52 protein-coding genes and 8 pseudogenes (2 of these 60 only partly in view) are annotated in these 57,671 nt (G+C 38.7%); 41 read left to right on the forward strand and 19 right to left on the reverse strand.

Translation table 11 applies throughout. The features are described 5' to 3' along the window. Window positions 1-574, reverse strand: partial view of a lactonase family protein gene (locus LIT25_07320; protein ID USK35128.1) — the 5' portion only. It extends 476 nt beyond the left edge of the window; only the first 574 of its 1,050 coding nucleotides appear in the window; it begins with the start codon at window positions 572-574; its stop codon lies off the left edge, out of view. Between the two features lie 432 nt (window positions 575-1,006). Between LIT25_07320 and LIT25_07325 the strand changes: the two genes are divergently transcribed. Genes LIT25_07325 through LIT25_07335 form a run of 3 tightly spaced genes read left to right on the forward strand, consistent with a single transcriptional unit; the run spans window position 1,007 to window position 3,237 of the window. After that, a complete protein-coding gene (locus LIT25_07325; protein USK35129.1) occupies window positions 1,007-1,819 on the forward strand; it encodes a basic amino acid ABC transporter substrate-binding protein in 813 nt (270 codons plus the stop codon). 42 nt (window positions 1,820-1,861) lie between these two features. Next, window positions 1,862-2,518: an amino acid ABC transporter permease gene (locus LIT25_07330; protein USK35130.1), complete on the forward strand. Its 657-nt coding sequence runs from the start codon at window positions 1,862-1,864 to the stop codon at window positions 2,516-2,518. Then, window positions 2,515-3,237: an amino acid ABC transporter ATP-binding protein gene (locus LIT25_07335; GenBank protein ID USK35131.1), complete on the forward strand. Its 723-nt coding sequence runs from the start codon at window positions 2,515-2,517 to the stop codon at window positions 3,235-3,237. Before LIT25_07330 ends, LIT25_07335 begins: the two co-directional genes overlap by 4 nt. An 88-nt stretch (window positions 3,238-3,325) precedes the next feature. Here the strand turns inward: LIT25_07335 and LIT25_07340 are convergent, their stop codons facing one another. Further along, window positions 3,326-3,904, reverse strand: coding sequence for an STAS domain-containing protein (locus tag LIT25_07340; protein ID USK35132.1), 579 nt, complete (start codon window positions 3,902-3,904; stop codon window positions 3,326-3,328). 310 nt (window positions 3,905-4,214) lie between these two features. After that, window positions 4,215-5,285 (reverse strand): DUF3900 domain-containing protein, encoded by a 1,071-nt coding sequence (locus LIT25_07345; protein ID USK35133.1) that lies wholly within the window; start codon window positions 5,283-5,285, stop codon window positions 4,215-4,217. Window positions 5,286-5,768: 483 nt separating this feature from the next. On the opposite strand from LIT25_07345, the gene LIT25_07350 reads away from it, so the two are divergent. After that, window positions 5,769-6,311 (forward strand): DUF420 domain-containing protein, encoded by a 543-nt coding sequence (locus LIT25_07350; protein ID USK35134.1) that lies wholly within the window; start codon window positions 5,769-5,771, stop codon window positions 6,309-6,311. A 29-nt stretch (window positions 6,312-6,340) separates the two neighbouring features. Here LIT25_07350 and LIT25_07355 read toward each other — a convergent pair whose 3' ends face one another. Together LIT25_07355 and LIT25_07360 are read right to left on the reverse strand one after the other, a co-directional pair. Further along, on the reverse strand, window positions 6,341-6,679 hold the full coding sequence (locus LIT25_07355; GenBank protein ID USK35135.1) for a hypothetical protein: 339 nt from the start codon (window positions 6,677-6,679) through the stop codon (window positions 6,341-6,343). Beyond that, window positions 6,676-7,806, reverse strand: a complete 1,131-nt coding sequence (locus tag LIT25_07360) for a DNA-3-methyladenine glycosylase (GenBank protein ID USK35136.1) — start codon at window positions 7,804-7,806, stop codon at window positions 6,676-6,678. The genes LIT25_07355 and LIT25_07360 overlap by 4 nt, the downstream gene beginning before the upstream one ends. 128 nt (window positions 7,807-7,934) lie before the next feature. Between LIT25_07360 and LIT25_07365 the strand changes: the two genes are divergently transcribed. From LIT25_07365 to LIT25_07430, 14 genes and pseudogenes are all read left to right on the forward strand, one after another. Then, entirely contained in the window at window positions 7,935-8,162 is a 228-nt protein-coding gene (locus LIT25_07365) for a hypothetical protein (protein USK35137.1), read from the forward strand. A 45-nt stretch (window positions 8,163-8,207) separates the two neighbouring features. Beyond that, window positions 8,208-8,361, forward strand: a pseudogene (locus LIT25_07370) (enoyl-CoA hydratase/isomerase family protein). A 501-nt stretch (window positions 8,362-8,862) separates the two neighbouring features. After that, window positions 8,863-9,687, forward strand: a complete 825-nt coding sequence (locus LIT25_07375) for a M55 family metallopeptidase (protein ID USK35138.1) — start codon at window positions 8,863-8,865, stop codon at window positions 9,685-9,687. Between the two features lie 13 nt (window positions 9,688-9,700). Beyond that, the gene (locus LIT25_07380; GenBank protein USK35139.1) at window positions 9,701-10,633 is read left to right on the forward strand and encodes an ABC transporter permease; all 933 of its coding nucleotides are present in this window, start codon (window positions 9,701-9,703) and stop codon (window positions 10,631-10,633) included. Further along, complete coding sequence (locus LIT25_07385) at window positions 10,633-11,586, forward strand: ABC transporter permease (GenBank protein USK35140.1); 954 nt, start codon at window positions 10,633-10,635, stop codon at window positions 11,584-11,586. Before LIT25_07380 ends, LIT25_07385 begins: the two co-directional genes overlap by 1 nt. Before the next feature lie 4 nt (window positions 11,587-11,590). After that, window positions 11,591-12,586: an ABC transporter ATP-binding protein gene (locus tag LIT25_07390; GenBank protein ID USK35141.1), complete on the forward strand. Its 996-nt coding sequence runs from the start codon at window positions 11,591-11,593 to the stop codon at window positions 12,584-12,586. Window positions 12,587-12,618: 32 nt separating this feature from the next. Then, a complete protein-coding gene (locus LIT25_07395; protein USK35142.1) occupies window positions 12,619-14,235 on the forward strand; it encodes a peptide ABC transporter substrate-binding protein in 1,617 nt (538 codons plus the stop codon). Between the two features lie 45 nt (window positions 14,236-14,280). Continuing rightward, window positions 14,281-15,222, forward strand: a complete 942-nt coding sequence (locus LIT25_07400) for an LD-carboxypeptidase (protein USK36191.1) — start codon at window positions 14,281-14,283, stop codon at window positions 15,220-15,222. Window positions 15,223-15,237: 15 nt separating this feature from the next. Next, on the forward strand, window positions 15,238-16,341 hold the full coding sequence (locus LIT25_07405; protein USK35143.1) for a dipeptide epimerase: 1,104 nt from the start codon (window positions 15,238-15,240) through the stop codon (window positions 16,339-16,341). Then, complete coding sequence (locus LIT25_07410; GenBank protein USK35144.1) at window positions 16,338-17,258, forward strand: C40 family peptidase; 921 nt, start codon at window positions 16,338-16,340, stop codon at window positions 17,256-17,258. The genes LIT25_07405 and LIT25_07410 overlap by 4 nt, the downstream gene beginning before the upstream one ends. After that, window positions 17,255-18,265, forward strand: a complete 1,011-nt coding sequence (locus LIT25_07415; protein ID USK36192.1) for an ATP-binding cassette domain-containing protein — start codon at window positions 17,255-17,257, stop codon at window positions 18,263-18,265. Before LIT25_07410 ends, LIT25_07415 begins: the two co-directional genes overlap by 4 nt. 29 nt (window positions 18,266-18,294) lie before the next feature. Continuing rightward, the gene (locus tag LIT25_07420) at window positions 18,295-19,041 is read left to right on the forward strand and encodes a class A beta-lactamase-related serine hydrolase (protein USK36193.1); all 747 of its coding nucleotides are present in this window, start codon (window positions 18,295-18,297) and stop codon (window positions 19,039-19,041) included. A 442-nt stretch (window positions 19,042-19,483) separates the two neighbouring features. Beyond that, window positions 19,484-19,903: a hypothetical protein gene (locus tag LIT25_07425; GenBank protein ID USK35145.1), complete on the forward strand. Its 420-nt coding sequence runs from the start codon at window positions 19,484-19,486 to the stop codon at window positions 19,901-19,903. Window positions 19,904-19,979: 76 nt separating this feature from the next. Beyond that, complete coding sequence (locus tag LIT25_07430) at window positions 19,980-20,432, forward strand: hypothetical protein (protein USK35146.1); 453 nt, start codon at window positions 19,980-19,982, stop codon at window positions 20,430-20,432. Window positions 20,433-21,021: 589 nt separating this feature from the next. Here LIT25_07430 and LIT25_07435 read toward each other — a convergent pair. Beyond that, window positions 21,022-21,225, reverse strand: a complete 204-nt coding sequence (locus LIT25_07435; GenBank protein ID USK35147.1) for a hypothetical protein — start codon at window positions 21,223-21,225, stop codon at window positions 21,022-21,024. Window positions 21,226-21,867: 642 nt separating this feature from the next. Between LIT25_07435 and LIT25_07440 the strand changes: the two are divergent. The 7 genes and pseudogenes from LIT25_07440 (at window position 21,868) to LIT25_07470 (ending at window position 26,704) form a co-directional block, all read left to right on the forward strand. Continuing rightward, a pseudogene (locus LIT25_07440) lies at window positions 21,868-23,176 on the forward strand (HAMP domain-containing histidine kinase). Beyond that, window positions 23,173-23,859 carry a response regulator transcription factor gene (locus tag LIT25_07445; protein ID USK35148.1) on the forward strand — a complete coding sequence of 229 codons (687 nt, stop codon included), beginning with the start codon at window positions 23,173-23,175 and terminating at the stop codon, window positions 23,857-23,859. The pseudogene LIT25_07440 and the gene LIT25_07445 overlap by 4 nt, the downstream one beginning before the upstream one ends. A 178-nt stretch (window positions 23,860-24,037) precedes the next feature. Continuing rightward, the gene (locus tag LIT25_07450) at window positions 24,038-24,712 is read left to right on the forward strand and encodes an ankyrin repeat domain-containing protein (protein ID USK36194.1); all 675 of its coding nucleotides are present in this window, start codon (window positions 24,038-24,040) and stop codon (window positions 24,710-24,712) included. A gap of 107 nt (window positions 24,713-24,819) precedes the next feature. Then, a pseudogene (locus LIT25_07455) lies at window positions 24,820-25,458 on the forward strand (DUF4822 domain-containing protein). 76 nt (window positions 25,459-25,534) lie between these two features. Continuing rightward, window positions 25,535-25,697, forward strand: a pseudogene (locus LIT25_07460) (IS4 family transposase). Window positions 25,698-25,770: 73 nt separating this feature from the next. Continuing rightward, window positions 25,771-26,289: a hypothetical protein gene (locus LIT25_07465; protein ID USK35149.1), complete on the forward strand. Its 519-nt coding sequence runs from the start codon at window positions 25,771-25,773 to the stop codon at window positions 26,287-26,289. Window positions 26,290-26,419: 130 nt separating this feature from the next. Continuing rightward, window positions 26,420-26,704: an AbrB/MazE/SpoVT family DNA-binding domain-containing protein gene (locus LIT25_07470; GenBank protein ID USK35150.1), complete on the forward strand. Its 285-nt coding sequence runs from the start codon at window positions 26,420-26,422 to the stop codon at window positions 26,702-26,704. Between the two features lie 882 nt (window positions 26,705-27,586). On the opposite strand, the gene LIT25_07475 is transcribed toward LIT25_07470, so the two are convergent. After that, a complete protein-coding gene (locus tag LIT25_07475) occupies window positions 27,587-28,177 on the reverse strand; it encodes a peptidoglycan-binding protein (GenBank protein ID USK35151.1) in 591 nt (196 codons plus the stop codon). A 173-nt stretch (window positions 28,178-28,350) separates the two neighbouring features. Here LIT25_07475 and LIT25_07480 point away from each other — a divergent pair, with 173 nt between their 5' ends. Next, window positions 28,351-28,686 (forward strand): L,D-transpeptidase, encoded by a 336-nt coding sequence (locus LIT25_07480; GenBank protein USK35152.1) that lies wholly within the window; start codon window positions 28,351-28,353, stop codon window positions 28,684-28,686. Window positions 28,687-29,236: 550 nt separating this feature from the next. Here LIT25_07480 and LIT25_07485 read toward each other — a convergent pair. The 4 genes from LIT25_07485 to LIT25_07500 all read right to left on the reverse strand — a co-directional run bounded on the left by LIT25_07485 (window position 29,237) and on the right by LIT25_07500 (window position 32,437). Continuing rightward, window positions 29,237-30,238, reverse strand: a complete 1,002-nt coding sequence (locus LIT25_07485; protein ID USK35153.1) for a hypothetical protein — start codon at window positions 30,236-30,238, stop codon at window positions 29,237-29,239. A gap of 325 nt (window positions 30,239-30,563) precedes the next feature. Then, window positions 30,564-31,505: an IS3 family transposase gene (locus LIT25_07490; protein ID USK36195.1), complete on the reverse strand. Its 942-nt coding sequence runs from the start codon at window positions 31,503-31,505 to the stop codon at window positions 30,564-30,566. After that, complete coding sequence (locus LIT25_07495) at window positions 31,427-31,756, reverse strand: helix-turn-helix domain-containing protein (protein USK35154.1); 330 nt, start codon at window positions 31,754-31,756, stop codon at window positions 31,427-31,429. The genes LIT25_07490 and LIT25_07495 overlap by 79 nt, the downstream gene beginning before the upstream one ends. Window positions 31,757-32,023: 267 nt before the next feature. After that, entirely contained in the window at window positions 32,024-32,437 is a 414-nt protein-coding gene (locus LIT25_07500; GenBank protein ID USK35155.1) for a DUF2283 domain-containing protein, read from the reverse strand. Window positions 32,438-33,006: 569 nt separating this feature from the next. On the opposite strand from LIT25_07500, the gene LIT25_07505 reads away from it, so the two are divergent. Further along, window positions 33,007-33,918: a sulfotransferase gene (locus tag LIT25_07505; protein ID USK35156.1), complete on the forward strand. Its 912-nt coding sequence runs from the start codon at window positions 33,007-33,009 to the stop codon at window positions 33,916-33,918. A gap of 309 nt (window positions 33,919-34,227) precedes the next feature. Here the strand turns inward: LIT25_07505 and LIT25_07510 are convergent, their stop codons facing one another. Continuing rightward, window positions 34,228-34,482 (reverse strand): helix-turn-helix domain-containing protein, encoded by a 255-nt coding sequence (locus LIT25_07510; GenBank protein USK35157.1) that lies wholly within the window; start codon window positions 34,480-34,482, stop codon window positions 34,228-34,230. Between the two features lie 78 nt (window positions 34,483-34,560). Beyond that, window positions 34,561-34,749 carry a hypothetical protein gene (locus LIT25_07515; GenBank protein USK35158.1) on the reverse strand — a complete coding sequence of 63 codons (189 nt, stop codon included), beginning with the start codon at window positions 34,747-34,749 and terminating at the stop codon, window positions 34,561-34,563. A gap of 295 nt (window positions 34,750-35,044) precedes the next feature. Here LIT25_07515 and LIT25_07520 point away from each other — a divergent pair. After that, window positions 35,045-36,393 (forward strand): IS3 family transposase gene (locus tag LIT25_07520; GenBank protein USK35159.1). Its coding sequence is split into 2 segments (ribosomal slippage): window positions 35,045-35,489 and window positions 35,489-36,393, totalling 1,350 coding nucleotides; the frame shifts between segments, so codons are not numbered across the junction. A gap of 150 nt (window positions 36,394-36,543) precedes the next feature. On the opposite strand, the gene LIT25_07525 is transcribed toward LIT25_07520, so the two are convergent. Both LIT25_07525 and LIT25_07530 read right to left on the reverse strand, forming a co-directional pair. Next, on the reverse strand, window positions 36,544-36,831 hold the full coding sequence (locus tag LIT25_07525) for an AbrB/MazE/SpoVT family DNA-binding domain-containing protein (GenBank protein ID USK35160.1): 288 nt from the start codon (window positions 36,829-36,831) through the stop codon (window positions 36,544-36,546). A gap of 203 nt (window positions 36,832-37,034) precedes the next feature. Then, window positions 37,035-37,202, reverse strand: coding sequence for a hypothetical protein (locus LIT25_07530; protein ID USK35161.1), 168 nt, complete (start codon window positions 37,200-37,202; stop codon window positions 37,035-37,037). Window positions 37,203-37,837: 635 nt separating this feature from the next. On the opposite strand from LIT25_07530, the gene LIT25_07535 reads away from it, so the two are divergent. Then, window positions 37,838-38,953 carry an IS4 family transposase gene (locus tag LIT25_07535; GenBank protein USK36196.1) on the forward strand — a complete coding sequence of 372 codons (1,116 nt, stop codon included), beginning with the start codon at window positions 37,838-37,840 and terminating at the stop codon, window positions 38,951-38,953. A gap of 340 nt (window positions 38,954-39,293) precedes the next feature. After that, entirely contained in the window at window positions 39,294-40,382 is a 1,089-nt protein-coding gene (locus LIT25_07540) for a glycerophosphodiester phosphodiesterase (protein ID USK35162.1), read from the forward strand. A gap of 604 nt (window positions 40,383-40,986) precedes the next feature. Here LIT25_07540 and LIT25_07545 read toward each other — a convergent pair. Continuing rightward, a pseudogene (locus LIT25_07545) lies at window positions 40,987-41,304 on the reverse strand (IS21 family transposase). Between the two features lie 140 nt (window positions 41,305-41,444). On the opposite strand from LIT25_07545, the pseudogene LIT25_07550 reads away from it, so the two are divergent. The 9 genes and pseudogenes from LIT25_07550 (at window position 41,445) to LIT25_07590 (ending at window position 51,720) form a co-directional block, all read left to right on the forward strand. Next, a pseudogene (locus LIT25_07550) lies at window positions 41,445-42,097 on the forward strand (IS4 family transposase). A gap of 409 nt (window positions 42,098-42,506) precedes the next feature. Next, complete coding sequence (locus LIT25_07555) at window positions 42,507-44,114, forward strand: alkaline phosphatase D family protein (protein USK35163.1); 1,608 nt, start codon at window positions 42,507-42,509, stop codon at window positions 44,112-44,114. Window positions 44,115-44,561: 447 nt separating this feature from the next. Further along, entirely contained in the window at window positions 44,562-45,578 is a 1,017-nt protein-coding gene (locus LIT25_07560; protein ID USK35164.1) for an ABC transporter ATP-binding protein, read from the forward strand. Between the two features lie 17 nt (window positions 45,579-45,595). After that, a complete protein-coding gene (locus LIT25_07565; protein USK35165.1) occupies window positions 45,596-46,561 on the forward strand; it encodes a sugar ABC transporter permease in 966 nt (321 codons plus the stop codon). An 18-nt stretch (window positions 46,562-46,579) separates the two neighbouring features. Further along, window positions 46,580-47,410, forward strand: coding sequence for a carbohydrate ABC transporter permease (locus LIT25_07570; protein USK35166.1), 831 nt, complete (start codon window positions 46,580-46,582; stop codon window positions 47,408-47,410). Window positions 47,411-47,455: 45 nt separating this feature from the next. Continuing rightward, on the forward strand, window positions 47,456-48,760 hold the full coding sequence (locus tag LIT25_07575) for an ABC transporter substrate-binding protein (GenBank protein USK35167.1): 1,305 nt from the start codon (window positions 47,456-47,458) through the stop codon (window positions 48,758-48,760). 300 nt (window positions 48,761-49,060) lie between these two features. Further along, window positions 49,061-50,017 carry a CehA/McbA family metallohydrolase gene (locus tag LIT25_07580; GenBank protein ID USK35168.1) on the forward strand — a complete coding sequence of 319 codons (957 nt, stop codon included), beginning with the start codon at window positions 49,061-49,063 and terminating at the stop codon, window positions 50,015-50,017. Window positions 50,018-50,052: 35 nt separating this feature from the next. Further along, entirely contained in the window at window positions 50,053-50,895 is an 843-nt protein-coding gene (gene hisJ, locus LIT25_07585; protein USK35169.1) for a histidinol-phosphatase HisJ, read from the forward strand. Between the two features lie 45 nt (window positions 50,896-50,940). After that, the gene (locus LIT25_07590) at window positions 50,941-51,720 is read left to right on the forward strand and encodes a DeoR/GlpR family DNA-binding transcription regulator (protein ID USK35170.1); all 780 of its coding nucleotides are present in this window, start codon (window positions 50,941-50,943) and stop codon (window positions 51,718-51,720) included. A gap of 486 nt (window positions 51,721-52,206) precedes the next feature. Here LIT25_07590 and LIT25_07595 read toward each other — a convergent pair. Then, window positions 52,207-52,638: pseudogene (locus LIT25_07595) on the reverse strand (recombinase family protein). Window positions 52,639-53,156: 518 nt separating this feature from the next. Between LIT25_07595 and LIT25_07600 the strand changes: the two are divergent. Then, a complete protein-coding gene (locus LIT25_07600) occupies window positions 53,157-54,737 on the forward strand; it encodes an alkaline phosphatase D family protein (protein USK36197.1) in 1,581 nt (526 codons plus the stop codon). Between the two features lie 1,301 nt (window positions 54,738-56,038). Here LIT25_07600 and LIT25_07605 read toward each other — a convergent pair. Both LIT25_07605 and LIT25_07610 read right to left on the reverse strand, forming a co-directional pair. Then, the gene (locus LIT25_07605; GenBank protein USK35171.1) at window positions 56,039-56,320 is read right to left on the reverse strand and encodes a hypothetical protein; all 282 of its coding nucleotides are present in this window, start codon (window positions 56,318-56,320) and stop codon (window positions 56,039-56,041) included. Window positions 56,321-57,214: 894 nt separating this feature from the next. Next, window positions 57,215-57,556 carry a DUF3888 domain-containing protein gene (locus tag LIT25_07610; protein USK35172.1) on the reverse strand — a complete coding sequence of 114 codons (342 nt, stop codon included), beginning with the start codon at window positions 57,554-57,556 and terminating at the stop codon, window positions 57,215-57,217. A gap of 22 nt (window positions 57,557-57,578) precedes the next feature. On the opposite strand from LIT25_07610, the pseudogene LIT25_07615 reads away from it, so the two are divergent. Next, window positions 57,579-57,671 (forward strand): annotated as a pseudogene (locus LIT25_07615) (IS4 family transposase); it runs 483 nt beyond the window's last position.

Below are 57,671 nucleotides of genomic sequence, written 5' to 3' on the forward strand. Positions count from 1 at the left end.
CTCCATGTAAATGAAGGCTGTGTATTTCGTTTAATTCACCTTTGTTTAATTCGTAGGTATACAGTTTATCTGTTCCTAAATCGATGGCCGCCACATATTTCTGGTCAGGGGTAAAGCCCGCATAATGGGCATGTGGTCCATCCTGTCTGTCTTTATTGGGTCCGTCTCCTACATGCTTTTTAATAGAGAGAGAAGGATAAAGAGTTTCGCTGTCAGTGTTCATTTCATACGATTCAATCGTGCCGTTATGATAATTGGCCGAAACAACAAATTGATTCTCGTCATTCACACTGACATGACAAGGAGAGGCGCCCCGCAGAAGCTGGCGGTTCAATTCCTTTAATTCGCCTGTTTCCGTATTTCTTGAGTAAGCTGCTACGCCGCCTGCCTCACCTTCTTTAGCAACGGCATAAACAAAGCGGTTGTCCTTGCTGAGGTTTAAGTATGTAGGGTTTTCAAGGGCTGCAGCAACGCTGACTTCACCCAGTTTTTTAGCAGCAGTATCAAGTGTGAAAGTGTAAATTCCTTTGCTGTCGCCTTTTGTGTAGGTACCAATATAGCCAGTATACTTCATCTTTTTTCCTCCTATTTAGTAGGTTTGCCTTTATTTTAGCACATGAAGCGCGTGAACTCTCATTTGAAAGGTCAGATATTCATCCATACCCTCCCGCCTTGAAAACAGAAACCCTTTTTCTTTAAATATATCCTGTAGCTATTCCAATAATTTCGGTACGCTTGGCAGGTAGTGTATCCTTTCATTTTTTTACAAACCTATCAATCGAATATTAACAAGTTAGGAGAGAATGCAGGAAGCATTCTCTTTTTGTGTGTATTTTCAAACTATTAAAAAAATTTTTATTGAAAAAAGATTGGACAACCAATATGATAATAAAAAATGCACTCATGTAATAAAAGGTAACATTTTGTTATTTTTTAGGAAAAAAGGAGGTGAAAGGCTAAGTCACTTAAGCAAAAAATGGAAACCATTAGAAAAGGGGGAAATTCTATGAAAAACAGCAGTAAGCTTATAGGTGTCCTGTTATTTACCATTATTCTCATGCTATCTGGATGCGGCAGCAGTGAGAAAACAAGCAATGGGGCAGAGTCAGATGAGAAGAAAGTCCTTAAAGTTGGAACTGATGCGGCATTCGCGCCGTTTGAATACATGGATAAAGGGAAGATTGTTGGCTTTGATGCCGATTTTCTGGCTGCGGTTATGGAAGAGGCAGGCTATAAGCATAAACTCGAAAACATCGGGTGGGATCCATTATTTGCATCCATACAAGGGAAACAAATCGATTTGGCGATCTCAGGTATTACAATCAATGACGACCGCAAACAAACCTATGATTTTTCAATTCCTTATTTTGAATCCACACATATGATTGTTTTTAAAGAAGGTGCAGATATAAAAAGCGCTGAAGATCTTAAAGGGAAGAAAATCGGCGTGCAAAACGGTACAACCGGACAGATTGCAGCAGAAAAAGTAGTCGGCGCAAATAACAATATTTCAAAATATGAAACTACCGCTGTTGCTTTTATGGCACTTGAAAATAATGACGTTGAAGTGGTTGTGACAGATAATGTTGTGGCAAGTGAATATGCAAAGAACAATCCAAACAGCAAAGTCAAAGCGATAGAAGATAAAGATAGCTTTGAATCTGAATTTTACGGTTTAATGTTTCCGAAAGACAGCAAGTTAAAAGCAGAATTTGATGCAGCTATTAAAGCGGTCATTGAAAGCGGGAGTTACGCAGAAATCTATGAAAAGTGGTTTGGAAAAGAGCCGAGTGTAGATACTCTATTAAAAGCAGAATAAATACCAGGCTTTTCATTCGATTTAAACACAAAGGAGACAGCTATGGATTTCCGTTTTGATATTATAGTAGATTATCTGCCGCTTTTTATAGAAGGAACACTATGGACAATCGCCATCACGATTATGGGCGTACTGCTTGGCGCAATTTTAGGTCTTTTTATCGGAATAGGTAAAATGATGAAAAACCCGCTGGCAAAGCTGCCTTTTGTCTGGTATATCAATTTTTTCAGAGGAACACCGCTGCTGGTTCAGATATTCATTATCCATTTCGGCGTTATGCCGTTGTTTATGTCGACCGTAAACCCCATCATTTCAGGAGTTGTCTCCTTAGCCTTAAATGCTGCTGCTTACATAGCGGAAATTTTCAGAGCCGGCATTAAGTCAATCGACAGGGGACAGATGGAAGCTGCACGATCACTTGGAATGAATCATATGCAAGCAATGAAGGAAGTAATTTTGCCGCAGGCAGTGAAACGGATGATTCCTCCGCTTGGAAATGAATTTATCGTGCTGCTTAAAGATTCTTCGCTGATTTCGTTAATTTCAGTGCCGGAATTAATGTATTGGGGCAAGGCCGCAACCGGTCAATATTACCGGATTTGGGAACCATACTTAACAGTCGCTTTCGTTTATTTAGTGCTTACATTAAGCCTAACCTATTTGCTAAATTACGTTGAAAGAAGGTTAGACACAGAATGATCTCGGTTAAAGCACTGAAAAAATCTTTTGGTAAAAATGAAGTACTTAAAGGGATATCAATGGAAGTACAGCCGCAGGAAGTTGTCGTCGTTATTGGACCTTCAGGCTCAGGAAAATCAACGTTTCTGAGGTGCTTGAATTTATTAGAAACCATTTCTGAAGGGCATGTGTACATCGAAGGAGCGGATTTGACCGCCAGATCGACAGACATCAATGCTATACGAAAAGATGTGGGAATGGTCTTTCAGCATTTTAATTTGTTTCCGCACAAGACAGTCCTTGAAAATCTGACGGTCTCACCCATCATTGTACGAAAATGGAGCAAGGAAAAAGCAGAAGCTAAAGCAAGAGAGCTGCTGCAAAAAGTGGGGCTTTCTGAAAAAGTAAATGTTTATCCGGATTCCTTATCAGGCGGACAAAAGCAGCGTGTGGCGATTGCACGGGCACTCGCGATGGAACCGAAAATCATGTTATTTGACGAGCCAACCTCCGCACTGGATCCGGAAATGGTTGGAGAGGTGCTCGAAGTCATGAAGCAGCTGGCTAAAGAAGGAATGACAATGATGATTGTCACACATGAAATGGGATTTGCCCGTGAAGTAGGAGATCGTGTCATTTTTATGGATGAGGGCATGATTATCGAAGAGAACACCCCGATGGAATTATTTGAAAATACGAAGCATGAACGAACAAAGAGTTTTCTCAGTAAGATTTTATAGAAGCAAAAAAAGCTGCAGCCAACTAAAATGGCTGCAGCTTTTAACGTTTTCGAAAACCGTAATCATGCAGAGCGTGTTTCATATTAAATTAAGTCGTAACTGAATTAAAATCAAGTCCAAGGCTCATAATGGTCTGGGCAATTTCTGGACGAATGCCTGTCAGTACGGTCTCAATGCCGCTAAGCTTTAAAGCATCAACGATTTTGAAAAATTGATCAGCAACCATTGTTTCGATAATCGGAACTCCGGATACATCCAGAATCACATGCTCTAAATTCAGACGGGCTCCTTCATGGAGCGCAACTTCCATAATTAAGGAAGCACGGCGAGTATCGATTGCGCCAACAAGCGGGATAACGGCGATGCCATCTGCAATCGGCACAACAGGTACAGATAATTCTTCAAGCGCCGAATAAGCGATCTCTATTAAAGCGTTGCTGTGATCTTCATAAACATTGCCGATTACACTGCACGTCTTATCAAGGAGAGGATCGATTATTTTTGAGACATCAAGCATCGTAATGGCTGAAAAATTGTTTTTATGGAGCTCTTCAGTGAGGGTGTCCCATAATGCAGTACGGTACTCAGCAATTGCACGCAGACATTGGCTTAACGGAACATCAAAATGAATCGCCCGCTTAGAGATTTTAATGCTCCAATTTTTCACATTCTCATTTTTTACAGACTCTTTTTCTCCGCATAAAGCCTGTCCTAAATATCCAATCAGTTCTTCACGGAATGCAATGCGTTCTTTTAACGGAAAACCGGATTCTTCAGCTGCTGTGTATGCTGTGAATCTTGTACCTTTGGGATATTCAGCGTTATCTGCCGTGCGTTTTCCTGTATTTTATGACCGATGTTTGCTCTACACACTGCTTTGATGCCCTTTTATTACCCAAAGAGATGCGAATAAGAAAATGGGGTCATCAAACTACTTCTATGAGTACCCCAAAAAACAAAATATGAAAAGAGATTTTTTAATTAGATTCCGTTTTATTAGCAATCCTCTCAATAATCTCCCCAAGCTCATCCGGCCGGTGAAACTCAATCGGCGAGACCCCTTTCTCAAATTGAATCGTATCCGCCTCAACAAGCAATACATACCTTCCATTAATCTTGCCTAAATGAATATTCTCCCCAAAGTCGGCAAGCAAGCCTTTAATAGAAGTTTCACCAAGCTTCATTTTCAATTCAGCTTCCGGCGTGTGCTCAACAATCTGTGCAGCAGCTTCAATGACTTGATGCGTGTCTAATCGCTCTTGAATCTCCCTTTTTTCGCTTGCTTCCCAGATTTCCATGTCATGCTCAAACTGCTGGCGCTCCTGGCTGTTTTCCTCGTAGGTTTCGAGAACATGCTCCTGAACCATGCTCATCACTTGGGTTTTCATGATTTCGGGCATGGATTCTCCGTATTCGACGAATTTTAAGAAGTCTTCAAAGTAGCGGGCGTGTGAGGCCTGATGAATTTTCAGCTCGCCCGGCTCTGTCATTCCTTCTTCAGGCATATGCGGGTACTGAATTGATTTCATGTTTTTTGTTGTGATCGCCATTTGCACGTTGCGGATGAGCGTGGATTCATCCGAGATTGAAGCAACTTTTGGTTCAAAATCACATTTTAAGATGAACAAAAAAGTATCTTCAAAGTATTTTTCCGGAGTGGCAGAAAGAACTAGAAATGCCCCGCCGCGAACTGCGCTTGCATCTAAATAAGCCCCGACAAATCGTTCGCTCGCTTCTTTAAACGATTCCTTTGTATCAGCAGTAAGCGCTTTGTGGAAAAGGTTGTAGTTCGGATTAGAATCCAGCTCATATCCTGGCTCAACGACAAAGTGGCCAAGCTTCGTCGGAACCTGTTCGCTGCGCGGATGCTTCTCGACTTTGCGCTTGACGATTTTCTTCAGTTCGCCGTCCAAAAAGTCTTTCAGTGCGTTCCCTTCGTATTCTTCTGTTGTTAATGTTTGAAAATGCTTGTATTGTTTATTGGCATTCTCCTCTTTGCCATCCACTTGGATAAGGTAAAAAGAGAGATAATTAATTTTGAATTCCATAGATTCACCTGCTTCTTTTTCAGTTCCTCAAGTGTAAAAGATTGGACTATAGCAGTCAATCTATTACAATATGTTTCTCAATGATTTTAATAATGTAAGATTCATAATATGGTGCCTCTTTTTTGCGGCAGGGGAATTGGATTGGGTGGAATTCACTTTTGTTCACATTTATACGGAATTAAGTTGGAAAGTCTCGGAATTAAGTTGAAAAGTATCGGAAATAAATTAGAAAGTCTCGGAATTATTTTGAAAAGTACAGGAATTAGTACAAAACGACCTATGAAATTGCTGAAGCTATTGACAGCAGCCAGCCTACGATTGTGAGAAAGCTGAAGAAGTATGGATTGTGTTTCGAACAGCCTGTCCAATAAAACGCCTCCCGAACCCGAGCAGTTTCAGGAGCATCCTTCATACAATTGTCGAATATTAGAACATAATCTTGTGGTACAATAAAACATATTGAATCATGAGGAGAGAATACTTATGGAAGAAACAGCTCGCACAGTCAAGAGTTATACGGCGATTATCGTCACACTTTCCCTTGTCGTAAATGCGATTATTCTTGGTTTGTTCTTTTTGCCGATCGGCTATGGCGGCGAAGTTAAATTTGATATTCATATTTTTCCGCGGATAAATGCCGTACTGAACAGCTTTACGTTTGTTTTTCTGGTCATAGCGCTTGTCTCCATTATCAAGAAAAATGTGAAGCTGCATAAAGGCTTTATTTTAGCGGCTTTTACTACGACATTGCTTTTCTGTGTGTCTTATCTGACGTATCACTACATGTCAGTTGAAACAACGCGTTTTGGAGGAGAAGGTTTCATTCGAAATGTCTACTTCTTCATTCTGATTACACACAGCTTCCTTGCTGCAATCATTGTTCCGCTTGCCCTGTTCTCAGTTGTCTGGGGCTGGACAGGTCAGCTTACAAAGCACCGCAGGATTGTCCGCTGGAGCATGCCGATCTGGTTATATGTAAGCTTTACGGGTGTCATTGTTTACTTGATGATTTCACCATATTATTGAAAAAGAGCTCAGCTTGCGCTGAGCTTTTTCTATTCGTTTTTTGCAATAAATAGATAATCAGTCTGGGAGATGACGTCCAGTTTCTTCCCTTTTTTCTCGTACGTGGTCATAGCCCCCATCTGATCGATTTTCTTCCAGCCCCAAAGTCTGATGGCAAGCAAATAAGCAGCAGGGAGACCATTCTCCTCTGAAGCGAGTGGCCAGCTGTATTCCTCGAAGAAGGCTTTATCATTAGAAGACTCACTAAGCTTTGCGCTCACTGGTACCGGGAAATCTTCGGCTAATGGGGACGAGTGGTATAAGCCATAGAAATAAATGAGCAGCGCTGCCATCACAGTACAAGCAAGAATAACCCACTTTTTCATCATTGATACAACGACCTCCATAAATAAAATACTGCATACGCTTCCCACCCCTGCCAGCCTTCAGAAAGTTTTACTAGTTCATCCATTGACGGCTTCCGGTCTAAACCCAATTGAGCTTTTATAGCATGATGCAGGCCGACATCTGCAGCAGGAAAAGCAGTAGTGTCCATTAAGCATTTCATCATGACATAATCCGCTGTCCATGCTCCTACACCGCGAATGCTTAGCAGAAGAGACCGTGCTTTATCAGTTTCTAAGCGAAGCAGCTTTTCTTTAGAAAGATTGCCGTTTGCCATCTCTCTCGCAATGCCAAGAATATATTCTGCTTTTCTCGTTGTGAATTGAAGGTTTTGGAGATCTGATATCTCAAGAGATGCGATCACTTCAGGTTTAGGAAAAAGCCACAGCTGTCTTCCTTCAAAATGATGACACTCACTGAACTGTTCGATTAATCTCCTTTTTAGCGTATAGGCAAAATGAAGATTAATTTGCTGGCCAATGATCGCCCAGGTCAATGCCTCAAACAAATCAGGAATGCCAATGATCCGGAGTCCATAATGCTTAGTGACGACGGCTCTTAAAAGTTCATCCTTTTCAGCAAGCTCGTAAAAAGGCTGCATGTCCCTGTCTAAATCAAATAGAGTCCAGATGTATTTGGCTGCTTGTACACGGGTAAACTTGTCAGGTGTAAGATCAGGGAATTCAATGACTAGCCTATCCTGCTTCATTGACACCTTCATCAGCACCCTTTTACCATCGACTTCTATCCATTTGAGCAGAAAACCCTCTTGAACATAGTGAAGGACTTCAGCAGAGGATCTTCCGAGAAACACAAGACATTCACTGAAGGCAAAATCGTTTGGAGGGATTAATTCTATGTAACTCTTATGATCAATCCACTTACTTTGCGGAAAATCAGGAAAACATTTTTTGCAAGAGCGGAATTGCTGGTTTTCAGCATCGGCTGCCGCTTGGAAAAAGATCACATTCTCTGGAAGCGGCTTTTTTGCATGACAGGAGGGTAAACAATAGATTTTCGTGGTTTTTACACCGGTGTAGAATACGCCATCAAACGATTTGTCAGCAGATAGCATCGCTTTTAGCATCGTGCTGCGGGGTAACACTGTCATGATTTCATCCCCTCTCTTTTTAAAAATGATACCACTATTTTACATATTTTTGTATAATGACGTAGATTTCATCACGTTGAAACTTTTCTTATAACAGGTTCCTCTAACATGTGAAAGGAGATGAAAACGTGAGTCATGTACATAAAGTAGAGAAAGCAATAAGAGGAAATGAAGAAGCATTTGAAGAGCTGATTCAATTAGAAAGCTCCAAGTTATATAAAACGGCTTTTTTATATGTCCGGAATAAAGAAGATGCTTTAGATGTTCTGCAGGATACAGTGTGTAAAGCTTTTGTATCAATAGGGAGCTTAAGGCAGCCGGAATATTTTCAGAACATGGCTGACCTAAAATTTTAATCCGCACGGCTTATGAACTTTTGAAGAAAAAGAAAAAAACCGTGGCTGCCTGAGCTGAATTTATCCATCATACCAAGTGCCGGCGGAACACAGCGGCTTGCAAGACTTGTTGGAAAAGGTGCGGCAAATGGATATGATTCTAAGAGGGAAAATCATTGATGCGAAGGAAGCGTACCGAATAGGGCTAGTGTCAGATATTCCTCTGGAAAAATAGTGGTCAAGGGAACAGGGACGTTTAAAGTTATCAGAGAAGCAGAAGGCCTTTAGATGGGCGAAGCTTATGCACGTGAAATTCGGCAGGGAGTCTAAATAACTGTTTTCCGGCAGGCGGAACAAATCTGTCAGAATGGAAAGTGTGCAGATCGGGATATTTGTCCGGGTACCTGCCGGGTGTAACGGGATCTCGGATGAATGGTCATTAAAACCCTTTATAAATAAAGGGTTTTTCGTGCTTGCTGTTAAAATTATTGTCTTTTAAAACTCCTGAAAAATTCATTCTTTTACTCTATCTATTGACTTGAAAGATAGGTTTTCCTGCACATTTAAACTACTAAAATGTGTATTAATTAGGACTTTTTATCCATGGTAAATGAAGTAAAAGTATTCGGGATTTTGTATTTTTATGTAAATGTTATTGTAAAGTAATGATGTTTAATTTATAATTTTAAGAAAATTGGAAATACAAACAGGGGGAATTTGGGTGAAGATATATGTCTCAGTTGACATGGAAGGAATCACTGGACTCGCTGATGAGACACATGTGAATTCATCTAAGCACAATTACGAACGGGGCCGTCAAATCATGACGGATGAAGCCAATTATGTCATCCAATCTGCCTTTAACCATGGTGCAAAAGAGGTCATTGTCAATGACAGTCATTCAAAAATGAACAATTTGCTGATCGAAAGACTGCATCCGGAAACACAGCTGATTACGGGAGATGTAAAACCATACAGCATGGTGCAGGGACTTGATGACAGTTTTTACGGTGCGGTGTTTGTCGGGTATCATGCACGCGCTTCAAAAAAAGGCGTGATGTCACATACGATGATTTTTGGGGTCAGGGAGATCTACATAAATGATACGGCTGTTGGAGAATTAGGTTTTAATGCTTATGTTGCCGGCTATCACGGCGTACCGGTTTTGATGGTTGCAGGAGATGATCAGGCGGCAATGGAAGCGGAAGCTCTCATACCGAATATCACGACAGCTGTCGTAAAGGAGACCATTTCAAGGTCTGTCGTCAAATCACTGACACCTGTCAAAGCAGGAGAGCTGCTCAAAGAAAAGACAGCCCTCGCCATTAAAAACAGAGAAAACGTTAAACCGCTCACTCCTCCGGGCAATCCGCTATTAGCAATCGAGTTTGCCAATTACGGACAGGCTGAATGGGCTGCGCTTATGCCGGGAACAAAGCTTGTTGAAAACAGTACGATTGTCCGCTACCAGGCACGCGACATTCTCGAGGCGTACCGGGCAATGCTCGTGATGACGGAGCTTGCGATGAGAACGACATTCTGTTAGGAAGTGAGAATTTATGAATACATATCTATTTAAACGTCTGCTTTCCATGATCCTTACACTTTGGCTGATCATTACGCTCACGTTTGTCCTGATGCATACAATTCCCGGTTCGCCTTTTAATGAGGAACGCGGGACAAGCGAAGCGGTTCAGCGAAATCTTGAAGCTTATTACCATTTAGATGAACCGCTGCCGGTACAATATGCGATGTACATGAAATCACTTGTCACGTTTGATTTTGGACCTTCTATCAAAAAGTCTTCTCAAACAGTCAATGAGCTGCTCGGCCGCGGCTTTCCGGTTTCCTTTGAGCTTGGAATCGTCACGCTTATTGTAGCTGTCTTTTCAGGAATTGCGCTTGGCATCATTGCAGCGCTCCGCCACAACGGATTCATCGATTATTTAGCCATGACAATCGCCGTTCTCGGGATATCGGTTCCAAACTTTATTATGGCGACCCTATTAATTCAAAATCTGGCTGTTAATTTAAAAATACTGCCTGCTGCAACCTGGTCGAGCCCGATGCACATGATTTTGCCGACACTTGCGCTTGCAACAGGACCGATGGCGATCATTGCGCGTCTAACAAGGTCAAGCATGCTTGAAGTACTTACTCAGGATTACATTCGGACAGCCCGGGCAAAAGGACTTTCCCCTGTCAAAATCGTTTTCAAGCATGCGCTTAGAAACGCACTGCTGCCAGTTGTTACAGTTCTTGGTACGCTTGCAGCCAGTATTTTAACAGGAACATTTGTTATTGAGAAAATTTTCGCGATACCCGGCATGGGAAAGTACTTCATTGAAAGCATTGGAACCCGTGACTATCCGGTCATTATGGGTACGACCGTTTTTTACAGTACAATTTTGATCGTGATGCTGTTCCTTGTTGATGTTGCATATGGGATTTTAGATCCGAGAATTCAATTAAATAAAAGGGAGGGAAGATAATGGAGCTCAAAAAACAGCATGATCCTCATCTTTCCCGGGATATCCCTGATGAGTGGTTTGTTCCGAAAAGCAGGGACAAGCAGGATGCAGAAGCCGTCGTCAGACCTAGTCTTTCCTACTGGCATGATGCCTGGAGAAGACTGCGTAAAAATAAGCTTGCTATGACAGGCTTGCTCTTCTTGATTTTTATTGCGTTTATGGCCATTTTCGGGCCGATCATTTCACCGCATTCGGTCAGAACACAAATTCTGACCGATCAAAATCTGCCTCCGTCGGCTAAATACTGGTTCGGTACTGATGAACTTGGCCGCGACGTCTTTACAAGAACTTGGTACGGGGCGAGAATTTCGCTTTTCGTGGCAGCGATTGCCGCATTAATTGATTTTGCGATTGGCGTTCTTTACGGCGGAATTGCCGGCTATAAAGGAGGAAAAATCGACCATTACATGATGCGTGTCGTTGAAGTCCTGTACGGCCTTCCTTATTTGCTTGTCGTTATTTTGCTCATGGTCGTGATGGGGCCTGGTTTGTTTACCATTATCGTTGCGCTGACTGTCACAGGCTGGATCGGCATGGCGAGGATCGTAAGGGGACAGGTTCTTCAAATCAAAAACTATGAATTTGTTCATGCTTCTAAATCTTTCGGTACGAAAACAAGCAGGATTATCAGGAAAAACCTCCTGCCAAATACAATGGGGCCAATTATTGTTCAAATTACCCTAACAGTTCCATCAGCTATTTTTGCAGAAGCGTTTCTGAGTTTTCTCGGTCTTGGGATTCAGGCTCCGTTTGCAAGCTGGGGTGTGATGGCAAGTGATGCTCTTTCAACAATCTTAACAGGACACTGGTGGCGCCTCTTTTTTCCTGCCCTCTGTATCTCTCTGACGATGTTTGCATTTAACGTGCTTGGAGACGGACTGCAGGATGCGCTTGATCCGAAGCTAAGGAGGTAACATCATGGAAAAAATACTGGAAGTAAACGAACTCCATGTTTCTTTTCAAACATACGGGGGACGTGTAAAAGCGGTCCGTGGCGTAAGTTTTGATTTGCGAAAAGGCGAAACACTCGCAATAGTAGGAGAATCGGGCTGCGGAAAAAGTGTGACTTCTCAAAGCATTATGCGCCTAATTCCTGAACCGCCGGGAACAATTGATGCAGGCTCCATCTTTTTTAAAGGAAAAGACGTAACTAAAATGAAGGAAAAAGAGCTGAGAAAGCTTCGCGGCGCTGATATATCCATGATCTTTCAGGATCCGATGACAGCGCTGAATCCGACGCTGACCATAGGTGATCAAATCATGGAAGGCATTATCCAGCACGAAAGCATGCCTAAAGAAAAGGCAAAACTAAAAGCCCTTGAGATGATGAATCTTGTTGGCATCCCAAGCCCTGAAGCCCGGTTAAAGCAATATCCGCATCAATTCAGCGGAGGCATGCGGCAGCGGATTGTGATTGCGATGGCTCTTGTCTGCGAGCCTGAAGTGTTAATTGCAGATGAACCGACAACCGCACTTGATGTGACGATTCAGGCTCAAATTCTCGATTTATTCCGCGACATTCAGAAGAAAACAGGCGTTTCCATTATTCTGATTACCCATGATTTGGGTGTTGTCGCACAAGTAGCTGATCGAGTAGCGGTTATGTATGCCGGTAAAATCGTGGAAGCAGGATCAAGAAGAGAAATTTTTTATCAGCCTCAGCATCCGTACACAAAGGGACTGCTTCGCTCCATCCCGCGTCTTGACATTGAAGAAGAAGAGCTGATTCCGATCTCAGGTTCACCTCCGGATTTATTTTCGCCTCCAGAAGGGTGTCCGTTTGCTGCAAGGTGTGAGCATGCAATGGAAGTTTGTGATCGTGTGTATCCTTTTACGTCTGCATTGAGCAAAGAGCACCAAGTGGACTGCTGGCTGCAGGACAGCCGCGCATTAGCTGCAGCATCAATGAAATAAACATATAGATCAAGAATAAGAGGGGGAGAACAATGAAAAAGTGGATGGCTATGTTCCTGACTGCATTGTTAGTATTCGTACTTGCAGCATGTACAGCAAATGAGAGTGCAGGAAAAGACACAGAAAAAGAAGAAAAAGAGAAAGAGAAAATTTTGCAGCTGAATAATGGAACTGAACCAACATCATTTGACCCTGTCATTGGATTTGACGCTGTTTCATGGAATGCGCTGAACAACTTAATGGAAGGTCTTACCCGTTTAGGTAAAGACCATGAGCCTGAAGCAGCAACGGCTGAGAAATGGGACGTTTCTGAAGATGGCAAAACGTACACGTTCCACATTCGCGAAAATGCAAAATGGTCAAACGGTGATGATTTAACAGCTGACGATTTCGTGTTTGCATGGAAACGTCTTTTAAATCCTGAAACAGGATCAGGAGCGGCATTTTTAGGCTACTTCATTGAGGGAGGAGAAGCTTACAACAGCGGAACTGGCTCTGCAGATGACGTGAAGGTGAAAGCTGTTGACAAAAAAACATTTGAAGTTACGCTAACCAGTCCTCAAGCATACTTCTTAAGTGTCATTGCAAATCCGGCATTTTTCCCGGTAAATGAAAAAGTAGCTGCGGAAACACCAGACTGGTTTGCAGAAGCTGATACGTTTGTCGGCAATGGACCTTTCTCACTCGAGTCATGGGAGCATGACAAAGAATTTGTGATGAAGAAAAACGATCAGTACTGGGATGCGAAAAACGTGAAGCTTGATGGCGTTCATTGGGCGATCGTAGAAGATACAAATACAGAATACCAGCTTTACCAAACAGGCGAATTGGATACATCAGACGTGCCTGCTGACTTGGCAGAGTCTCTTTTTGAAGAAGGAAAAGCGAATGTAGAAGAACAGGCTGGAGATTACTTCTACCGCATGAACGTAACTCTTGAACCGTTCCAGAATGTGAACATCCGCAAAGCATTTGCAATGGCAGTTGATCAAAAGCAAATCGTTGATTTCGTAACGAAAAACCAGGAAACAGCAGCATACGGCTTCGTTTCACCCGGTTTTAAAGATCCTTCAGGCAAAGACTTCCGCGAGGTAAGCGGCGATCTTGTGAAAACAGATGCAGCTGAAGCAAAAGCATTGCTTGAAAAAGGCATGAAAGAAGAAGGCTATGACAAGCTTCCTGAAGTCACATTAACTTACAGCACAGATGATACGCACAAGAAAATTGCAGAAGCGCTTCAGCAAATGTTTAAAGAAAACTTAGGCGTTGATGTGAAGCTTGCAAACCTTGAAGCGAACGTATTTGCTACCGATCAGAAGGCGTTGAAATTCCAGTTGTCACGCAGCTCTTTCTTAGCTGACTATGCTGATCCTGTGAACTTCCTTGAGAACTTCCAAACAGGACATTCCATGAACCGCACAGGCTGGACAAATGCTGAGTATGATCAATTGATCAAAGACTCAAAAAATGAATCTGACGAAGTGAAACGCTTTGAATTGCTTTACAAAGCAGAAAAGATTTTATTTGAAGAAGCACCGATCATTCCGATCCATTTCTACAACCAGGTTTACCTGCAAAATGAAGATGTATCAGGCATCGTCCGTCACCCTGTCGGATATTTAGAATTAAAATGGGCAGATAAGAAGTAAACCATGCAAAAGGGGTGTTCAGCTGTTTGAACATCCCTTTTCTATATAAAGGAGACTACTAGAATGATAAAACCCCAGGCGTTAAAAAAAGGCGACACAATCGGCATTATTTCCCCGGCAAGTCCTCCAAATCAAGAGAACCTGAAGCGCTCCCTTTCTTTTTTAGAAGAAACAGGTTTGAAATTCAAGCTCGGCAAACATATTGAACGCGAATACGGTTATCTTGCAGGAACAGATGAAGAAAGAGCAGAAGATATTCATACGATGTTTCAGGATCAAGAGATTAAAGCCATCATCTGCGCGTGCGGAGGTTTTGGAACAGCACGCATGGCCTCTCTATTAGACTATGACCTTATTCAAAAGAACCCGAAGATTTTCTGGGGCTACAGCGATATTACTTTTTTACATACAGCCATCAGACAGAAGACCGGTCTCGTTACGTTTCACGGACCTATGCTCAGCTCTGATTTTGGAGAGGAATCCGGTGTTCTTCCGTTAACCAAACAATATTTTCATCAGCTTTTTGAGAACAGCCCGCTAACTTATAATGAATCTCTTTCGCCCCTTGAAATCATGATTGAAGGAAAAGCAAGCGGTGAGCTTGTTGGCGGGAATCTATCATTAATCACAAGCTCGGTCGGTACCGCTTTTGAGATTGATTCGAAAGAGAAGCTGCTTTTAATTGAAGAAATTGATGAAGAGCCTTATGCAGTCGACCGCATGCTGAATCAGCTTTATATGGCAGGCAAGTTAACAGACGCAGCAGGTATTCTCGTCGCTGATTTTCATAACTGCGTTCCTCAAAAACGAAAGAATTCGATACCTCTTGATGAAGTGCTGGCTCATTACATAAAACTTTCTGGCAAACCGGCTTTAAGAGGGTTTAAAATCGGACACTGCAGTCCTAATATCTCTGTTCCGCTTGGAACACATGCAGAAATGAATACAATCGAAAAGACAGTTGTAATCGAAAGCGGGATTCTTTAAAAAGGGTGGATGTTTATGAAAATCGAAAAAGTGGAAACATTTCGGGTGGCTGTCCCTCTGACAAAGCCTTTTAAAACGGCACTCCGGACAGTTGTGACAGCAGAATCCGTCATCTTAAAAGTGACGTGCGAAAGCGGTATTACCGGCTGGGGAGAAGCGCCGCCGACACTTGTCATTACGGGTGATAGTCTCTCGAGTATAGAAGCCAGTATTCATCAAGTGCTGAAGCCGTTTTTAATCGGCAAAAATCTATTGAACTACGAAGTTATTTTCCAGGGAATACAATCGGTCTTAGCAGGCAATTCAAGTGCAAAAGCCGCAGTGGACATGGCCCTTTATGATTGCCTTGCCAAGCATAGCAGACTGCCCCTTTATCAATATTTAGGCGGTTATAAAGATAAAATGGAAACAGATTTTACCGTCAGTGTAAATGACGTGCGGGAAATGGGAGAAGATGCGGCTTCCTATATTCAAAATGGTTTTAATGTTTTAAAGGTGAAGGTTGGGCTAGGTGACAGTGCTCTGGATATCGAACGGATCAGGGAAATCAGAAGCCGTGTCGGTTCAGAAATTAAAATCCGCCTTGATGCTAACCAAGGATGGAAGCCAAAGGAAGCGGTCACTGTAATAGGCAAAATGGAAGACCTTGGCTTGAACATCGAATTAGTTGAGCAGCCAGTGAAAGCTCATGACATTGAAGGATTAAAGCAAGTAACTGATACCGTGGAAACGCCGATTATGGCGGATGAAAGTGTGTTTACTCCGAAGCAGGCCTTTGAAGTGCTGAAAACGAGAAGTGCAGATTTGATTAACATTAAATTAATGAAAGCAGGGGGCATCTATCAAGCTGCCATGATCAATCAGCTTGCTGAAATATGCGGGGTTGAATGCATGGTTGGAAGCATGATCGAAACGCGAATCGGCATTACCGCAGCCGCTCACTTTGCAGCAGCCAAAAAGAACATTACACGTTTTGACTTCGACGCCCCGCTCATGCTTGCAAAAGAAATTGTAGAGGGCGGAGTCCGGTATAACGGAAGAAAAATGACATTTTCAGAAGGAAACGGGCTTGGAATTTCAGATGTTCTTGTAAATGACGGGGAGGTTTCTGCAAAATGACAATAAGAAAAGGAAGAGTTGCGGTATCCGTTGCAACCATATGGACGTCAAAGGATTCCCCGCGTGATTTGGATGAAAAAGCAGTTGTGAATCCGGCTGACATTGAATCATGGCTGAACGGGCTAACATATGAAACGAGTCTTGCTTTATGTAATGAAAATCGGATTCAGACTCAGGCTTTGCTTGGAGAAGAAGTATGGATCATGGACGAACAGGATGGCTATGCACATGTCATTATTCCCTCTCAGTCCTCTTCAAAGGATGAAAGAGGGTACCCGGGGTGGATGCCGCTTTGCCAAATCGAGCTGAATGCAGAATCACTGCATGGTCCTATCGCAATTGTTCAAAGCAAAAAAACCATGCTTTATTCTGAAGATGACACACCTCAATTTGATCTAAGCTTTCAAACCATCTTGACAGTTCTAAAAGAAGAAACAGAGTGGATTGAAGTAGAAACTCCATATGGCAAAGGGAAACTGAAGGCAGCGGATGTTTCCCTTTATGAAGCTTTTGAAAGTGTTCCGAATGGATGCGGTCAGGACATTGTGGCGGAGGGCGAAAGATTCATCGGTCTTCCTTATCTTTGGGGCGGAATGAGCAGCTTTGGATTTGATTGTTCAGGGTTCAGTTACACCATGTGCAAAGCAAATGGATACATGATTCCAAGAGATGCCCATGATCAGGCTGCTTCAGGGGGAAAAGTAGAGCTTGACGCGATTGAGCCTGGCGATTTATTGTTTTTTGCGTACGAAGAAGGGATTGGAAACCTTCATCACGTAGGCATTTATTACGGAGACGGCAAGCTTCTTCATTCGCCAAACACCGGGAAGTCGATTGAGATTCTTGATATGGCCGGAACCATTTATGAAAAGGAATTATGTGCAGCTAGACGCTATTGGCTAAAGACGGAGGGATAACAGTGGAGAATTTGCTGGAAGTACGAAATTTAAAGAAACATTTTCACCTTGGTAAAGGGGCAACGCTAAAAGCAGTAGACGGCATTTCATTCACAGTGAAAAAAGGGGAAACGTTCGGCATCGTCGGGGAATCAGGCTGCGGAAAATCAACTGCCGGCAGGACCATTCTCGGCTTATACGATCAGACAGAAGGAGAAGTATTATTTAACGGCAAAAACATCCATGAATTAAAAGGAAAAGACAAATTTGCCTACTATCGTCAGATGCAAATGATTTTTCAGGATCCATATGCATCATTAAATCCGCGGTCAACTGTCCTTGAGATCATCTCTGAACCGATGGAAGTTCACGGCATGTATAAAAATAAGCAGGGCCGGACGGAAAAAGTGCATCAGCTCCTTGAAGATGTGGGTTTAAACCGTGATCATGCCAACCGCTATCCGCACGAATTCAGCGGCGGCCAAAGACAGCGGATCGGTATTGCCCGCGCACTTGCCCTTGATCCGGAATTCATTATCGCAGATGAGCCGATTTCAGCTCTCGATGTTTCCGTGCAGGCCCAAGTTGTGAATCTAATGAAGCGCCTGCAAAAAGAAAAGGGACTGACTTACCTTTTTATTGCGCATGATCTGTCCATGGTGAAGCAAATCAGCGACCGCATCGGGGTTATGTATTTAGGCCACCTTGTCGAGCAGACCGCAAGCAGCGAGCTTTACAAAAAACCGCTGCACCCTTATACGCAGGCACTTTTGACTGCAATTCCAATTCCTGATCCGGATGTAGAGGATAAGCGGGAGCGCATTATCCTGCAGGGCGAGCTGCCGAGCCCGATGAATCCGCCGAGCGGCTGTGTATTCAGAACACGCTGTGCCTATGCGATGGAAGCCTGTGCTTCTAAAAAGCCCGTATGGCAGGAAGTAGAGGAAAATCACTTCGTTGCCTGTCATTTATATGACCGCAGCATCATGGGCGATCAGGATTTTTCTCAAATCGCAGCGACGAAGTGACGGGTTTTGGACAGAGGCTGCAAAAAGTGATGGAACGCTGTCCTGGAAGAATAGGTCTCTCACTAGATCTTGATGGGAAAATCTTCGAACGGGACAGCCGCGGAATTTTTTCATCGGCGAGTCTGATTAAACTTCCCATCCTGCTGACAGCTTTTCATCAAAAAGAGCACGGTATTCTTACTTTAGAAGAAAAGGTGAAAATGTGTGAGATTGAAAAAACAGGCGGAGCCGGTGTCCTGCAGTCTTTTTCAGATGATGCTGTCTTAACCATTTTAGATTTGCTTTCATTAATGATTGTCGTTTCTGATAATGCGGCGACAAATTACATGATTCATAAAGCCGGAAGAACGGCAATAAGCGCATATATAAAGGAACTAAACCTTAAAGGCACTGAGCTGAACCGGGATATGATGGATTTGGAAGCAATCAAAAACGGTTTGAATAACTGGACAACTGCAGATGACATCCTGAAGTGCCTGAAAGCAATCGGCGTGGAAGGCTTCCTCTCCGCAGCAAGCAGAAAACAGATGGCAGACATCCTTCAAAAGCAGCAATTCACAGACAAGCTTCCCTATCATATGGATAAGGAAAAGGTATACGCAGGCAACAAAACCGGAGAGCTTCCAGGCATTGAGCATGACTGTGCGATCATCCGCTTTGGCGATCGAACGGCCTATATCGCCGTGCTGATTGATCAGCTTCAGAATAAGGAAGAAGGCAGAAGGACAATCAGTGAAATCGGGAAGCTAATTTATGAAGAGCTTATAGACATGTAACAAAGGTCGCACTGTTTATGGATAAGCAGTTCAAATAACTTAAAAACAACTTGTAAAACGAGTATGAAATCGCAGAGATTTTTGCTCGTTTTTTTATTGTCTGCATGATTATCGGATTAAGCGAAGGCGTCTTTTTTCATTTGAGCCAAAAAGTTGAAGGAGGTATTTAGTCAATGATAAAGAATCTTTTAAAGGAAATCGCTTTCAAAATCTAAGTGAAAAGTACGGAATTAATTAATGTGAATAATGAATATTCAACAATTGGGGCAATTACTCAAATAGGTATAATATAAAATAATAGAGGAAGTTCAAAAGAGAAACTAAATAGTAAGATGATCTTATCTAAATGCTATATAATTGATAGACAAATGGAGAGTATGACATTATAAAATAATTGAAAATAAGCTAATTATTACTGAGAATTTTAGCAGGGAGAGATAAGATGCTATATATATGGGATATTGAGAAAATAATTAAAACGACACTACATGAGCACAGTTTAGATATTAATTATGAATTTGATAATAATCTGCCTGCACCTATGAGTTTTAACGTCTCGACAAATACGATTAAATTTAATTATCTTCAAATAAACGGGTATAGAGGGAAGGTAAGAATTAAAGAGTCGGATGAAAATTTTGTGAAAATCATTCTTTATCATGAGATTGGCTATTATTTAAGTTTTAAGAAAAACAAACATGATTTAAGAACCCTGATCTATGGTGACGATGAAGAAAAAGAAAAACTTATGTCTGAAATAGAAACTAACGCTTGGGAATATGGGAGAACATTGGTACCTGAACACCTATTAGAGTCATATGACAAAGTGCGTGAATTAGATAAAATGCTGTTAAAGAGATAATAATTGAATAGATTCTGGACTGTAATTAAAGCAGAATGGGGGATACTAACCAAACAAATTAGAAGAGGTGTTATATATGAAACAATTTGCTTTGGCATTATTCTTAATTTCTATTTTTGCAATGAATCCTTCTCAAACAAATGCAATCAGTATGCCTTGCAGTATGGTTTTAGAGCCAGTAGATGAAAATATGAAAAATGCAAAGGGAACAGCTTTGATCTATAAAGTTCAACTAAATCCGCCTAGTTTTGCTCGAACGAATGTGAGTATACTTGCTGTTCACCTCCCCGAACCGTCTTCCTATGGGAATTACGACAGGTATGAAGGATTTGCCTTTATACCTGGTGAAATAAGTTGGCGTTTTAGGCTGTACCCTACCCCTGAAGAAGATAGTCCAACCTGGGCAGGTAGATTTGATTTAATAACAGCAAGGATGAAAAACGCAGAAGTTCAGGTTAGACTTTCTAACTCTAAAACCGAAAAATTGGGACCAAGTGTATTAACGAAGCCTATTACATACTGTAAATGATGTTTTAACAAATCGGGGGCTTTTATGAAGTAAGAATTATAAAAAATTATAAGGCTAATGGCATAATATAAATTCCGGAATAGATAATGCAGCTTATTCTGAACAATTAGTGCTTTCCAAGGAAGTCTCCCTTTGATTTCTCTGCGTCTCCACAATAAAACCTGCAGCAGGATGATTGCACCTGCTAGACAGCGGAGAAACACAATTCTCCATACACAAGCTGGCGGAAGCAGCCATTTCATAAAAACAAAAGATAAACCCCAAATTAAACGAAGCCCGATTAAGGCTCCAAACAGTCGAAGCATGATCTGCCTCCTTTCTCCAATCTCATTATGGCAAATTTTAATGAAAATTTCATTCTGAAATCTTGCTCTCTTATTTTTACTGATGCGACAAAATGAAGGGATTGAGTTGGCTAAGAAAGCAAACAGGTCCTAAAGGAAAATTTAGAGGAATGGGATATAACTGTAATTCTCAGAAAAATAACTGAGAGTTTATTTGATTTTTTAAGGTTTAAAACTATTGTTTGAAATTAATCCTATGTAAAAATGATAAAAACGCCAGATAAATGGCGTTTAACCTTTATTCTTTATTGATATTCTCGATTGTTTTTTGTGTTGCCTGTTATATTGTTTGCAACTTTTTTAGTTGCATCAACAGTATTCATTGCAATATTTTCTGTTGTTTCTAAAGCATTATGCACTGTTTCAAATGCAGAGCCTGCTGTGTTCTTAATGCTCTCTGCAACACTATTGTCATTTTGTTGATTTTGATTATTTCTTTGATTAGTCATAAAGTTTCACCTCCTAAACAGGATTAGGATATGTATTATATGACCAATTATTCAGAGAATCTATCCGAATAAATATTTTCTCCTAACGAGTGCGATACATGAAAAACATACGTTTATTCAATTATCGGGCAGCATTCCTGTAATGGAGAAAAATGAGGTTTGAACAAAAAAATAACCTCTTGGTATGATATGAGTGTCCTGAAGCTGGCCAGCGAAAAGGACAAATCATATATACCAGGAGGAGCCATTAGGACTCAGCTCCTTCATCGTCCTCAATCTGGCGCTTTAATGGAACAACGAAAAAAACCTAATTTCTCAATTTTAATTTTGAGAAATTAGGCTTTTTAATATTGGAATTTCCTTATAGTTGTAATTTCGCATTTCCTGACGATACCCTGCGTTGGTTTATCTACAACTCAACAGGCATTAATTCTCTACAGAATAAAGCATCACTTATCATAAGGTGTTTAGAAATATTTCACACGTATTTTAGAAAGTTTTAATATTTGTGTGATATGGTTCTTTTAACTTCTTAGAAAAATGAGCTTCTTTAATCTGGATAGTGTGGTTTGCAAAGGTATCTGCCATGCAAAGAATAAAGAATGATCCAGTGAAAATTTTATAACAGAGTGAGTGGAAAAGATGTCAGTTAAAATGAGGTTTCTGTTGTCTTATGTTGGGGTGATCCTTTTTTCTATCACTTTATTATTGGCAGCTGGTTTTTTAATTATTTTTGCCATAACTGGTGATGTAAAATCTATAGAGCATCTTTACAAAAAAACGTATGTTCAAAACCTTTAACAACAGTAGAAGAAAGTGTGTTTCTCGATTTAAAGCTAAATCCCTTCCCGGTTTTGAAGAAACAAACATCAATACGCGAGATACGATTAAAATCAATGACTACTTTTTTACGTATGTGAAGTTTGATTTTTATTTTTCGGATAAAAGTGAAGGGAGTATTTTTGTATTAAGAAAGGCAAGTTCCTATGCAGAGCTCATTCGAGAATTGTTTCCAATATTATCAGGACTTTTGCTATTACTGTTTATTATGATTATTGGTACGTTAAACTATTTAGTTTCACGAAGCATTATTAAGCCTATCTCAATTCTTAAAGATGGTACTGAAAGAATAAAATCAGGAGATTTAAATTTTGAAATCAAGGCTATTTCGAATGATGAAATCGGACAATTAAATAGGGCCTTTGAGGAAATGAGAATAAAATTAAAAGAATCCGTAAATCTTCAGCTTAAGTATGAGGAAAATCGAAAAGAGCTTTTGTCTAATATTTCACATGATTTAAAGACACCAATTACTTCGATTATTGGATATGTAGAGGGGATTAAGGATGGTGTAGCAAATACCCCTCAGAAAATAGAAAAGTATTTATCAACTGTGTACTTAAAAGCAAAAGACATGGATTCATTGATTGATGAACTGTTCTTATTTTCCAAGCTGGATTTAAAAAAAGAACCATTCAATTTTGAAACTGTCGAACTGGTAAAATATATGAGAGACTACGTAGAAGAACTTAATCTGGACTTACTTGAGCAAGAGATTCATATTGAGTTTCATCTTTTGAATAACCCGATCTACGTGTTAGCGGATAGAGAGAAATTAAAACGAGTATTGGCCAACTTAATAAGTAATTGTGTGAAATATATGAACAAAGACCAAAAGAACATATCTATTTCTCTGCATGAGCGATTAGGTAATGTAGTTGTACAAGTAATAGATAATGGGCAAGGTATTGAACGTTCTGCTTTACCATATATTTTTGATCGTTTTTATCGTGCAGAACAATCGAGAAATTCTCAGACAGGCGGAAGTGGTTTAGGACTTGCGATCGCAAAACAAATTATTGGGGAGCATGAAGGGGAAATCTGGGCTACTAGTGAATTAGGTAAAGGTACAAGTGTATTCTTTTCTCTAAAGAAAGGTGAAAAAATGTGAAAGAAATATTACTTATAGAAGACGATATTAGCATTGCGGAATTGCAAAGAGATTATTTAGAAATAAATGATTTTCGTGTCGATATTCAACATACTGGTGATTCAGGGCTTCAATATGCCCTTAAAGAAAATTATGATTTAATCATCCTGGACATCATGCTGCCAGGAATAAATGGATTTGAGATTTGCAAACAACTACGTGCTGTTAAAAACATTCCTATTTTGCTTGTATCCGCCAAAAAGGAAGATATCGATAAAATTCGAGGTCTTGGTTTAGGAGCAGACGATTATATTACAAAGCCTTTTAGTCCAAGCGAACTGGTTGCTAGAGTGAAAGCACATTTAGCGCGCTATGAACGTTTAGCAGGAAATCAAACCAATTCAAATACGATTTTCGTTCATGGAATATCGATCGATAAGTCAGCACGAAAAGTTTATCTTAACGGAGAGGAGGTTCCGTTTACGACAAAGGAATTTAATTTGATCGTGTTTTTTGTGATGCACCCGAACCAAGTATTAAGCAAAGAGCAGCTTTATGAAAAGATTTGGGGGCTTGAGTCAGCTGCAGATGTTTCAACGGTGACCGTCCATATTAGAAAATTACGAGAAAAAATCGAAAGAGACCCTGCACGTCCGAAATTCTTGGAAACCGTCTGGGGAGCAGGATATCGCTTTAATGTTTAACGAACGTTTTACACCGTCAAACTGTGGCGGGATTTTTTTTTATAAACATTAAGAAATTTTTTGTATAAGTTTAGCATTTTTTAAGAAATTGTTTAGAAGGAGTTTATAACTAAGTACTAACATAGTTTAAGACGAATCAGAATGTAACTGAAAAAGGAGGAAACCGGGTGTGTATTATATGTGGAAGTGGCTGGCAGTAGTTATAGGCTGCATACTTCTGCTACAAGGGTGTGCCTCAATTGACAAGGGGGGAGAAGCAGTGAACGGGAAACTATTTCAATCAGCAAAACGTGGAGAGACGGATACCGTAATAAGACTGATTAAGGAAGGGGTCAATATTAATGCACAGGACTCAAATGGACAAACTGCCACTATGATCGCAACTTATAATAATGATGTCAAAACTGCAAAAGTACTTATCGAGGCAGGGGCAGATGTCAACATTCGAGATGAAATGAAAAACAATCCCTTTCTGTATGCTGGTGCAGAAGGATATATAGATATCCTAAAGCTTACAATTAAAGCAGGTGCCGATCCGACGATTACTAACAGGTATGGAGGAACCGCTTTGATCCCTGCTTCTGAACATGGATATGTGAATGTCATCAAAGAACTTCTTACTAATACAGATACTGATGTTAATCATGTCAATAATCTTGGTTGGACGGCTTTACTGGAAGCTATTATTTTGAATGATGGAGACGAAAAACAGCAGCAAACAGTGCAATTGCTTATAGATTATGGAGCAGATGTGAACATACCTGATAAAAATAATGTAACTCCTTTACAACATGCACGTGAGAAAGGGTTTAAAGAGATTGAAAAGATTTTGTTAAAAGCAGGAGCAAAATAGCCAGATTTTATAAGATTCCAATCAGTACAATCAAAACCGAACAACAACGATAAATAATAGACACTAATGTCGATAACACTAAATTTATTAAATAAGGAGACGACAAAATGAACAAAAAAGCAAAAATAATATCATCAATCCTGCTCGGATTCACATTAGTAGTAACAGGGTGGAGCGCAAACGCCCAAGAATATCATAGTAGACAAAAGCAAGAACAAGCTGTTAAAGAGAAAAAGCAAAATAATTTAACCAAAGGACAGGAAATGGCCAAAATTCTAAGTAGTACAAATTGGCAAGGTACGAAAGTTTATGATAAAGACAATAATGACTTAACAGAAGAGAATGCAAACCTTGTTGGTCTTGCGAAATATGACAATGAAACATCGAGATACGAATTTTTTGATAAATCGACGAAAGAAAGTCGTGGAGATTTAGGAACATTCTTTATCACTAATGATGGGAAGGTTAGAGTTTTAATTTCTGAATCAATGGGTTACCAAGCTGTTGTTGAAATAACAGAGCTAAATAAAGATATGTTTACCTATAAAAGAATGGGTAAAGACGCTAATGGTAAAGATGTAGAGGTGTTTGTTGATCATATTCCTTATAAGGAAACAGAACTTTCCTTTACTGAGCCAGATAAGACGTTGAAAACAAACACAGGTGAAGTAGTTACAGACATCGATGGCGATAAAATTTTATCTGGAACCCTATGGCAAGGAACAGTGGCTTTAGATGAAAACGGCACAATTAAATACCCCCCAAAACGAAAAAAATACGCTATTCTTTCTGTAGAATCATAGAAAAGGATGGCGTTTTTTGATGGATATTTCAGATGAGTTACAGCTTTTTTCTCAAGAGCTACAACGGCACCTAGCACCCCAAGCTCTTCAAGAGCTTGCAATAGAAGCCGGGTTTACAAAACGTGAGTAAGTATCAATCTCAGGAATTAGTAGCACTTTGCGTGTGGCTGAGTCAAAAAGTTCCAAAGCGGCCAAAAAGGAACAAAACTTTAGAGACCCTAAATTTATTCTTGGTTTGTAAGAAAGGAGATAGATATGAAACGGTATATCATCATTGGCTACACTGTTTGTATCCTTCTAATCGGGTATCTATTTTTCCATACAGGTCAATTAAAAGAGGAATTATCTGTTGCCCGATCGGATGTAAAGCAATTACAAGAAAAAAGTAAAACGAACGGTCAATCACCAGAAGCTCAGCAGGAAGAAGAAGCCCTTACAGTAGCGGAAACGTTTATAAACAACTACTACGTTTTTAAAAATGAACCTGATAAAAAAAAGGTCGAAGCATTATTAACCGAAAAAGCTAAAGAAGTGATCTTGTTTGAAGGCGATTCCGAGGTGAATTTTGAAGGAAGCAATGTTACCTCCAATATTGAGAACTTGAAGCTTTATAAGGGTGATTCCACTGACAACCGAATACAGATTCTTGCTTCCTTCAGCAATGTTATTATGGCGAATGAGATTGCTAGCAAATCCCTCTCCTATGCAACACTTGATCTGCTTAAAGACGGCGGTACATGGAAAATTGACGATATAAACATTGCTCAATACTAATTAAGAATGATTGGTTATTTAGGGTGTTGGAGAAACGCTCTGACTTGCAATTAGATATACATTTAATGAATAATGGTACTTAAATTGCAAGAAATAAAGAACAAAATTGTGAAAATGAAGGGTGAGTAATATGAAAAGAACAGGCATAGTCAGAAGAGTTGATGAACTTGGTAGAATTGTGATTCCGATGGAGCTTCGTAGAGTACTAGACATTGATGTAAAAGATGCACTAGAAATTTTTGTAGATGAGGATGAAATCATTTTAAAGAAATATACAGCCAATAATGCTTGTGCAATTACTGGAAGGGTATTGCCTGAAAATAAAACATTTGGCAACAGTAAGATTGTTTTAAGCCCTGAAGGAACTAAGTTATTGTTTCAGGACTTACAAGATTATGTTGAAGTGAAAATCTAGTTGTTCGGATTTTACCAAAATAACAGCTGGCTGCAGGAACAAATTCGTCCAGGAATTTGTTTGAAAAGACGAACGTTTTTTCTTGTCCAGCTTTCCGGAATTGTTTTAAAGGCGAACAATCAAAAACCATGGACTCTGTCCAAACCTGCTGGGGAACTCTTCCCCAGACCCCCCTTTAATCCAACTCCCCCAACCCCTCAATCCTTGAGGGGCTCCCTCGCCGGTAGGTAGGAACAAACGGTTGTTTGTTCAATGCCAAGAGGGTTTGGGGTCAAGTGAACCTGTCAACTCCTTAAATTCCTTCCACTCCGTTTCAGTCAGACATTTACCGTTGACAGGGGCGTTTATTTGGCTCTCTAATGTATTTTAAGTGATTCCCTTAGCTTACTATTCGTTTAGAAAAAAACACGCCTTAGAATGGAAAATAGAAAGATTTTTTTCTTTAAGGGGTACAGTCCCGAAAATGCGGATTTACAACGATAAGAGCTGACCGAAAAAACAACACGAAATATGGGGTCCAGACAGCAAAACGCGGTAAACGTACGCGAAAATGGGGAAGAGCGTCTGAATTTATTTTAAAGAATTCGGCCTAAAGTCAATTTTAAGAAGTTAGACAAAAAGCCAAACCCAGTATTATCAAGGGTTTGGCTCTCAGTCGTTTTTTATCGATTATGCATGATTTTATACATCGTTGATTTATCAACGTTTTTCCAGTTGTTGAATTTTTTTCTTTAATTCGGCTATTTCCTTATCCTTATCAGTAATTGATTATTACCTATCCCTTTTGAAGCCATTTCTTGATGTAATAACACGTGTTTAGCCAAAAGAAAAGCCCCCGACTAGTCTGGGACTTCCTTTCAGTGATTCATATAAATCAAGTTTCTATCTTGGTTTTGATTCCACAACATCTCCATTTTGATACACATCATAGAATCCGACCGTTCCAGTACCTCCGCCATCAATTAAATCTTGACTTTGTGCTTTCAAAGAATAAAATACTTTTCCATCTGAGTCCTTATGAAGCACACCATCGCTACTAAACACTAGATCATCATTATCTAGGGCTTCCTCTGCATAAGTAATCGCTTTTTCTACTGGAAATATGACTTCTTGGTGTTCATTGAACATAGCAGTCCATGTCTCCACACCAACAATTCCATCAACAGCTAATCCATGCTCGGACTGGAACTGGCGCACTTGTTCATCTGTTTGCGCTCCGAACAGTCCATCCACTTCGGTTTCAAAACCAGAATGGTTTAACGTTACTTGAACGAATTCAACCTCTATACCTGCACTTCCTTGCTGCAAGGTAGGCTGGTGTTCAGGTGCTACATTCAAAATGGGTTCAAGCTCAGGTGGTAACTCTGACATTTGAACCGATTCATTTTCTGAGGATGCGTCTGCGGTTTGAAAGGGAAGTGGCGAGGCCACAAGTGCAATCGCGGATATTGCTACTAACCATTTTTTTTTCATCAAACTCTCCTCCTTGACAAGGTGAGTATAAAGGAAATAATTTCCAATAACAATAGACCTTTCTTACTAATTTTGGTATTTTTCCTTATAGGGGTCCAGACATGACACTACCCCTTAATTAACAAATGCCTGAGTTACTTCATACAATATTCAAAAAAATGGAGTTGATCTTCATGGCGAGACGGATTGACGTATCTACATCAAAACATCAATTAAAACTTTTTGATGGAAACAGGCTTATAAAAGCTTACCCAATTGCAGTTGGGAAAATATTGTCACCAACACCTTCTGGGACATACACGATTATCAATAAACAACTCCATCCACCCGCACGATTTGGAGTGCTTTGGATGGGATTGTCAAAACCTCATTACGGTATACACGGAACAAATAACCCAGCTTCAATCGGTAAGAATGTCTCACATGGATGTATTAGAATGTTTAATCATGATGTTCTAGAATTATCATCTAGAGTTCCAATTGGTACTAGGGTTTCTATTCATAAATGACTCTGTTAATCTTGTACCCTTTACTACATAGTTTGTGTCTAATGTGTAGCTTCATCAGCTTTTACCGAAAAAACGAGAGAAAAATCCCTTGTTCTCCTTTTTCGGCTCTTGCTCTTGAGTTGCAGCGATCATTTTTTGATTATCCTCCTCTTGGTCAATAAACCAATTAGGGGTCCAGACAGAAAAACGCGGTAAACGTACGCTAAGAGTTGTGTTGCATTAATTTTTTTGTATTTCAGGTAAATTGTGTTGCGTAAAAGCGATAAATGGCACTTTTTCAGCTATTTAATGCAACATAATTGTATTTATGTTGTATAGAATGAACAGCCTTAGCGTATAAAAAAGCCTTTGTTTTAGGTATTTTAATCCTTAGCGTACGAAATCTGCGCTTTGCTGGCGGTACCCCATTTATCTTTTGCGATTTGTGTGACTTGAAGTTGGAAATTCAGATGTATATCATATACAAACCTACTTAACATAATGAAACTTATCGGCATTAAAAAAGGATCTTTGATTAAAGATCCTTTTTTAATGTGCCTATAAAGATTATTTAAACTTTTCCACACTTTGAACATTTACCCCTGGTTTGCTTTTGATAATTCAAAGTAGCTCCAGTAATCGCTATACCCAGCAACAACCATCCTCCATATACCATAGATACTAGCAAACCTGTGTCATCGAAATTCATTGGCCCATCGGCAAGACCTAATACCTCCATAAGAGATCCCAATATTGCCAAAAATCCCATTGAAACTGTCATGGATGCAGTAACCCAACCTCCGGTGATTAGAATGAATCGAGGAACTTTTTTCCCAGAAATAAATGGTACCCAGCTAGGAAAAATACGCCCCCATTTTTGTACAAGAGCAAGACAAAGTAGTGCACAAACGCCAAATACTATTATTTCTCCATAAGCAGAATGTTGATTGAAATTTTGGCCACCTCCTAGGGTTCCACCGAAGGACCAATAAAGTTTTAATAAAGGATATGGAAAAGTTAGTATAAATGCAGCATAGCCGAACCATTTATGGTCAGGTTGGATTTTCACCGAAGGACCTTGACCACATACAATACATGCCCCTCGGGATATACGTTGAAAAGAGATGGTCGCTGTAGCAAGCAGTATGGCAGCTATGAGACTAATCGTTCTGGTTGCGAACCCTGGCCAATCTACGACAGGTGGCAAGCCTGGTATTCCAAGTACAGCAGCTGTTCGCAAAGTGTCAAACACAATACCACCTGAAGACCAGACTAATAAAAAACAAGTTCCCCATGTGCTAATTAGCAAAAGAAAACGTGGAATTAAACTTTCACGCTGCCAGTTAATAGATAGTGCCATTGTAATCATTCCCAAGATTGAAGCAAATACCGTAATTTCTACTGGAGCAAATCCTATTGTGTAATCCGGTGCTTCAGGAAAAAAGGATTTCAATATAATTAAGAATAGTGTGATAGAACATGCTCCAATTGCAGTCCAAGCTTTAATATTCGATTGAACAATCTTGGTTTTACCGTTCACTTTGGTAATTTCTCCTCGATCGAGATTAATCATTAATGAAACACCTCATTTTATCTTTCAAGACTGTTACCAATCTTTTGCTTTTACCAAATTCCTTTACTTCTCAGTTAAAGTTTATATAAACATTTCATTTGTTAACACAGTCTCAGGAAGTAATTTCCAATACATCTGTGGTCTTAATTGGCTTTAATAACTATTAGTAATGAGAAGAAAACATTGGATGACTACCGTTCTCTTTTTATTCTATGCATACTTTATACAAATCTAGTTTACATAAAGTACGTTATAGGTAATAAAAAAGGATCTTCGGTTTGGTCTTACCCCCGTCAAGTAGACATTTAATTAAAAGGTGCACTTATTAGGCAGCCTTAGCCCTATATTCAGTAGGGCTAAGGTTATTTAATTTTTTTTGAAAACGTTTATTGTTATAAAACTTAATATAATTTTTTACTGCTGTCTTAACCTCTTTCGAGGTCTCAAATTGGTATCGGTAAAAACATTCAGTTTTAAAGTGACTAAAAAAACTCTCCATACATGCGTTATCTAAACAATTTCCTTTTCTAGACATACTTTGCTTAATATTGTATCTTTTTAATAGTTGGTTATATCTTATTGAGGTGTACTGGAATCCTTGATCGCTATGTAATAGGAGTCCTTTTACGTCTCTTTTTTTTATGGCCTCTTTTACAGTATCAGCTACTAGCCTTAGGTCATTTCTTTCACTTATTTTATATGAGACAATCTCATTGTTATAAAGGTCTAATATCGAAGATAAATAGATTTTTTTCCCATTAAAAAGTAAGTAGGTTATATCTGTTACCCATTTTTCATTCGGGCGTTTAGCTGAAAATTCTCTATTTAAGTAATTATCGGAAAGGACATATTTTTCTTTACGCCCAAAGTGCTTCCACTTTTTTTTTCGTATCTTTGCTTGAATACCATTCGTTTTCATTAAACGATAAATTTTCTTATGGTTGACTTTCAGTCCATACTCTTTTTTTAGCCAAGTTCGAACTCTTGGATAACCGTAGCTCCAATTAATATCAGGGTCTTGTTGGCATTCAATAATTCTAGATACAATCGATTGATCATCTAAATCCCTTTTAGTAGGGTTACTCTGACGTTTTAGCCATTTGTAATAGCCACTCTTTGATACGCCTGCAATTATACATAAAATACTGATAGTAAATTGATTTTTAAGCTCATGAATGATTTTGTATTCTATTGATTTTTCTTTTCCTGCATCCTCCTCCTTTTCGCATCTAAGAGCTTTTTTAAATAGGCATTCTCTGCTTCTAATCGACTTATTTTTTCTGTATCGCTTTCATAGTCTTTTTTAGGTCTACCTTTAAGTGGGCTACAAGATGTTCCTCTCTTTTCCTCTAACCCCTGAATTCCTTCTCTTTTATAGTGAGCTATCCATCTTTGTATAGTTGTATATCCAATCCCTAACTCTTTGGAAATTGATCTAATACCCATATCTTTCTTTTGGTATAAATTAATCGCTTTTAGCTTAATTTCTTTTGTATAGGTTGTTCTAATTTTCCCCATGAAAAAATCCCCCCATAGAAGACAGTACAATCCTTTCTTTTTACTGTCTACTATAAGGGGATAATATCAGTTGGAAGATCCTTTTAGCTGTTTGTTCAATTAAAGCGCCCGATTGTTGAAGATCGTTCTGGAACATCCACGTTGCAAGGTTATTCAAGAAAAGCCCCCGATTGTTGAATAAAGGACACGATCCACTATTTGTGTATTGCGCCCGATTGTTGAAGATCGTTATTGAAGTAAAGCACCCGTTAGTAAAAGAAGAACTATTTATTTACCAATTAGGTACTGCTCGGAATAAGACTTGGAATCAAAAATGTCTATACCTATAAAATCTTCACAGTTACTATCCGAAAAATGAAACACTATTGATTCAACATCAGGATGAGAAATAGACTTTCTTGTTATTTCACCATTCAGTCTAAAAGAATAATAAGTCTTTCCATCAGTAGTAACTTCCTTTTTAAAAATGTGGACTTTATCAGCAATCAGTTCAATTTTCCTTGCAGTTTCTCCTTCTATCTCTATTCCAACAATCGGGACTTCTTCTCCAAAATCTAACATTATATCATCGTTTTCTGGAAGTTCTTCCGTATGAGTAATAGTATATTTAGATGGTTCACTAAAGTAAATATAGCCTATCTCTACTTCCTTATCATAAGTAACCTGACCTTTGTAGCCCATAAGATCAATCCTCCTAAGCTTATTCTTTTTCTCGTTTTATGCCAAAATTATATCATTTTCTTGTTCAGCTAACCTGCCTCTTTAGTTTAAGTACATTTCTTCACAACCTCACACCGATATTAATATAAATATCCTGTTTTGTTTGGAAGTCTTATTCCATTAAACTGCCCTTTAATTCAATAAGAAAAGGCGACACTTTGTTCAGCAATCGCCCCCGATTGTTGAATATGATTTTAGCTGATTGATCCAATGTCTTGGAGAACTTAAATAATTACCTTGAGGGAGAAAGAATTGACAAAAAAACTGACCGATTGCTAGTTGGTCAGTTAAAATTTATTATCCACTTTATGCTCTCCATGCAAACTAGCAGATAATGAAGATTTTTATTTTATAATAAATTGTTACCTTCAAGCAAGGTTGGATTTCGCATGGGATCTCCAGTTTATACTGTAAGGATCCTTTTCTTATTCCATTAAAGCATCCGTTAGTTGATTAGATGTGGCAAATTTTAAAGCTATTAATATAATAATAGAGGAATAAAATTCAAAATAAAAGTTGGTGAATGAGTATTGAAATATTTGTATATCACCGGATTAATGAGAAGCGGTACTACAATTCTAGCGAATTTTCTAAATACTCAAGTAAAAATAACGATCTATAGAGACTATGTTAATACGTTGAGGCAAGCCCTTACATCTAATCCAAACCTAGAGTACTTCGATAATATTCAGGAAAAAAATATAGTCATTGAAAAAATGAGAACTGAAGCACTTGATCAATTAAAATTAAATCTTTCAATAAACCCCGAGCAGATAAAAAATATTTACGATCTTTATAAATCAGCAATAGATCCAATCGCGTCTCCTGAAGATGTAATCATTGGTAATAAATCGACTCAATCATTATTTGTATTAGAAAAACTATTAAAAAATAAAGATGTTTTGGGTCTATATATTATTAGAGATGTTAGAGATGTTCTTTTATCTTCTAGAAAAAGATCTGAGAGATTGAATGATGCAGATGTTATAAACAATTGGAATACAGATATCAATAAAGTTGAACAATTAAAAAAGAAATATCCTGACCGTTTTCTTGTTATAAGATATGAGGATTTCGTTCAAATGAAAGCCAATAGAATTCTAGAAGGTTTTTTAGGTGTCTTTTTAAATTGGGAAATCCAAGTGTTTAAAGATCGATCTGGTCAACTATTTAGAAATAATTCATCTTATGCAAACATTAAGAAACAACAGACAATTGGATTTCATTTGCAAAGTATCGGCAATTGGAGAAAATTAAAAGATGAGGAACGAATATCTATAAGGAAAGTAGGGGATATTTGTAAAAATGGTTTAGAAAAATATAGATATTTAAATGATGAACAGCTGCAGGAAGAAAAGAAAGCAAGATTAGAAGCAGCTGCAAGCCAGGAAGAAGATCCGCCCGAAAAAAGAGGATTTTGGAGTCGTCTTTTCGGAAAGTAGCGATCCAGATTGCATTTAAACGGTGTTTAAAGATCGATCTGGTCAACTATTTAGAAATAATTCATCTTATGCAAACATTAAGAAACAACAGACAATTGGTCATAGTATCGTTCTACCATTTTTCAAAGTGAAACTGTTCAAAATTAATCAGCAAAAGTGTTCAATTCTACTTGTTGTCCCATGGTGGATCGGGTATTGCTTCATACTGCCGAGTGATTTTCCTTTTCTCTAAACAGTATTCATCCCGAAGGGAAGCCACATATCCCCGCACAGTGCTGTCTCCAACTCTTAGTTGCTCGTATTTTTCTCTCAGCAGTCTTGTACCTGAGCGGAAGACATGTCCGGATGTTCCTGCAGCCACGTCAGAATGTCCTGCTTGTAAGGATCTAATTTTTTCGTTCTGCTTTTAGAGGCTGCCATCCATACAGCCATCTCTTCAGGGGGTTTAGCCAAGTAACTATAGACGGTATTGCGAGAAAGGCCGACTATTTTAGCGATGGTTGAAATCTTAACCCCTTTTTTATGTAATCTCTTAATCTCTGCGTACACTTCCCATTTATCCACCTTTCAATTCCTCCACCATGTAAGTTATCTTCTCGATCTTACATGATAGATTCATAATTGGAAAAGAAGTGTTCAATCTTATTTGGCGTAAACTGTTAAATTTAGTTTAGCAGTCACAGAAACAAAGTAGTTTATGTAGTGAGGTAATCTGAAAAGCCCCTTTTTTGTATCTTTTTTATCTGCTATATAAAGCCAATCTCCTTTATTAGCAAAACAATTGAGACCAATATCTTCGATGGCAACTAACATTTTTTCGAACTTTTTCATCATATTCATCCTTTAAATCATTTTCTTAAAAGCAATTATTAACCGAGGTCTTATTCAACAATCCTGCCCTTTAATTGGAATAACATACATTTCGAGATGAACCACCTAATTGCCTTTTTTTACTCCAGAATATGGCCCTTTAGTTGAACAAGGTTTCTAAGGAAAACATGAATACTGTATACAAAACTAGTTAACATAATCAATCCTAGAGGAAGTTTCCAAAACGAAAACCCCTTGGTAATGAACTGCACCCCAATTGTTAGACACAACTAACAACTGGAGGTGTAGTTTTTTCATGGGAAAGTTTTCATTTGAAGATAAAATGAAGGCAGTTCAAGACTATATTGAAGGGACTGAATCCTATAGAGACATAGGAAAGCGAATTGGTATTGATCATAAATCCATTGTAAAATGGGTAGCCCTTTATAATGAACATGGTCTAGATGGTTTAAAATTACGGTATACAAATTACTCTGCCCAATTTAAAATAGACGTACTTAATTATATGAACGAAACAGGGACGTCTCTTTTAGAAACAGCTGCAATCTTTAATATTTCAGCTCCAACAACCATTTTACGGTGGAAAAAAGTTTTAGAAGAACAAGGTATAGACGTCCTTTATTCAAAGAAACGAGGGCGTCCATCCATGAAAAAAAACATTAAGAAAAAACAACCAGTAGAAGGCTCACAAGAAGCGCTATTAGCTGAAATTGAACGTCTAAAAATGGAGAATGCCTATTTAAAAAAGTTGAATGCCTTAGTTCAAGAGGAGAGAAAATTGAAGAACGTCAAAAAGCGCAAGTAATTTTTGAACTAAGGCATGAATTTAAAGTGATTCACTTAATTAAAGTAGCTAATATCGCAAGAAGCACGTATTATTACTGGGTAAAACAGCTCAATCGCCCAGACAAATATAGTGAAGTAAAGGAAGTCATTAAACAAATTTTTGATGAGCATCAAGGCAGATATGGTTATCGTCGTATCACACTAGAATTACATAATCGAGGCTTTTTAATCAATCATAAAACAGTCTGCCGTCTAATGAATCAGTTAGGCTTAAAATGTCTAGTACGCATAAAAAAATATCGTTCTTATCGCGGAAAAGTTGGGAAAGTCGCACCTAATATTCTTGAACGTGATTTCAAGGCCAATAAACCGAATGAAAAGTGGGTTACGGACGTTACGGAATTCGATTTATTTGGTGAGAATCTGTATTTATCCCCTATTCTTGACCTCTTTAATGGAGAAATTATCGCTTATAATATCGAGAAACGACCTGTATTTTCACTTGTGACAAAGATGCTAGATAAAGCCTTCCTTTGTTTAAATGAAGGAGAGACACCTATTCTCCATTCCGATCAAGGATGGCACTATCAAATGACAAAGTATCAACACTTACTGAAAGAACATCACATTACGCAAAGTATGTCGCGTAAAGGGAATTGTTTGGATAACGCAGTCATGGAGAATTTCTTTGGCTTATTAAAGTCTGAATTATTGTATCTCCAAGAATTTGAGAGTATGGAGCATTTTAAGAGAGAACTAGAAAAATATATTTACTATTACAATCACAAACGAATAAAAGCAAAACTAAAAGGATTGAGCCCTGTGCAATACAGAGTTCAATCCCCGGTAGCTGCTTAATAATATTTGTCTAACTTTTTGGGTTCACTTCATAATCAAGGGGTTTTTCACTGTCCGGATTTATCATTTATGCACGTTTTTATGCATGCCTGTTAGATCAGCCTTTTCAGCCGTTTGAGAAGCCGTAAGACTGCATAAAAACGACGCTTTTTATGCATACTGCTTGTTCAAAAAAGCCTCTAAAGCCGCAGTGAGCTCATCAGCGCCTTTTTGACTCAAGACAATCGTTCCATTTGCTAAGGTCATATTCTTTTTGGAGACGTCTCCCGTCACAATGCAGGCATCGTGACGTTCATATTTCTGAAGAATAATTTTTTCTCCTTCGAGAAAGATTTCCATCGGGGTTTTGACCGAAATGTTATAAATTTTACGCAGCTCCATCGGAATGACAACTCGTCCCAACGGATCTACTTCTCTTACAATGCCAGTAGGTTTCATACCCATCCTCCTTTTTCTATTTTTATTATAAATTGTTAATCAAAAAATACCTATTACCGTTTTCCTAAATAGATCTTTGTGACTGAGTCTCGTCCATGCCCGAGGAGCATGGCTACGTTTTCGGGCTTGCAGCGCCGTTCTTTCGGATTTGAGCAGCTCATAATAGCGTGTCCTGGCGTAATGATGACGGATCCCGTGGAAGGTCAGCTTTTTCTGTCACGCGGAATGCCTCCTTTTGTCGTCGTTAACGCCAGATATCCGTTTCGAAACGCTGAGCGCAGCTGTGAACGCGTCAGAGCTGTCACTTCTTCCAGCCGTAATCCCATACTTTCCGCAATGCGGATCGCCCATTCAATGTCTTTTCTCCCCATTACGGAGGCTTACTCGGTATAAGCTTGAGGAAGCGAAGGCGGCCAATAAACGGTTCGCGTTAGAAAAACAGGTAATTATCGGGGTCGATCGGGCCTGGTCAAACGAAGAAATCAATCTGGCGGCCCTAATGGGCCTAGTCACAGGGTTGCTGCTGTAGTCCGTCAGATGTTTTACATAAAATGTATATCTATCTCTAGATCTTTGTTATCTGCTTCCTAAATGTAGTACCAAAAACGATGTTCGATAGTAAAAATGTTACCTTGTTTTAGGGAATGAGTTTTGGTACTGTAAATTAGCATTAATAGACTATTTGTTGATTAAGTAATGGTAATGCCCATAAACGGTCATTTGTATTACATATTTCAATAGATAATCAGTCGTTTGAAAAGCAATAAAGTTACTTAATAATGCCAGTCACGTTATTCAAGAAACGGGCCATATTCTAGAGTAACTTATTGTGATAATTATGGGATTTTGAAATAATTGTTACTAAGCAGAGGTATGATTGTTAAAGATGGACTGAGCATTTACGGGGAGGCTAAGCAAATGCGAGTAGGAATAATTGGAAAAAGTCCTTTATAATGGATCAAGTCAGGTGGTAACCCGTCCAAATCCACTAAAAAGGACCAATCTCATGGACAAGATTACACCAAAAAATTCATTTGGACAATGGTTTTCACTCATCAATCTTCAATTATTTGAAGAAAACGTGAAAACAATGAAATTAGATTACTATACAAAAAAATTAACGACGGAATCGTTCCTTAAATTACTGCTTTTTGCGCAGCTACAAGAAATCGAAAGTCTGCATGCACTTACGGATTGTCTTTTCGACGAACAGCTTCAAAAAGGGATCGACCTTGATTCCATCAGTATTTCTCAGCTATCGCGCCGGTTAAATGGCATGAATCCGGATCTCTTTCAACGGCTTTTTCTTGATTTAGTGGCACAAATTCATGCCAAAACACACGACACAAAACTCGTAATGCCGTTAAAAATCCTTGATTCAAGTACATTACCACTCAATTTGACCAATCATCGATGGGCGAAATTCCGGAAAACAAAGGCAGGCGTCAAGTTACATCTGCGCCTTGTCTTTATGGAAAAAGGGACATTGTATCCTGAAAAAGCTGTGCTGACAACAGCGAAAGAACATGACCGTGGTCAACTTGAAGTTATGATCGATGACAAAGAATGCATGTACGTGTTTGACCGTGGGTACCTCGATTACGAACGATTCGACCGCATGACAGATGATGGTTACTTTTTTCTTTCAAGACTACGGAAAAATGCATTCATACGGGAGGTTTACGACTTCAAACTGCCAGACGATACGACCGTTTTATCGGATCAAATGGTGTTGATTGGCACGGCGCAAAATCGAGCAGAAAACTATTTCCGTCTACTAAAAGTCATGGATTCAAAAGGAAATGAACTCCATTTGATCACGAATCGCTTTGATTTGAGTGCCGAAGAAATGTCTGAGATGTACAAATCGCGCTGGGCGATCGAGCTGTTTTTCAAATGGATCAAACAGCATCTCCGTATCAAAAAGTTTTACGGCCAAAGCGAATGGGCAATTCACAACCAAGTGTTGATCGCGCTAATCGTCTTTTGTCTGCATGTACTCGTGCAGCTCGAAACAAAAAGTAAGCGAAAACTCCTGCAAATTAGCCGTTATTTAAGGGCTAATTTATGGAAGCCAGCGCACATTTGGCTTAGAAAAATTAAAGGAGAAGCCGTTCCTTAACGGGCAAACAATCATCGTCCCTCTAGTCTAATTGTAAATAAAAACCAAATGGATGGAGCCACCTTTGTTTGGGTATTCACTTTTTTGGCTCTTCATCGGGAAAACGATAAAACTGAAAATTCAAATAAAATTCACGCAACACTAGTGATTAATGAGGATTAAATTATTTGTTCAAATATCACAATAAAACATTTACCTACAAACAAATTTCCAACATTATCTATGAAAGTTGAATTTCACCTTTCTTTTTCTTTATTCTATCTTAATATCTACGTAAATGAGAATTTACACTTTCAATCTATTCTTATAAATGTACTAGATTTTATTAGGAGTGGAGTAGATGAAAAAGAAAAAGATTTTAGCCGCAGTGATTGCTGCACTTATGATGTGTTCAGCACAGCCTGCTTTGGCTGATAATGAGTCAGACCGTTCTGACAATAGGAGCTTCGGTCCGAAGACGTTTGACCTTCAGGCACACCGCGGTGGAATGGGACTTACTGTCGAGTCGACCATTGCATCGTTCTCCCATGCACTTGAAATGGGTGTGAGCACACTTGAGCTTGACGTGCAAATCACGGAGGACCACCAGGCAGTTGTCACGCATGATCGTAAAATCTCAGGAAGAAATTGTAAGGATACGAGCCCAGCATTCGCTGGTGACCCAGAGTACCCTTACGTGGGCAAGTACATAAAGGACCTCACTCTTGCTCAGATCCGCACGATGGACTGTGGCACAAATACCAAGCCTGAGTACCCAGAGCAGCAACCGAGCCCAGGGGCTAAAATGCCGTTGCTGAGCGAGGTTATCGATCTGGTGAAGCAATACAACGCCAAGAATGTGTGGATGAATATTGAGACGAAGGTAGAGGCTGGTGCACCGTGGGAGACAGCTCCACGTGAAGAGTTCGTGCAAATCGTCGCTCGCCAAGTTCGCGAAGCAGGAATGCTTGACCGCGTATCAATTCAAAGCTTTGACTGGGGCGCGCTTATGCGCATGAAAGAGGTAGAGCCACGCTTACCTGTCGTTGCACTGACCAATGGTCCACAATTCTTACAGCCAGGTCAACCGGGGGCTTCACCGTGGTTGGGTGGAATCGACATCGATGATTTCGATGGAGACCTTGTGGCGGCAGCCAAATCGTTTGGCGCGGACGCAATCTCCCCTGTTCACGGCTTCCCACAAAACGGTAATATCACTGACGATAACTACGTACCTTATGTAACAAAGGAAATGGTGGAGGATGCGCACAAGTCCGGCATGAAGGTCATCCCTTGGTCAATCAACGATATGCCAACGATGAATAAGCTTATTGACGACGGAGTCGACGGAATCATCACTGACTATCCAGACCGTCTACGTGAGGTCATGGAGGAGCGTGGATTCAAGCTGCCTAAGGGCTATAAGGCACCGACAAGTGAGAAGCTTTAATAGTTACAGAATAAATGATTCTATTCAAAGCTATTTTTAGTAAAAGACTATCTATTCATTAAAAAAGTGAGTAACCTTAAATCTTCCATTGTATGAAACAAGACTTGCTCTAATGAATAAAAGGGACTTTATCAGAACGAATGGTATAGTCCCTTTTTTCTTTTCCCCGCAATTAATGATTTCGCTGAGGTACATTGCCTTTTATTGATAACACTCCACCTTTTATCCACTGTTTTTCAATATTTCCACATCATTCAAGTATGTCTGTTTATACATGCTACTGTTTCGGTATTCCTATGGATTTAAGATAAAGTTTGATAATTTATAATAAAGATTGATAAAAAAGTCTGTTTTAATAATACAGGATGTTTCTTGTTCAGCAAACGGGCGCTTTTCTTCGATAAGACAAGATAAATGATATTCAACAATCGGGGGCAATAATGGCATTAATAAAACTGTAGAACTTTACTTTAGAATGAAACATAAATGCTAAACAATCGTATATAAGTTATACATAATAAATGAATGAGAAGGTGATTATTTTGAATATTGGTGACTTAATTTTTCAATTTTTAAGTTATGTGTCAAGTCCGGTTATAACTTCATACTCACATACTGTTCGATAAGATCCTGAAAACTCATGTTCCTTCTGAAGCTGTTCAAATATTACTTTGTTCGTTCTTCTTTCTTTTTTCTTTAACTTGAAATCTTCCTCTAGCCAATCATCCACTATCTCACCATAACCATCTTCTACCATCATCCCACTTTTACGAATTCCGATTTTAACTGTGGGAACATCCCCATCGGCATACTTCTTTATTGTTCTCCAATCTTTACCTGTCTTTCTTGCAATCTCAGAGAGAGATAAGTCTTCGTTCTCCCTTAAATGTTTGATATAATTTATTTCAGGCATTGCTAGCATCCTTTCATTTCCCCCAACCTGTTAAGATCTCGTCAATCAAAACAGTAGAGGTTAGTGAGAGAGCTTGCAAGCCTTTTTTTGTTCCCTAGACTTCTACATAAATCCCCTGCAGAACTCTGTACTTTTATTTTGCATTAAACAAACCAGGACAAACATGCGAAATATCCGACGCTTATGTAGGAATGACTGATAAAGTACCAACTCGTGTGATTGTTCATCGGCTAACAAAAGAACAACAACAAAAACGATTACAAGATCAAACTGTAAGAGAAAAAAAGAAAGGAATGAAGTATTCTCCTCGTAGTAAACGACTCAGTGGTATCAATGTATATATGACAAACACTCCTACAGATATTGTCCCGATGGGACAAGTACATAATTGGTACTCTTTACGTTGGCAAATCGAAATTTTATTTAAAACGTGGAAATCATTCTTTCAAATTCATCAGTGTAAAAAGATAAAACCAGAAAGATGGGAGTGCCATTTGTATGGACAATTGATTGCCATTCTACTCTGTTCTTCTATCATGTTTCAAATGCGGCAATTACTTCTTATGAAAAAGAAACGAGAACTGAGTGAGTATAAGGCCATATATATGATTAAAGATTATTTTCTTCTTCTTTTCCAAGCTATACAGAAAGACACACCCAAGAGCTATCAAAGGTTCTACTTCGCCTGTTCAACCTCCTACAGCAAAACGGGCGAAAATCTCATCGATATGAGAAGAAAACAGTCTTTGATATATTAGGTGTCGTTTACAATTGTACCATGTCTGATAATCAAGCGGCTTAATTCAAAAAAGGAAACCCGTTAGGGTTTATTTCGTATGCAAATCTTTAAAGCATCTACATATAGACTTTCAAAAAAAGAAACAATCTTGCTTATCATTGACGTTACATGAGGTTAGCTTGATAGCGATGTGGTACTACCCCAATTTATGAAAAAGAGCATGTAAACAAATTAGGTACCCCTAATTGAGAAGGCAAGTAAATTAAATCGGCAGCCATTTTCTATACCTTATTAGTGGCTTATTTTTGTTGATAGTCATCAAAATAGTTGTTAATTTTTTTACGGCTATGTTAGGTATGTAGAGTTTGTATATATTTTCAGTGAATTTGATCATACCCTCTCCCACTCTATGTTACTTTTTAAATGTGTCAGAATATTTAACAACAATTACATATTCCAGGAGTGGTAAAAATTGGATTACGAAAAATGGTTGAAAGAACTTAGTTCTAAAAAATTGAGTCGACGAACCTTTTTGGGAACATCTGGTAAAACAGCTTTAGCTACAACACTTGGCCTTACTATCCCTTATTCATTGGCAAGTAAGGGTGTGGAAGCTTCATTCACATTTAATGACTATCCATTTACCCTAGGAGTCGCATCCGGTGATCCGTTACCAGATGGAGTTGTATTGTGGACAAGATTAGCTCCTAATCCTACTGCCGCAGATGGATTAGGTGGTATGATGGATAAAAATATTCTCGTTGAGTGGGAAATGGCGGAAGATGAAAAGTTTAATAAGATAGTAAGACACGGAACAGAAGTAGCGGTGCCTGAGCTTGCACATTCTGTCCATGCAGAAGTATATGGACTGAAACCCGGACGCGAGTATTATTATCGATTTAAAGCTGGAAACGAGATAAGTCCCGTTGGAAGAACGAAAACGGCTCCTGCATGGGGGACGCACTTAAGCAGTCTTTCATTTGCCTTTGCCTCTTGTCAGGCATGGGTGGGGGGACGTTATGCTGCCTATCGTGATATGGCGCAGCAAGATCTCGATTTGGTTCTTCATCTTGGGGATTATATCTATGAGAAAAGGGACACTGCAACTCTTGCTGATTTCCGTAATCAACACGCCCTTTACAAAACTTCTCCAGACTTACAAGCTGCCCACGCGGCGTTCCCATTTATCGTGACCTTCGATGATCACGAGATAGAGAATAACTGGGCGAATGATATTTCACAACCGGATGGGGAAGAATCCAACCAAAACTTTCTTGCACTTCGTGCTGCAGCGTTCCAGGCATATTACGAGCATTTGCCACTAAGGCTTCGATCAAAACCGCATGGTTCTGATATGAATCTCTACCGTCAATTCATTTATGGTAATTTAGCCGAGTTTAACGTCTTAGATACACGCCAATTTCGTGATGACCAATTAATCGACGGAGTTACGTATGCTCCTCTTCACCCTGACGCATCGAATCCTTCAAGAACTATGATGGGCTCTAAACAGGAACAGTGGCTATTAAAGAATCTTGAACACTCGAAGGCACGTTGGAACGTGATTGCCCAGCAAACCATTATGGCTCAGTTTGACTATGACCCTGGATCAGGTATAAGTGTCAATCATGACCAGTGGGATGGTTACGCTGCTGAACGGGACCGTGTTTTGAAGTTTATTCAACAACATCGTCCTTCCAATCCGGTTATCCTTGCTGGGGACTGGCATTCAAGCTGGGTAAACGACTTAAAGGCTGATTTTAGCAATCCTCATTCAGAGACCCTGGCAACAGAGTTCGTCGGAACTTCGATCAGTTCAGGATGCGGATGGAAAGGAAATGTTGAAGCAGCACTTTCTGTGAATCCACATGTTAAGTTCTTTAATGGCGACTTGCGTGGGTACGTACGCTGTGACGTGACACACGATTCATGGAAAAGTGACTACCGTGTGGTTTCTTTTCCTGATGATGCTAATGCACAAGCTTTTACATTGACATCTTGGGTTGTTGAGAACGGAAAACCAGGTGCAACTGAAATCGGAATGACCAACTATAATAAAGTTGGAGTAACAGCGTATTAATCCATTCGTTTGTTAAAGGTAGGTTAAGTTAATATTAAATACCTTGTTCAATTATTTTTCTTTGTTATACTATTTTGGGTAGACCCCCCTATTAGTGTATTGACTTATCATCTAAAGCAAGCTGCTTACATCGGTAGGCAGCTTTTTTAATTAACTTATAAAGGGGTACCGCCACATCGCTATCAAGCTAGGGTTTTGAAGTATCCCCTAAACGAAAAAAGCGCTACAAAAAAGTTTAAGCGGCCTTGTTATTCTGATTAGAATTAACAAGGTCGCTTATTGTTGTTATAAACTTTGTTTAAGCTGTTAACTTCATGGAAATTACAAAAAGGATAAATAAAAACCAAAAAAAACTATAATTAATCAAAAAACAACATATGATTAATATCCACTTTACAATGTCAAATTACAATAACGAGTGTAAATACATGGATAAGGAGGTTAGTAATGTCAAATATAAGGTTTGAAAATGTTGAGAAGAGATATTCCGAAACGAAAAAGATTATTGAAGACTTGAATTTAGTGATTCAAGACGGTACTTTTACTGTTCTGGTAGGTCCATCAGGATGCGGCAAAACAACATTGCTAAGGATGATTGCAGGTTTGGAAGAAATATCAGCCGGTAACTTGTATATAGGAAGCCGGGAAGTATCGAAGGTTGATCCTGGAGATAGAGAAATTGCGATGGTCTTTCAAAACTATGCTTTATATCCGCATATGTCCGTTAGAAAAAATATTGAATTCGGATTGAAAAATGCAGGAATACCGAAAGATGATATCAAGAGAAGAGTGCAAGAAGTCGTCAAAGTGGTAGGGCTAGAAGATTATATTGATAGTAAGCCATCGTCCCTTTCAGGAGGACAGCGACAAAGGGTTGCACTTGCGAGAGCCATTTCAAAACAGCCGAAGGTCTTCCTAATGGACGAACCTCTGTCTAATTTAGATGCAAAATTACGTAATGCGATGAGGAGCGAACTAATCCAATTGCATCGAAAATTGAATTCAACCTTTGTATACGTTACACACGACCAAATCGAGGCCATGACGATGGGTGATAATATTGTCGTGATGAAGGACGGACAAGTAATGCAGCAAGGAAAACCACAGGAGATATTTCAAAATCCTACAAATACTTTTGTTGCAACCTTTATCGGTGACCCTGGAATGAATATCATTAGTATTCAAAACTATTATGTTGGGTTTAGACCAAAAAAAGTACTTTTTCAGCAGGATGATCAATTTAAAGGCTTCAAAACAAATGGGAAAATTAAAACCAGGGAAATATTAGGTGACGATACGCTTTACTCATGCGAAACAATATATGGATCAATCTGTGTTAAGAGTAATGAGGAACGAGAATACGGGGATAGTCTTCCTCTTTATGTAAAATACGAGGACCTATACTTTTTCAATCAAAATGGAGATAGGATATACGACATGCAAGATTTGCAATTAATTATCTAATATTTGGGGGGAACAATGTGGATGCTGACAATCGAGTTGAAACGAAATTTGAAGATAAAATAAAAATTCCAGGAAATTCATTTTTATCATCCTTGTTCACTTATCTAAAATATACAGTGAATTCGTTGGCTAAGAATCCCTATATACTCATAGCTCCAGCATTATTGCTTGCTTTGGTATTTACTTTCTATCCCGTTTTCTTTGCCATCTATAACAGCTTTTTCAAATGGGATATTATAACGGGTGAAAAGGGATTTATTGGATTACAAAACTATTATTCTCTTTTTACTGATATCACGTTCATGATCGTTATTAAAAATACTTTCATCTATACATTATTTACCGTTGTTTTTGGGTTGATTTTTTCATTACTTATCGGGATTTTCCTTAATAAGAAATCCCCAGTTGTGGATGCTGTTCAGACCGTTGTATTTACGCCCCATATTATATCGTTTGTATCTGTATCTGTTTTATGGATGCTGTTATTGGATCCACAAACTGGATTGGTCAACTTTCTTTTGGAGAAAGTAGGTTTAGAGCCTCAACTTTGGATGATGAGCGAAAAAACATCCTTGCTATCCATTATTATTGTATCCATTTGGAAAGGGTTAGGCTATACAGTTCTTATGGTTATTGCAGGGCTGCAAAGCATTCCACGTGAGATTTACGAAGCAGCAAGGTTAGACAAGGCCAACTCATTTAAAACGTTGATTCATATTACAATACCACTTATCTCACCGACTTTGTTCTTTCTCTTTATCACATCTATGATTGGCTCATTTAGTTCGTTTGATATTGTTAATTTAATGACAGAAGGGGGACCTAATCATTCTTCCAATCTATTGGTTCACTGGATTTATGAGACGGGATTCCTTAACTTTAGAATTGGACCAGCAATGGCAGCCTCTGTCCTATTTCTAATTATTATCGGATTTATTTCATTCGTAAATTTCAAATTATTCGGAAAGAAAGTACATTATTAATTTGAGAAGGTGGCAATATTGAGCGTATATTATTGGGGAAAAAAGGTATTAAATATATTGTTGTTACTCTTATTATTAGTGATATATTTATTTCCCTTTTACTGGATGATTACAACATCACTAAAATCAGAACTTGAAGCGATGGGGTTCCCGCCCAGTTTTTTTCCTACAGAAATTCACCTTGAAAACTATATGACTGCTTGGACACATACAAATCTATTTCACTATTTAAAGAATTCGATTATCGTGACTGTGTTAACGGTAATTGGGCAACTACTCATTTGTGTACCAGCTGCTTATGCGTTTGCGAAAAAGAAGTTTAAGCTATCCAAAGTATTTTTTGGATTGATCCTTTTTGACTTAATGGTACCAATTCAAGTAACTTTCCTTCCTAATTATATTCTCTTAACGAATATAGGATGGATTGATACTTACAAAGCTTTAATCGTTCCATCTTTATATTCATCTTTTGCCATATTTTTTATGACCCAAACCTTTAAGCAAATCCCGGATGAAATATTAGATGCAGCTAAATTAGATAAGACTTCGGAAATGAAAATGATAACCCAAATTATGTTGCCTATGGCTAAGCCCATCATAATAACAGTAGCATTATTTACCTTCATATCAAAGTGGAACGATTATTTCTGGACACTGATTGTAACAAATTCCGATGCAGTTCGAACTCTGCCGATTGCGATGAAAAGTTTACTCGGAGCGGGAGATGGTCTCATTCAATGGAATATTGTTATGGCTGGTAATGTGATACTCGTTGCTCCGCTGATTATTCTTTATGTTATAGCCAATAAGCAAATAAAACAGGCCTTCGTATATGGAGGAATTAAATAAAGTTCAAATCAAAATAAATATATAAACTATTAAAGGAGAATAAACATGAAAATGTTAAATATGGGAAAGGGTATTTCTGCGGCATTAGCTTTATTGTTAATTCTTACAGGGTGTAACTCTGAAACTAGTAGTGAACCTGAAGAGACTAGAGAACAAGAAGAAGTTGAAATCACTGTCTGGTCCATTTGGGACAATGAAGGATCAGGAGCACTGCTTTATGAGGCTGCAGAACAGTTCTCAGAGGAAAATCCTAACATCAATGTAACTGTACAGGGGCAAGGGGGATACGATGGTGTCGCAGAAAAGCTAAACAATGCATTAGTAACCAAAACTACTCCGACAATTGTCCAAATAGAAGAATCCTTAATCGCTAGATACGGTCCTGTTGCAGAAGATCTAACAAAGTATATGGATAAAGAAGTCACAGATAACTATATTGATGGGCTTTTACGTTCTAGTTATGAAGATGATACTTTAAAAGCAGTTCCGATGAATAGAAGTACACCTATACTGTATGTAAATGTAGATTTGCTGAAAGAAGCTGGGTTGCCAGAGGAGGGTCCACAAACTTGGGAAGAACTAAAAACTTTTGCTGAAAAACTAACAAACAAGGAAAAAGGAATCATTGGATTTGGCGGTCATTGGGATACGGATGCATGGTTTTGGGAATCTGCTCTGTATTCTTATGGCGGAGAAGTAGTGAATGAAGATGGAAGCGAAGTGGCATTCAATAATGAAAAGGGCTATAAAATTGTAGAGTTGTTCCAAGATATGACTAAAAATGGTCAAATGCTTAGTGTATATGGAGCTCAGGGCAGTCAAAGCAGTATGATTGCTTCTCAGTTTTTAGAGGGAAAAGTCGGGATGATGCTCGATTCAATCGCTGCAATGGGCGGCCTATATAAAAACAATGAAAACAATATCGATATTCAAGCGGTTTATCAGCCTGTAGGTACGGAGCATTCAGTTGTGACAGGCGGAGCAAATATGATCATGATGAAAGATAAAACTGAAGAAGAAAAACAGGCAGCAGGTGAATTTCTTGAATATTTAGCAAGTGATGAGTTTTCAGCTAAATTTGCTATTGAATCAGGTTATTTTCCGACTACAAAATCTTCTTTAGAAACACCAGAAATGAAAAAAATCTATGAAGAAAATCCATCTTATAAAGTCGCTATTGATCAGCTCCAATATGCACACAAACGTCCTTGGCAAAAAAACTGGCGTGAAATGTACCAAGTAATTGTAGAAGAACTTGAAGTGGCGCTTGTAGATCTTGAAAGAGATCCGAAAGAGGTAATTGATACAGCAGCTAAAAAATCGCAAAAAATTATCGACGAAAATAAGTAAAGTGAATCTTCCATCAGTGGGGTTTTTCGACGTACAGGACGTACTAGTGCAGACGTTGCGACAGGACGTCGCCCTTCTAGTCTGCCTCATTCTCACTGATAATTAGATGAACCAATCGGGCATTTACTGGCAGCTGATCCCCCACCTATCTTCCTTGTTTACTCAGAATCTTGAGCTGGGGGTCTTACTTGCCCATTATGCGGGATAAAGCGGAATGAAGCTGTCCCGATGTATTCAGGAAGTGTTTTGGGACAGCTTTCTATTAAAAATCATTTTAATTGGAGAGGGCAGGGAAGGAAAATGAAAACAACTTTTATCAGCACAGGTAATTGGTATAAAGGAAATTTGCATGGTCACTCTACTGTTTCAGATGGACGTTTAACTCCGGAGCAAGTAAGAGAGGAATACAAGAAAAAAGGATACAATTTTATTGTCCATTCCGAGCATGATATTTATACAGACTTTCAGTTTGCTAATGAACCAGAGTTTATCACCATTCCGGGATTTGAGGCCAGTATCCCAACACCTGAGGACGATTACCGGATTTATCATTTAAACGTTTTTTTAGGGACAGACGAAATGATTGGACAGGCAACGATGCCATTGTTTAACCATTTAGAGAACACTCCTATCAAAGAGTGGGAAGGATTGCAAACTGTTCAAGAATTTATTAATGAAATGAATAGCAGAGGATACATGGTGATGTTTAATCATCCCCACTGGTCAACTATTGAACTTGAAGACGTGATTGAGCTTGAGAATCTTTTTGGCATGGAAGTTTATAACCATTGTTCACAATGGCTGGAGAATATGGGCGAATCCGATATCTTGTGGGAGACGTTATTAAGAAGGGGTAAAAAGCTTTGGGGAACAGCAACTGATGATAATCACAATGGTTTTCCAGTTGATTCCGCCAAATGTGATTCTTTTGGTGGATGGATTGTGGTCAAGGCTGAAGAATTAACAAGAAATGCAATCATGGATGCTATTTCAAAAGGGAGTTTCTACGCCTCAACTGGACCAAGCATTTATGATTTCAAAGTTGAAAACAATGAGGTCATTTTTAAATGTTCACCAGTGCAAAGAATTTATCTAAATGGTGATTTGCGCCAATACCAAATTGAAATAAGTGAAACAGGTGAGGATACTCTTACCGAGCTTAGAAAAACGTTAAGAGGCGATGAGAGGTTTTTACGTATAGAGTGTATCGACCAATATGGAAAGAAAGCATACACAAATCCTATATATTTGGACTAATTATCTTGATTTAATAGATTGGAAGGCTGTATAAAATGATTTTATCAAACTACCACTGCCATTGTAACTTATGTGATGGAAAAGGAACAATGGAAGAGTATGTGAAACGGGCAATTGAGCTAAATTTTGCAAGCTTCGGTTTTTCATGTCATGCACCTATGCCATTTGCATTTGATTGGTCCATGAAAAAGGAGGATCTATCTTTTTATATAAAGGAAGTAGATCGTTTAAAGAAGGAATATGGCTATTTAATGGAAATCTATCTTGGTCTGGAAATAGACTTCTTTAATGATAAAACAGAAAATCGTATTGAATTATACAATAAACTTGGACTGGATTATTATATTGGTTCTATTCATTGTATTTATCATCCACGGGAAAAACAGTTTTTGTCCTTAGATTATAGCAAGGAGCTGTTTTCTTATATATTGACCGATATATTTAAGGGAGATATAAAAGCTTTTGTAAGGGAGTATTATCAGCAAATTCAAAATATGGTTACTCTACATGCACCTCCTATTATTGGTCATCTAGATTTAATAAAAAAGTTTAATAAAGGTAATGACTTTTTTGATGAATCGGAAGACTGGTATATGGAAGAAATCAAACAGGTTCTAAAAGTTATTAAAAGTAAACATGGTATAATTGAAATTAATACTGGAGGGATTTCAAGAGGCTATACTACTGATTACTATCCCTCTTTTCCTATTCTTAAGGAATGTAACCGTTTAGAGATTCCTATTACAATTAATTCAGACGCACATTCAGTTGAAAACCTAGACTTTCATTTGAGAGAAGCTGAGTTAGTGGCTAAGGAAGCAGGGTACGAAAAGAAATATGTGCTTCTAAATAAAGAATGGAAGAGTGTCGAGATATAATCTCGTAAAAGCCTACAATAATCATGATTGAAGAGGAATAAAACAATGCTATCTGTAGAAAGACATCAAATTATTTTGAATCACCTTAATCTTCATGGGAAAATCACTATTCATGAATTGCTTGACCAATTGAAGGTGTCAAAACAAACAATTCGCCGAGATTTGGAGCATTTGGAGCAGCAAGGGAAGTTAACAAAGGTCCATGGAGGAGCTGTAAAAAAAGTAATATCAGAAAAGTATGAGCCTTCTTTTAATGAAAGAATCAACGTCAACATTGAAGAAAAGAAAAAAATTGGTGCTCGGGCAGCTGAAATGATTCAAGATGGAGATGTGGTTGCGTTTGGAATAGGAACAACTACATTACAAGTAGCAAATAACATCCGTAACAAAAAGAATCTAACTATATTATTGAGCTGTGTAAGAACGTTAAACTCTTTAATAGAATTAAAACGGGCCGGCATTTTCACAGGTAAAATAATTTTCCTTGCTGGAGAGATCAACACCGATTTAATGGCTGGCTTAGGATCATTAACACTACAAAATATGCATCAATTTCAGATTGATAAAGCCTTTATTGGAGGAAATGGAATAACATTGGAGCATGGGCTCAGTACGTATGATATCGAGGATGGAAATTTTTTAAAAAAGTTAATTTCCATTTCTAAAGAAGTGACGCTTGTTATCGATCACTCAAAAAGAGGAATCAGTTCATTATATCATTTTGCAAAAATTGAGCAGATCCAAAATGTCATTAGTACCGCAGATGTACCTGAAGATTGGAAGGAAGTACTTCAAGATAAAAACATTCAATGGATTAAAGTGTAACTTACAAGTATGGTTATTTATAAAATTAGATAAAAAAATAGAAGTTTTATTAGTTGAACAAACAGAACCGAATACAAGACTGTTCCTAATTCTTGGAAAAAGGATTGGACTTTTTTTGATATGTATTGTCACAAAATATGAATTCTCTCAAATGATTAGCTATAAACGCTATACAGAGCATAAATCACAACAACAATCAGAGAAAAAAAGATTATTAGAGTTCATCCAGGATCCATACGGCATGGACCGATATCACCAGCGAGACCATTAATAAAGCGTTTAATTTTCACAGCTAATTCTATTGATTATGCAAGAACCAACTTGAAAGAGTATAAACCAAGAATTATTTTCCCTACCCCAACTACCCCAACTTGGTCTAGGTGATAACAAAGTTAAAGAATAAGTAATATGTGGCACTTAGATTAACATATTCATTAATTTAAAGATCATGGCTGTCAATAGACAGTCTTTTTCTTTTGGTCCATACTTCTCTGGGCGTCCACCTAGACGCCCACGCGCTTTTGCAGCTGCTCGTCCTGCAACCGAGCGTTCCTCGATCAGGTTACGTTCAAATTCTGCAAACGCTGCGAATAAGTGAAACATCAATTGCCCCGTTGCATTGCTTTTGTCCATTGTTAGGTTTTCTTGCAAACTATGAAAGCCAACACCTCGTTCATTTAAGCTGTTCACAATTTGAATCAAATCTTGCATGTTACGTCCTAGTCGGTCCAATCGCCAAACGACAATTGTATCGCCTTCACGTGCATACTGAAGTGCTTCCTCTAAACCGGGACGTTGTTTTTTTGTCCCACTCATCTTATCGTGATAAATTTTCGTACAACCATGTTGCGTTAGCGCATCTGTTTGCAAATCTAAATTTTGCAATCCTGTCGACACACGTGCATATCCAATTAACACTCTTTCTAATTTTTACTCTAATTTGATTGTAACATAAGATAAAAATAAAAAGGTTATTGAACATAGAATAGTGAACAGGGTTTTATTACACTTAAGACAATAAAAAAGCCCCTTTCAAATCAAAAAGAAGCGTGTTCAGAAAAGGACGAGTTTTGGAACAAATAAAAACTTATTTATGAGTGTGTGCTTTTTTAATTTTGTTCAGCAATCGGGCCATTATATTGAATAAGAAGGGATGGGTAAAATCACTGGTTTATAAGGAAAAATTCCTAAGACCATTTTAAGTTGATTAATTTTTTGAAAAATTAACACAGTATTAATCTATCTTTTACATATAAAGTTTATTATTGGTCCAGAACGAAATTAATACAGGATAGGGGGAATTTCGACACTGGTGATTTGTAACAGAAATGTTTGAATATATGATTGTTAAGGGAGAGAACAACAGGATGGATAAGGAAAAAGAAATAAAAGAATTAATCAGCTCGTTGCATATCGAGAAATCAAAGCTTGAAAAGATGGACCGGCGTTATTTTCTTCAGGCTAGTAGTAAGGTTGCAGCACTCACAGTTGGCTTGACTATTGCTAATTCGTTATTTGGTAATAGCACTCAAGCGGCAGAACCGGAGTTTAACTCGTATCCGTTTACCCTTGGAGTTGCATCCGGGGATCCATTGCCAGATGGAGTGGTACTTTGGACTAGAATTGCACCCGATCCGCTGAATGGGGGTGGAATGAAAGCATATGATGTCCCCGTAAGATGGGAGGTTTCTGCTGACGAAGGATTCCGCCAAATCGTAAAGCATGGAGTAGAGTTTGCAAGACACCAGTTGGGACATTCGGTGCATGTTGAAGTCGAAGGTCTAGATCCAAATTCGATTTATTACTATCGCTTTAAAGTCGGATCGGATATGAGCCCTGTAGGTCGTACAAAAACATTACCTGCCTTTAATACCGATGTTTCCAGGATGACGTTTGCCTTTGCATCTTGTCAGAACTGGCAAATTGGATATTATACCGCCTTTAAACATATGGCACAGGAAGATCTCGATTTGGTCATCCATCTTGGCGACTACATTTATGAGGGTGGGATCAGTAATGATGGTGTTCGTCCGCATAACAGTGACGAGATTAGAACACTAGAAGATTATCGGAACCGATACGCCCTTTACAAAAGTGATACGAATTTGCAGGCAGCCCATGCAGCATTTCCTTGGGTAGTCACAATGGATGACCATGAAGTGGATAATAACTTTGCCGGTCTGATTCCAAGTACTTATGAACCAGTGGAGCAGTTTATAAAGCGGCGTGCAGATGCCTACCAAGCCTATTATGAACATATGCCCCTGAGGCGTTCATCCTTGCCAGATGGAGAGGGGATGCAATTATATAGAAGGCTTGCTGTTGGTCATTTAGTCGATTTTCATGTTCTTGATACTCGCCAATATCGAGATGATCAAGCAAATGGAGACGGTAGAGATGAACCAAATGCTGAATCAATGGATCCGAACCGTTCCCTTACTGGGGACGAACAGGAGAGATGGATCCTTGATGGTCTTAGTCAGTCAAAAACTCGCTGGCATGTTCTTGCTCAACAGGTATTTTTTGCAGAGAGGGACTTCAAGGATGGGGAAGGCGAGGAAGTTAGTATGGATGCATGGGATGGATATTCCGCAAATCGCGAACGTATACTAAACTTCATTAAAGACAATGGGATTTCCAATTTTGTTGTGCTGACTGGTGATGTGCACAACAGCTGGGCGAATGAAATCAAAAGTGATTTCAAGGATCAGAACTCAGCAAATCTAGGAGTTGAGTTTGTCGGAACGTCGATTTCTTCAGGAGGAGACGGCTCAGATATTAACAATACAACTCCGGTGATCCTTGCTGAGAATCCGCATATTAAATTTTTTAACAATTACCGCGGTTATGTACGTTGCACGGTAACTCCTGAAACTTGGACTACTGATTACCGAGTTGTACCCTATGTTAGACGTCCTGATGCACCGATTGCAACACGGGCAACGTTTATCGTGGAAAATGGAAAGAACGAATTGAAGAAGATTTATGATGTACCTCTCACTGTTACATCTCAATAAGGGGTACCACCAGGGTGTACCCTATTGATAAAAAGTACAGTATTGATTTTTAAGGATTTAAAACTTATCAAATACACCTATCAAAATTATATAATGGGATATTTTTGAAGTGTGGCCCTTGAAACCCTAAATCGTTTCCGTACCCCTTTAACAAGAGAAAAGAGCAAATCGAGGATCTCTTCTCACCATACCCAGAGACCATTTTTCACGACGATCCGGCTAAATGGGCAGAATTACTTGCAGCCAATTGGGGACTTGTTAAAGAACGCGAACTCGAATTCGCATAAAAACCATTGGAAAATAACCAGTGGTTTTTATTATATATTTTAAAGATCTCCAAACATCCGTTTCCAAATGCTTTTCTTTTCGATTTTATCTGGCTGTCTTTCTAAGCTTTGTATGTAATCTACATTTTTCGTTACTATTATCTCCCAACAAAACGATCGAAATAGATAAAAGCGTATGTATCAAACATACGCTTTTACCTTTGAGGTGACAATATGGGTGGGAGGCACCAGAGATACTTGCGTTCTCTTACTATAAAATATTCCTTAAAACTAAAAAGGTTTGGACAGCTATTGAGAAAAAAGTGGATATGGGGTCTGTGTAGCAACCGAACCAAATCTTACGTTAAGTATTAGCGGACATTGATTTCCGGCATTATTGCGTATGTTAGTGGACATAAACTACTAATTTTTATATATTTGATGTCCGCTAATATCATTTTAGAGGACATTCTGAAATCAAAAACGAGGAAAGTACAATCTAAAATCACCTTTGTAACCGAAAAATCTATATAATTTTAGTCATTTTCACCGTTTCTAATGTCCGCTAATGCTTATTGCGTGATTTGGTTCCATTGCTACACAAGGGCCTTATACAAGAAAAAGGACCAGGTGTGGTCCTTTTTTTACGTAACAAACAAAATCCCTTAACTATTAAACCTTGCCGCTCCCTAGTTCTAGTTATAGTAGGGGTACCGCCACATGCCCATCAAGCTAATATTTTGGAGTAACCCAAAACGAAAATTTTATCTCTCCACAGTTGTCTATGAGGATTCAGCTCATTTTTTCGTTTTGGGGAACAATGAATTTCTTAACTTGATGGCAATGCCTTGTCACCAGCATTAGCGAATAAAATATTGTTTGTCATTTTGTTTTCCACCAATTAATTAATATTAATGTTAATGTTTATATTCATATTATAATCAGAGGTTCACTAAAAGGGAGCGTGGCTTTAGAACTGTCTTTTAATAATAAAAAACCACCTATAATAGATGGTTTTAAGCTTGAAATACTTTTTTATCTAAATCTTCTATAACCATAACCTTGGTATGAAGTTGGACATGAATCTTTGCATGTAATTTCACATTTTTTAGTGTCACATGTTCCACCACTAGGACCGCATTTCTTAGAAATGGTTTGACCATTATCACATATGCAAGAAACACCTGTACAACTTGTATATGGATCTTTATAAACCGACCATCCGGGCTGCTGTTGTTGAGGAAAATAACCATGATGCTGATAACCATGATGCTGACAACCACATTGCTGATGAGGGTTAAAACCGTATTGATACATTTATCATTCTCCTTTTTACTTGTTACTTTGATATATGTACAACCCAGACAATCTGTGGCTTGTCATGATAAAAATGGACAAAAAAAATAAGGGTTAGATCCCCTTATTCAAAAGTGTATTCAACTGTCTGTTCTTCAGGGGGTCCAGACAGCAAAACGCGGATTTACAACGTTAAGGATATTCCAGCATTAAAAATCCCAATCTATCAGTTATATAAATGAGAAATTGGGATTTAATTATTCAACAATTGCGCCCGTTAATTGAATAACACATGAGCTTCTATTAGCTGGTATAGCCATCCATGGCACATAAATGCGGTACCATCAAATAAATGAAAATTTTAATTTTCAGGATAGATAAACATGAAATTAAACGACACTATTATTTTTGAAATAACTTTATTGTTACTCAACATTTAACATACATCGCAACTTGGCACATTATCTTCTGATATCCAGTCATAGTCTCTTTTTGGTGGGCAAGGTGTTCCAAAGGAAACACACTCAGTAGCTGGAGTACCATACACTCTATGTTTGTATACACAACACTTCCAAGCAGGGGCATAGGGATAAGGGTAGTAAAATTGATAATAAGGAATATGGTCACCACCATGATTACCTCCTTTATAGCCTGGATAGAATGGAAGCATTTCATTTCCTACCTCCTGCCCACCCATATAATATGATTGTAGTACCGGTGGTGGTTCAGGCCCTGAATAATTTGGACAATGGTTGCAATAAGAAACAGGATATTTTCTCCAAAGTCTGTAACCTTGCCATATCGGTGGACAATCACCGTCAAAGCATCTTCTATAAAAATAAACCTGTGGGGTCTCCGGGGATTTTCGCAGATAAATACCACAACACATCGCGCTGCCGTAAGAATAATACATACTCAACACTTCTTTCCTAAAATGTAAACAACACAATAACTATATATTCCTGAACTCAGTATTAGGAGCTTTGTCCTAAAATTAACGTAAATTCCCATTGTGATTATGTGTGTTATTCCATTGATATGAACGAAACTGTCAACCCACCACACATCATGTGGGGGACTGTGAGCACCTTCAAATGTTGTTATCTGCACGGTAACATTAAATAAGTAACTGCCTTGTGGCAGCTTCTTAATTTGGGTTATATTACCGCAATAATTTTGTTTAATTTCACCATATTGCTTCTTCAATTCCTGTTGAATTGAGGGATAAAGCAAAATGAAAATCAAGTCATCACGCAACTGTATATCATTTTTAGTTGCGGTTGTTCATCGGCTAACAAAAGAACAACAACAAAAACGATTACAAGATCAAACTGTAAGAGAAAAAAAGAAAGGAATGAAGTATTCTCCTCGT

Source organism: Bacillus sp. F19, from assembly GCA_023823795.1.
Lineage (GTDB): Bacteria > Bacillota > Bacilli > Bacillales > Bacillaceae > Bacillus_P.

What these genes read in the sequence shown, in the direction of transcription:
- LIT25_07345 (USK35133.1), bottom strand. Translation starts at nt 5,285, where the DNA reads ATGGAATTCAAAATTAATTATCTCTCTTTTTACCTTATCCAAGTGGAT.
- LIT25_07350 (USK35134.1), top strand. Translation starts at nt 5,769, where the DNA reads ATGGAAGAAACAGCTCGCACAGTCAAGAGTTATACGGCGATTATCGTC.
- LIT25_07330 (USK35130.1), top strand. Translation starts at nt 1,862, where the DNA reads ATGGATTTCCGTTTTGATATTATAGTAGATTATCTGCCGCTTTTTATA.
- LIT25_07540 (USK35162.1), top strand. Translation starts at nt 39,294, where the DNA reads ATGAAAAAGAAAAAGATTTTAGCCGCAGTGATTGCTGCACTTATGATG.
- LIT25_07465 (USK35149.1), top strand. Translation starts at nt 25,771, where the DNA reads ATGAAACGGTATATCATCATTGGCTACACTGTTTGTATCCTTCTAATC.
- LIT25_07515 (USK35158.1), bottom strand. Translation starts at nt 34,749, where the DNA reads ATGAAAAAGTTCGAAAAAATGTTAGTTGCCATCGAAGATATTGGTCTC.
- LIT25_07500 (USK35155.1), bottom strand. Translation starts at nt 32,437, where the DNA reads ATGGGCTACAAAGGTCAGGTTACTTATGATAAGGAAGTAGAGATAGGC.
- LIT25_07360 (USK35136.1), bottom strand. Translation starts at nt 7,806, where the DNA reads ATGACAGTGTTACCCCGCAGCACGATGCTAAAAGCGATGCTATCTGCT.
- hisJ (USK35169.1), top strand. Translation starts at nt 50,053, where the DNA reads ATGATTTTATCAAACTACCACTGCCATTGTAACTTATGTGATGGAAAA.
- LIT25_07385 (USK35140.1), top strand. Translation starts at nt 10,633, where the DNA reads ATGGAGCTCAAAAAACAGCATGATCCTCATCTTTCCCGGGATATCCCT.
- LIT25_07435 (USK35147.1), bottom strand. Translation starts at nt 21,225, where the DNA reads ATGACTAATCAAAGAAATAATCAAAATCAACAAAATGACAATAGTGTT.
- LIT25_07380 (USK35139.1), top strand. Translation starts at nt 9,701, where the DNA reads ATGAATACATATCTATTTAAACGTCTGCTTTCCATGATCCTTACACTT.
- LIT25_07335 (USK35131.1), top strand. Translation starts at nt 2,515, where the DNA reads ATGATCTCGGTTAAAGCACTGAAAAAATCTTTTGGTAAAAATGAAGTA.
- LIT25_07390 (USK35141.1), top strand. Translation starts at nt 11,591, where the DNA reads ATGGAAAAAATACTGGAAGTAAACGAACTCCATGTTTCTTTTCAAACA.
- LIT25_07425 (USK35145.1), top strand. Translation starts at nt 19,484, where the DNA reads ATGCTATATATATGGGATATTGAGAAAATAATTAAAACGACACTACAT.
- LIT25_07395 (USK35142.1), top strand. Translation starts at nt 12,619, where the DNA reads ATGAAAAAGTGGATGGCTATGTTCCTGACTGCATTGTTAGTATTCGTA.
- LIT25_07525 (USK35160.1), bottom strand. Translation starts at nt 36,831, where the DNA reads ATGAAACCTACTGGCATTGTAAGAGAAGTAGATCCGTTGGGACGAGTT.
- LIT25_07325 (USK35129.1), top strand. Translation starts at nt 1,007, where the DNA reads ATGAAAAACAGCAGTAAGCTTATAGGTGTCCTGTTATTTACCATTATT.
- LIT25_07495 (USK35154.1), bottom strand. Translation starts at nt 31,756, where the DNA reads ATGGGGAAAATTAGAACAACCTATACAAAAGAAATTAAGCTAAAAGCG.
- LIT25_07410 (USK35144.1), top strand. Translation starts at nt 16,338, where the DNA reads ATGACAATAAGAAAAGGAAGAGTTGCGGTATCCGTTGCAACCATATGG.
- LIT25_07575 (USK35167.1), top strand. Translation starts at nt 47,456, where the DNA reads ATGAAAATGTTAAATATGGGAAAGGGTATTTCTGCGGCATTAGCTTTA.
- LIT25_07420 (USK36193.1), top strand. Translation starts at nt 18,295, where the DNA reads ATGGAACGCTGTCCTGGAAGAATAGGTCTCTCACTAGATCTTGATGGG.
- LIT25_07470 (USK35150.1), top strand. Translation starts at nt 26,420, where the DNA reads ATGAAAAGAACAGGCATAGTCAGAAGAGTTGATGAACTTGGTAGAATT.
- LIT25_07405 (USK35143.1), top strand. Translation starts at nt 15,238, where the DNA reads ATGAAAATCGAAAAAGTGGAAACATTTCGGGTGGCTGTCCCTCTGACA.
- LIT25_07580 (USK35168.1), top strand. Translation starts at nt 49,061, where the DNA reads ATGAAAACAACTTTTATCAGCACAGGTAATTGGTATAAAGGAAATTTG.
- LIT25_07355 (USK35135.1), bottom strand. Translation starts at nt 6,679, where the DNA reads ATGATGAAAAAGTGGGTTATTCTTGCTTGTACTGTGATGGCAGCGCTG.
- LIT25_07450 (USK36194.1), top strand. Translation starts at nt 24,038, where the DNA reads ATGTGGAAGTGGCTGGCAGTAGTTATAGGCTGCATACTTCTGCTACAA.
- LIT25_07430 (USK35146.1), top strand. Translation starts at nt 19,980, where the DNA reads ATGAAACAATTTGCTTTGGCATTATTCTTAATTTCTATTTTTGCAATG.
- LIT25_07480 (USK35152.1), top strand. Translation starts at nt 28,351, where the DNA reads ATGGCGAGACGGATTGACGTATCTACATCAAAACATCAATTAAAACTT.
- LIT25_07475 (USK35151.1), bottom strand. Translation starts at nt 28,177, where the DNA reads ATGAAAAAAAAATGGTTAGTAGCAATATCCGCGATTGCACTTGTGGCC.
- LIT25_07485 (USK35153.1), bottom strand. Translation starts at nt 30,238, where the DNA reads ATGATTAATCTCGATCGAGGAGAAATTACCAAAGTGAACGGTAAAACC.
- LIT25_07535 (USK36196.1), top strand. Translation starts at nt 37,838, where the DNA reads ATGGACAAGATTACACCAAAAAATTCATTTGGACAATGGTTTTCACTC.
- LIT25_07560 (USK35164.1), top strand. Translation starts at nt 44,562, where the DNA reads ATGTCAAATATAAGGTTTGAAAATGTTGAGAAGAGATATTCCGAAACG.
- LIT25_07605 (USK35171.1), bottom strand. Translation starts at nt 56,320, where the DNA reads ATGTATCAATACGGTTTTAACCCTCATCAGCAATGTGGTTGTCAGCAT.
- LIT25_07590 (USK35170.1), top strand. Translation starts at nt 50,941, where the DNA reads ATGCTATCTGTAGAAAGACATCAAATTATTTTGAATCACCTTAATCTT.
- LIT25_07530 (USK35161.1), bottom strand. Translation starts at nt 37,202, where the DNA reads ATGGGGAGAAAAGACATTGAATGGGCGATCCGCATTGCGGAAAGTATG.
- LIT25_07600 (USK36197.1), top strand. Translation starts at nt 53,157, where the DNA reads ATGGACCGGCGTTATTTTCTTCAGGCTAGTAGTAAGGTTGCAGCACTC.